Source organism: Nonomuraea sp. NPDC052116 (genome assembly GCF_040680035.1).
GTDB lineage: Bacteria > Actinomycetota > Actinomycetes > Streptosporangiales > Streptosporangiaceae > Nonomuraea > Nonomuraea angiospora_A.
In genome coordinates this window covers 55,278-105,855 of record NZ_JBFAWA010000010.1, presented here as the reverse complement: position 1 = coordinate 105,855, position 50,578 = coordinate 55,278, and the positions used below count along the sequence as shown (strand labels likewise).

The window sequence follows — 50,578 nt, the reverse complement described above, 5'->3', positions numbered from 1 at the left end:
CCGTTCGTACCGGCGCGTGAGCGGTCAAATCCGAACGAGGCGTTCCGGGCGGCGCGTGCGGAACTGGAGCGTCACCGGCAGGAGCGGAAAGCGGAGATCGCCGCGGCGCTGGCTCGGAGGCGGCGGTGAACCAGTAGCGGTCTTGGAGACGCTTCGCGTGGTTCTCAACCTGATCTCGGCAAGTGCAGCAATCAGGTGGAAGGGGTGATTTCGCGGCCTTCCATTGTCTATGACGTCTGGCGGCGTTGGCATACGCTCTAAGTGTCGGAGGTGGTGCGATGACCCTTCCTAGCGGCCAAGCCCCGTGGCGACGGACGAAGGTGTTCTGGTCGGCGTTCGCCAGCGCCTTCGACATGTCCGGTGCCCGAGCTTTCGACACCAGGTTCACCCCTTCTCCACGGCGTCACACCGAGACATCCGTCGCAGAGGGCATGGCGTATGCCCGCGACGACACCACGTCAATAACCGTGCAGCTCTCGGCCGAGCAGGCTGAGCAGGTCATCGGGTCAATCCCAGCCTTCGCTCCACTCGACCGGCAACGAGCTGCTGCCATGGCAGCTGTACGCGTTTTCGGGCGCAATGCCTCCTTGTCGCAGGTCGAACTGGACGCGCTTATTGAAATGGCCGCTCTGGGCGGGAAGGTTGAGCGTCGCACTCGCAACGCTCCCGTGCGCCATCAGCGGTTGGCGCGCTGGCGTGACGCGGATTGGTCTTTGTTGGCGGCGTTGATGCTGCTGTCCCTGCTGATGGGAATCGTAGGGGGATCTGTCGGCATCTTCGTCTCCTCAATTGTCGAGACACCCGCGAAAGTCGTGGTTGGGGTCGTTGCGGGGCTTGGGGCTGGATTAGTTGCGGGGCTTGCCGGTATAGCTGCCGCGACCCTGCTAATCAAGGGGATCAAGATCCACATAGGGCTGTCGGAATCTCGACGGATGTCGGACTCTCATCCGAGTATGCAGAGGCCTGGTTTCCGTCGTCGTCAACGTAGTTCCCAGTCGGAGCGGTCGTCATGAGCCCAGTGCGTGAACCGTCAACAGACCTGGCGCTGCTAAAGCTCAGACATAACAAGGCTCTCGACAAGTTGGAACAGGATAGAGCCGACCGAGAGCTGCTCGAGCGCTTGAAACTGGCGCGTCGCGGCCAGTGGTTGGGGTTTGCGTCGCTCATGCTCATCTTGGGGACCGTTGTGCTGTTAGCCATGACCGGGCACGATCTGGTTGCCGCGGCTGTGGCTGTGCCGGGCGTGATAGCGATCGTGGGTGTGTTTGTTACTGGACAGATGAAGATGCCAGCCTCGCTCCTGCCTGGGCGGGTGAATAAATCGGCGGCAGCTCAACCTGCGACCGAGAGTGCCACCAACTAGGTGGTGCAGTAGGTGCGTATCGCGCGGAGAAGTGCAGAAAGCGTGTCATGGTCCACGCTGAAGGACCTTCAGACCGTGACTGGTCGGTCCGGTGCGTCAGATGTCCTAGGCGTCTCAGGAGCGACTACAGCGCTTCTGAGCTGCGCAAATGATCACATGTTCTGACTCCTATTGGATAGGTATGCAGACATTCGTTGATTCTGCTAAGGTCCTCACAGCACCAATAGAGATCGAAAACGCACCGACCAGCCAAAACATCGAAGGCAGAACCGCATGAGCGACACCACGGCGACCGACCAGGCCCGCCCCCTCGACCGACAGACCCTCAACCGCATCCTCGACGCCATGCAGGAGACCCCCGCCCACGCCATCACCTCCACCATCCCGGCTGAGGGCAACCCCTCCATCCGCATCACCTTCCCCGGCGTCGCCCTCGACCGCCACGAGTTGACGACCCTCTTCATCGACGCCGCCGCGAAGGTCGAGGGAGACGACTTCGCCATCAGCATGAGTCGCCACGTGTTCGGATCGAGCCACGACGAGCCCCACCTCTGGCTGCCGAACACACGCTTCACGGACGAACTGTCACGCATCCGCCCCGGCATCATCCCCGGGCCGGCCGAGATCGCAGCCAACGCCAGCGCAGCCACTGCCGACAAGCAGGATGTGCTCGGCGCCATTGCCTGGTCCATCGCATCCGAACTGCTCGACACACACCATCCGTTCATTCCGTTCGGCGCCTGCCGGGACAAAGCGTGGGACGTCCTGAACGGGATCTTCGACGAGCGCGCCGTAGAACCAACCGATCCGGAACTCGACTGGATCGGGGTCGGCGGCCACATCGGCCGCGCCGTCGAGCACGACCTATTCAACGGCGACCTCTACGCGCAGGCCGAGCGGGACGGGCAGGCGACCACCACCGTGAAGATCGGACGCATCATCTCCGCGCGCGCCGCGAAGCTGATCCGGCCCGACACCACCGCGCCCACCCCTGAAACTCCGAGCGCCCGCGACCACGCCCTTCTCATCGCCTTCAACGAGGTGATCGAGCAGGCGCAGGGCTGGGTCGAGGCCAACACCAGCCACGACCTGGACGGGCTCACGTACGACGACCTCACCACCGAAGAAAGCGCTGCGCTGCTCGCCCACCTCGCTGGCTAGCCAATTCCGTAAGCGGCACCGATAACAGAATGCGAAGCCCCGCCCACCGGCGGGGCTTCGCCTTATCCGGAAGGAAACATACGATGCTCGACCAGATCCCCGGCACCACTCAGGCCGCCGAAGCCTGCCTGGCCGCCCGCGGCGGCTCCATCACCAAGGCCCTGGATGCCATCGCGTGGACGCACACCGCGCACAAGCTCGACCCCTGGTCCGATGGCCTCTACCGCAATACCCGCGACGGCGTCCGCGACTACGCCGCGCACATCTACGACATGCTCGACGGCTACCGCCCCGACGCCGAGTTCGACGATCTGCGTCCCAAGCACCACAACGAGTTCATCCGCTCCGTGGCTGCCAGCTTCGACGAGCCCGGCGACGAGCGGCTGTGCCCGATCGAGCTGGCCGATCACTTGCTCGACGGGTTGCGCAAGGCGGCCGCGCTGCGCGTGGAGTCCGGGGAGCACTTCAGCCGCGCGTACTCGGACCTGAAGGTCGCGCTGGTGTCGCTGCTGCGCACTCAGTCCGTGGGCGTGAAGCTGGCGCAGGAGGCCATCGACCATGCGCTCACCAGCGGCATCGGCATCCACCAGGCCGTCGCCGAGATGGACGGTCAGCTGTGACCGCGCCGACGATGGACACCAGCACCCGAGCCATCGCTGAGCACCTGCTGGAGACGCTGCGACTGCTCAACCAGGCCGACAACCAGCGGTTGGCCGTTCAGTGCGGCGGCGCCTACGGTGACGTGCGCGACGCCCTGATCAAGGTCCTCCACGAAGAGGGCTGGGGCCGCGGGATGGCCAACGAGGCGGTCTACAAGGCGATGGCGTACGACATGCCGCTGCTCGACGCGCTGATCGCGTGCCAAGTCGGGTGACGTCGATGAGCATTCTCACCGACGAGGCCGCCGAGCAAGTGCGAGACCTGATCGCCACGGTGTTCGACGCTCAGCCCGACTACGGGCCGCAGCTCATGGACACCGACTGGGACGACGGCGCCGGCCGCGTCATCGCCTGGGAGTACGGGCCGGACGGCTGGACGTACGCCGTCCCCTTCGGGGGAGCGCTGGAGTACGGGCCCGAAGTGCCCGAACTGAGTCTGCCCGCGGGCGTGTGGATCGACCGCATCAACCACTACAGCGTGCGGGTCCTTCCCGCCTGACCAGGAGGTCATCTTGAAGATCGCCATTCCAATTCCCGTGCCAGGTCACGACCTGGTTCCGTCGCCCGGTCAGGTATTCCTCTGGCCCGACCACTCGTTTATCTGCGGCTGCGGCAACATCGCCGAAACCGGCGGGTTCCACCCCTGTACCCAGACCGGCGAACTGCTCGCCAACGACACCTACACCAACGGCGAGGAGAACCCCGCCTGGCGTGGCTACTACTGGTGCGGCGGCTGCGGCGAGACCGTCATCGACGCTCGCGAGCTGACGTTCCCCACGTCCTGAATGGCGAAGGCCGGACCCACGCCACATGGGTCCGGCCACCTATCACCAAGCCAGTTCTCAACGCCATAGAGAACCACAGGTCTCCCACGGTAACGCACCGGACCGACAGGAATTCCGCACCTGCACCACCACTCCACACTTCTCGATGGGAGTTGCACATGTTCGACGACGATTTCGGCGCCGAGGCCGAGGCGATCGAGTCCGCCCAACGTGACGCCGACCTGGAACAGGCTGAACTGAACGCCACGGGCGACGCGCTGTACGCCGCCTGCGATCGGATGGGCATCTGCCTGCACGGTGTCGTGCTGGTCGTGAAGGAGACCCCCGTCGCCACCCCGCGCCGCTACAGGTGCAAGTTCTGCCGCGAGGTCGCCACGCAGGAGGAGTTCAACACCAGCCGGACGGCCTCGTACGCGCGGCTGGAGGAGGCCGGGGCCCTGTGAACATTTATCTCACCACCGAGCCGTGCCCTATGTGCGGCGCTGCCGCCGACCAGGACTGCGACCCCGACTGCGTGCTCATGCAGGACCCGAGCGAATGGTTCGACGACGGGATCTCCGACGCCGACCCGGGCCTGTGACCGGGCCGGCCGAGGGCATCGCCTGGGACCGGCTGCGGGCGGACGAGGACGGCCCGTGCATGGCGGCCGGATGCAGCGTCCCGCTCGTGGCCGCCGCGGTGGTCATCGACGGGCACCGATATCGGCTGTGCGACGAGGACGCCGAGCTGATCCCCGGCTACACCCCCAACCTGCTCGAAGGGAGCATCACATGACCGCGTTCCAGCCCAACCGTGTGGCCAGTCAGATCATCGACCGCCTGGAGGAGGCCGGGTTCACCGTCAAGGTGCCCAACGCTGCGCACGGCGCGTCGTGGGAGCTCGTCCTGGACCAGCCCGGAACCCGGTGGTTCGGCGTGATGTACGTGTCCAAGTGGAAGGGGCGGGCGCTGCGCGTCTCGATCACGTGGCACCCGCAGGACCAGCCGCACAAGACCCGCAAGGCCGAGGGTGCCAACGACATCCGCGCCCTCATCAAGCACATCACCCCGCACGGATGGGAGATCAAGAAGGATGCGTGACCAGCTCGTCGCCACCGGCGACGACACGCTCGACGCCTACCTGTTGGTGGCGCGTGACATGCGCCACCCGCAGCAGATGCTCGAGTCCGCCGAGCGACACCTTGTCGAGACGCAGCGGCGCGACGCCAAGGAGAACGGCTTCCACGGCACTGCCGAAGCGCGCCAGCGCGCCGAGAAGTCGTACGACAAGGCCAAGCAGGCGCTCACCATCGCGCGCCGCGACGAGGACCAGGCCCGACGCGATGCCCAGGCGGCCGCGCGGCCGCGCCTGTTCGAGCTGGCCGCGGCCGAGGTCGAAGCGGTGTGGAACGACTTCTACGGCCCCCGCGACCCCCGGCTCTACCGCGACGACGATGTTATGCCGGACGACGACACCCGGTGGTGTGACCTGAAGATCGGCGCCGAGGTGCACATCCGGTACGAGACGACCGGCCAGGTCGTCGTGTGGCAGTTCGTCGAGCTCGGCAACCCACACCCGGACAACGAGGCGTTGAAGGCCGCGCATTACATCGAGCGCAGCGCGATGCGTGGCCCCGGCTGCCTCGTCGAGTTGGCGGTTCACCCGGAGGACCCAGTGGGGCGGCACGCCCGATCAAAGCACATGACGATCATCCAACCGGAAGGAGACCAATGAACCCGCACACGTTAGAGGCCCGCGGCCAGCGGGATGAGTGGACCATCACCGCCGAGCCGCATACGGGCGGCCGGATGCTGATCCTGGATCGCGACGAGTGGATCGTCCAGGTGGCGTTCGACGGCAGCGCCCCAGCGTTCGCGCAGATCCGCAAGCCAGGAATGGAGGGCTTCCAGCACCTCGACCGGCGCGACATCGCGCGTTACGTGCGGGGCGACCGAGCCGCGATGAGCGCCTTCCGCATCGGCGACCGAGCTGCGGTCGGCGAGCGCGTCGGCACCGTCATCAACATCTACGTCGAGGCGGGAAGTGACCCGGGCCGGCCCGGCAAGGTGCGGCTGCGCGTCGCCTATGACCTGGGCGGCCACGCCGACCCGTACACCACGTTCGCCACCCGTCTGCAGGAGGCGTCATGCGCCCGCTGAAGCCGCTCAAGTTCACGCTGACCCTGCTGAACAGCGCCCACTACCAGGACCCGGACGGCTCGCACACCTGGCGCGTCACATCCAACGAGCAGGGCCGGAAGCTGCTGCACGTGCCTGGATGCCCCGATCTGGTGGAGCTCGGGCGAGGCTACGAGCAGGTCGGCACCTTCCGGGAGCTGTGCGTCCTCGACCGTGGCGCTCCGACTGGATGTAACCGCTGCCAGCCGCACGCCGCGCACTACGTGATCCTGCCGGACGGCACCCGCCGCTACCGGCCGATGGGACCGATCATGTCGGGCGGCACCGAATCCGACCGCCGCTACGGCGAATACGCGCTGGTGGATCTGCAGCGCGGCCGGTGGCGGATCCGAGAGTGGGCTGTGGACGGAGAGACCGCGATCGCACGCGCCGCCAAGCTCGGCGTGCCCTACATCCTCGGCCCGAGCAACGCCAAGCTCGGGCTGCCCACCCCCATCCCGCCTCAGTAGATCAAATTCCGTAAGCATAAACGCTAACGAAGCGGCCGAGCCCCATCGCGGGCCCGGCCACTTCCCTTATCACCAGAGAAAGGCAATCCACGCGATGACCACCACCAAGGGCCGCCGCAGGCGTCCCCGTTCCGGTTGGAACCCCGGCGACAAGCAGGCATGGCGCGAGCGCAAGGATCTCGACAAGGCGATCGCCAACGACGCGGTCGTCAAGGCCGCCCGCGCACTGGCCGAGCACCCTGAGCTGATCGACGCGTTCCGCGAGTACGCGGCCCGCGTCCAGGCGCACCGTACCCTGCGCAACACCCTGGCGCTGCTGGGGCAGAACCCGTCCGCGACCCGGGTCAAGAGCGCGTTCTTCTGGGCGAAGGAGAACCGCGCGGTCCTGGAGACCGCCGAGCCGATGCGGATCATCGCCCGCCGGCGAGGCGGCAAGCGCGTCGAGGAGTTCGACGACCCCAAGACCGGCGAGACCGAGGAGATCGACGCGGGCGCTTGGACCGGGTTCACGTCGGAGCGGGTGTTCGACGTGCGCGACACCACGCCCAAGAACAAGCCATGCCCAGAGTGCGGCACCCATCCCGGCCTGCGCTGCCCCGACTCGTGCGCCGTCTACGAAATCGTGCGCGGCCCGGCGCCGACCCGCGATGAGGTCCTCGAACTCCTCGACCAGGTGCTGAAGGACGACGTCGGGTTCTACCCGGCCGACCTCGACGACAGCGAGAGCGAGGACGGCGAGTAGTGATCACTATCAAGCACACGCACGAGGACGGCACGCTCATCTACGGCACCCGCAAGGGCGACGGCGTCTACGAGATCGTCAAGAAGTGGGAGAACGGCAACTTCCGCTACTTCCCGTCGATGGCCAGGCAAGGGCTGCCGTGCATCGGGCTGCGCCACTCGCGGGACCAGGTAGCCGACCGGTGGGCTATCAACGCCGCAGCGAAGGCCCTGCGCGCAGCCGGGTTCGAGGTCACCGTCGAGATCGACGACACCCCGCGCGACCGCGCCCAGGTCCTGGAAGACAAGGCCGAACGGCTCGAAGACCGCCGCGACGCGCTGGAAACCAAGGCCAACCGGCATGCCAGCGCTGCGGCAGCCGCGCATGACCGGGCAGACCAGATCAGCGAGCGGTTCGCGGGTGGCCAGCCCAAGATCCTTGGCCACCACTCCCAGCGGAGGTATGAGGCCGACCAGAAGCGGATGCACGCCGCGATGGGCAAGTCCGTCCGGGAGGACAAGACAGCGCAGGAGATCGCGGGTCGTGCCTCGGCGGTCGGGGCCAACATGCGCTACTCGGCCAAGCCCAGCGTGACGAAACGCAGGATCGACAACGCCGTCAACGAGATCAAGCGGATCGACCGGGACCTGGCCGGCTACACCCGCCGCCACCTTGACCACCACGGCAACCCGTACTTCATCGATAAGCACGAGCCCGCGTCCGGTGACCACCGCGAACGGCTGATCGCCCGCCGCGCCCAGCTTGAAGACCAACTGGAGTACGACCGGGCACAACTCGAGCTCGCGAAGGCCGCAGGCTGGATCGAGTGGGGGCCGGACAACGTGCACGTCGGCGACCTGGTCGAGTACTGGGTACGTGGACGGAAGCGCTCGGTGCTGAAGGTCAACAAGAAGACCGTTGCCGTCGAGTCGGGATACTCGTGGCCGGACAAGGTTGAGTTCTCCAAGATCCTGTCGGTGGAGTGCCCCCACGAGGACATGAGCGTCCCGGCAGCCGAGCCTCCGTCCGCTGTCTCCGTGACGACTCCGCCCCCGAGCCCGGCGCCCGCGCCGCGCAAGGTCCAGGTTGCCAAGGTGAACGTGGACGAGCTCACGGCGAAGATAGCGGCGGCCATCCTGGAGGTGCCGCGCGACTCAGACGCGTTCTTCTCGCCGCCCGCCGTGGTCGAACGGGTACTGGATGCGGCCGAGCTGGAGCCGAGCATGATCGTGCTGGAGCCCTCGGCGGGGAACGGCGCGCTGGCCAAGGCGGCAGCGGCCGAGGGCTGTGAAGTCCACTGCGTCGAACGGTACCCGGTGCTGTCGCAGAACCTGCTCGACGTGGCCGGGATCATCGGCTTGACGACAGGAGACTTCCTGGAGGTGACGCCCGACCAGTACCCGGCGAAGTTCGATCGGGTGCTGATGAATCCGCCATTCTCCAAGGGCCAGGACATCCAGCACGTCATGCACGCACTGCGGTTCCTGAAGCCGGGCGGACTGCTGGCCGCGGTGATGAGCTCTGGCGTGACCCACCGCCAGGACAAGCACACCCTCGCGTTCTGCGACCTGGTGTGGAAGCGCGGCGGTCACATCGCGCCGCTTCCCGACAACGCGTTCGCCACCTCCGGCACGGACGTCCGCACCGTCCTCGTGCTCATCCCCGCGCCCGAGGAGTAGCAGCGCGAGCCCGACGCTAACGGGCTCGCGCCGCTGCGCAATCGTACGGCCCCGCCTCGCCCGAGGCAGGGCCATTTCCTTCACTACCTACGGAGAAACCATGTTCGGCGACGCGCCACCTCTGCCGTTCCCTGAAGCGGCGAACCACAACGCGATGGCGATGGACGACGTAAAGACGCCCCACCAGCCCGAGGTCACCGACCACGTGATCACCGACCAGCCCTGGTCCACGCTGTGGACGTCTCCCCGAGGCCACGAGGTGATCATGACGCCTGCCGGCCCGGTCGTCTACCGCTGGATCTATGAACCGGCCCCGGAGATGAGCGGGTTCCCGATGCCTACGAAGGGCAAGCTGGCCAAGGCCGTCGCGCAGACCCGCGCCACCAAGGCCGCAGCCTCCGAACAGTCCAGGTCGGAGGCTTCGTGGGCACGCTGATCCGGCACAAGGGCATCGACACCGTCACCGTCGCCGAGATGTTCGCCGGAGCAGGAGGCTCCGGCGATGGCATGCGCCGTGTCCCCGGCACAGAGCTGATCTTCGGCGCGAACCACTTCGAGCCCGCCAAGTGGACGTACATGGAGAACCACCAGGGCGTCGACTTCTGGCTCGGCGATGTGCAGAATCCGGACGCGATCGAGAAGTTCCCGTACGCCACCTTCTTCTGGGCCAGCCCTGCGTGTCCTCGCTTCTCCACGGCCCGGGGCGACAAGCGGTGGTTCGACAAAGAGAACCAGATGGCCTTGTGGGACCTCGACGACATGACCGAGGACGACAAGGCCGGGGTCAGGTCGCGGGCGCTGATGGAGGAGGTCGTCACTTACCTGCGCTTCTGCCAGGAGAAGTACGGCCGACCGGTGCTCGGCTTCGGCGTGGAGAACGTGATCCAAGCCCGCCTGTGGGTCCATTGGGACCGCTGGGTCCACGAGCTGCGGAAGCTCGGCTACATCATCCAGGTGCACGCGCTCAACGCCATGCACGCCCAAGGCCGTACCACATCGCTCACGCCGCAGTCACGAGACCGGCTGCTGGTGTCGGGCATTCACGAGAGCGTCGGCCGCGTCCCGAACTACTCCAAGTGGTTCGACCCGTACGCCTACTGCCCGAAGCACGAGGGCTGGATCCAGGCGCGGCAGGCGTGGAAGACGCCCGGCCAAGACATGGGCGCCTACGGCAAGCACGGACAATACCTGTACGTCTGCCCGCAGCCGTCGTGCGGCAACCAGGTGGTCCAGCCCCCGGTGCTGCCCGCGGCCGCCACTATCGACTGGACCGACCTCGGCACGCCCATCGGCTCCCGCAAGAAGACGAAGGACAAGCCGGAGGGCCTGGCACCGAAGACGCTCGACCGCGTCCGCGCGGGCGTGATCAAGCACTGGATCACGCCGTTCCTGTCGCCCGCCGGCGGCACGTGGAACGACGACCCGACGAGCGTGGTCGACCCGGCCCGAACGCTGACCACACGAGAGTCGCAGGCGCTCGTCGTCCCGTGCGAAGGGCGTGACGGCAAGATGGCGCGGTCGGCGGCCGACCCTAAGCGGACGAGCACCACCCGGCTGGAGGACGCCGTGGCGTTCCCTCCGGACTCGTTCCTCAGCCTGTTCCGCTCCGACCGTGTGCGGACGTTCGACCCGTCCACGGACCCCACGGCGACGCTTGTCGCGGACGGCTCCAATCACGCGCTCGTGTCGAAGCCGGACATGCAGCCGCTCGTGTTCCCGTTCCGTGGCGGTGGCGACGAGTTCAAGTCGCGGCCCGCGTTCGAGGACCCCGCGCACGCGGTCACGGCCGGCGGCTTCCATCACGGGCTCGGCGTTCACCCCGACTGGATGCCGCCTGCGTTCCTAATGCGCAACAACGGCAGCAAGGGTGACGGAAAGGAACACTGCACCAGCACCGGCGAGCCCGCGCGCACCATCACGTCGACGGGCCATCAGTCGCTCGTCGCCGTACCCGAGGGCCTGCGGTCGCTCCTCATGGCCTACTACGGCAACGGCGGGACCACGCGGACAACCGAACCAGTGGGCACCCTGCCGACGCGGGATCGTTGGGCGCTCATGGCCAGCACAGGTGAGATCACCCCGGACGCGATCGACGTGTCCCCGATCCTGTTCCGGATGCTCAAGCTGCACGAGCTGCGGCGGGCCCAGTCGTTCGACGACGACTACCGGTTCATCGCCAACAGCCAGCGGCACAAGGTCAAGCTCATCGGCAACGCGGTCCCGCCGCCCATGGCCGAGATCCTGGCGTGCGCCGTGATCGAGGCGATGCTCGGCGTCGAGTTCGACCGGTTCGCCCACGACTACGCCCTCATCGCCTAACGCGAGTCTCCGTAAGCGGCATCGCTTACGATCATGCCCGCCCCCGGATCTGGGGCGGGCCCATCCCCTCAAGGAGACATCACATGCCCAAGCGAGAGCCCGACTGGGATAGCCCGTACATCCGTCCCATCCACGAGGGGCGCCACGATCTCGGCTGGTACGACTCCACGCCTGGATTCGCCGCCTCCTACCGAGGCCGGAAGATCCCGGTCGGCACGATCGTCCGCGTGATCGACCCCCGAGCGATCAACAGCAAGGGCTGGCCGCCGCGATGATCAAGGAGGTGCAGCGGTGACGCCTGCCGCCAAGGTGCCGCAAATGCGCAAGGACAAGAAGATCCGGTTCCGCGCCTTCTGCGAGCTGCTTGAGCAAGAGGACAGCATCCCGGCCCTAGCTGCGCGGCTACGCGTGACCGAGCGGACGATCCAGCGGTATCTGGTCGATCTGGAAGGCCGATCGCGTCGCACCATCCGGTACCACGAGTTCATGCCGCAGGTCCTGGAGCACCTCCAGCGTTACCCGCGATCGCTGTTCACGTCCACTGAGCTGGCGCGGGTGCTCCATATCAGGTACGGCAACGAGCTCAAGTACGGCGATGAATACGACGGCTCTGCACTTAACGCGACGCTGCGCAGGATGGAGAGCGAGGGCCTCGTTCGGGCGGTGCCGGGTCTGCGTGATGACAGCGTTCTTCTGCCCGTCACCCGCTGGCGGTTGGCAGGGCAGGCGACACAACCGTGAAGGGAGCGGCGATGACCGAGGGGCCGCGCGGTGCGGTCGCAAGGCATGCCTACTGGCAGGGCCTGCCACACGACGAAAGGCAGGGCGTCTGGTGCATCCAGATCAACCAGCCAGGCTGGGGCCGGGGCCGCGGGGATCAGGTCGAGGAGACCGAGGAGCATCAGCCGACCGTGCTGGCCCGTCGGACGCCGGAGGGCAAGCGGCAGCGCCGCGGCGCCTGCCTCGGGTGCGACTGGGAAGGCCAGGACCGGAGGCGACTCAACGACGCGATCGAGGACGCGCACGATCATTCCTTCCCCGGCTGGCGCGGCATGCCTTCCGTGCTGCCGTCCCCGCCGTACGGCGATCGTCAACGGTGGCTGGAGAACGTGGCGAAGGCGTACCCGCCAGGGTGGTTCCAGCGAGGCGGCCCCATCATCACCATGCGCGAGGAGAGCAACGGGCTGCACTGGGCGATGCGCGCCCCTGGGGGCGGCTATGACATGGCGTCCCCGCACCAACGGCCGAAGAAGGAAGTGGTGTCCACGGCTGTTCAAGATTCACTGCTCGACCAACTTCGTTAGCGGTAACGCTGACAAACATCTACGCTGCCCATTAATAACAACGATCAGGGGAGAACCCATGGATGCTGAGAAGAACGTCAGGACGAAGAGCGACATCATCGACGCCGTCATCGACCGGGCCGGTGCACCTAGCCGAAGGATCGCCGAGCGGTATGTGAGCGGCGTGCTCGACTACATCCAGGAGCAGGTTGCGGATGGTCACACGGTGCAGGTCACCGGCTGGGGCAAGTTCGAGCCCGTCAAGCAGGCGGGGCGCGACGCGCGCAACCCGCAGACGGGCGAGCGGGTTCCCGTTGAGGCCAAGTGGGTCGTCAAGTTCCGGCCTGGCACGGAATTCAAGCGACAGGTGGCCGCTCGGGAGGCGTAGCCGCTGACGCTGGTGAGGGGCGCGGGCTGTAGGTCTCGGTTCGCGCCCTTCGTTGTTGCTGAGACAAGCGCGGACGCGGCGGCCGGGCTGGGTCGCCGAGTTGCTACTGGGTCCTGGGAACTGCACCACGTGGCGGCGCGTTGACGGAGTACGCTATCTCGATATAGATCGAGGACGATACCGGAGCTGCCATGGGGTCACCCATCCGTATGACACGAACCACCCGGGACGTGCTGGAGACACTTCAGGCCGCCACCTCCCGCAATGACGCCACCTACGGCTTGGAGATTTGCAAGGTCACCGGCCTCGGCCCGGGAACCGTCTATCCCATCCTCACGCGACTCGAACGCGTCGGCTGGGTCCGCGCGTACTGGGCCGAAGACGACACCCGGGGCCCTCGGCGCCGCATGTACGAACTGACCGGTGAAGGAGTCTCGGCAATTCAAGCAGTGGAGGCGACCGCCCCAAGCGCTCGGCCGAGGTGGGCACAGTGACCGATGTTCCCGGCGAGTACGACGGAGTTCCCGACGGTGACACGGTGCTCATGACATTCGGCCGGGCGTGGGAGTGCCTGGCGGACGACGACATCGAGGGAGCGCTCGAAAATGCGACGAGGGCGCTGACGCAGATAGACGACCCGCTGCCCGATCATGTAATTGAGGCTGCTTTGGCCCTGGAGCGGGAGATTGTGGTACGGAGTGGCAGCGACCCAGGCTTGAACGAATACCGGGCCGCGTTGCAGCGAACGGGGGGCCTTCGGGTATCCACCAGGAGGGCAACAATAGGCAGGCCATCACTCGCCTCTTGGCGACTCTGTGACTGGGGAGCGAACTTAGCCGTAGAACCGGAGCGAGGTGAGGAGTGGAAAGAGGCGCTCCTCCAAGTTGCTGCAGAGAATGGGCGCGGGCAAGTTCTCCGCTACGCCGCCGGCCTCCTCTACGCCGGTCTGCACTCGCGTGTGTCCTGGTGGGTACGACGTGCTGCTACCCCGTGCGTGGCCTATCTGTGCTGGATGCTGCGCTCCCAGGTACGCACGTGGGTCCCGCTGCTGGGGCTTTTGCTCTGGGGAGGGCTGGAGACCGCTGCGGACACTGGCCCCGGTGCGGCCGTCGTATTCGTAATCCTGAGCGGGGTTGGCTTCTTCGGCCTGGTCGAGTGGTTACGCAAGCGCTGGAATGTGCAGGTGAGACGCACAGACACACGTCCATAGAGAGATTCCGCACGCCGGACACGCCGAAAAGCCGCCCGCGCGGAGCGGCCTTTCGATTCGGTCAGGACGGCGGTGGCTCTGTCTCCTTCGGCCTGGGGATTCCCAGATCGTCGAAGTAGTCGTTCAGCGCATCCGAGATGAACGGCCGGCCGCCGAGGTCCTCGCGCAGGCAGCCCTCGACGAGACGCGCTCGCGTGTTCCGTTCCAGGCGCACCATGACCAGCTTGCCGCCGCCCATGTTGTTTTTCTTCGGCGTCGGGATCTTCAGCTCGGCGTCCTCAGGCATCTCCTCCGGGATGCCGAGCTTGTCGCAGTAGGCGTTGATCGCCTCTTCCCAGATATCCCTTACCCCCTTGCCAGTCTGCTTGTGTGCCTTCGTCATGCGGCTATCGGTGGCTTCATCGACGCGGGTTCCTGTGCTGTGCAGACTGGTCCACGTCGCGACGCGACCTCGTGCAGGCGCGGAGGTGCGTCGAGGCGTTGGCGGTTCCGCTGACGTTTCTTCGTCTGCCTCGATGAAAGCAACGTTGCTAGGGTCGGGCCTCTTGCGGGGCGGCATGGTGGCGTGCTCCGTGGCGTGTGGCTGGCTGGTGTTGACCTCACCGTATTGCGCCACACCGAATTTGTCGCGTGCCCTGGCACCTGTCTTGACGAGTTCCGAAGACGGTCTAGGACGTCTTCTATACGCATAAACACATTTATTAGTGGTCAGGCTTCAGAGCTCTCACCAAAGGCGCTCAGCGTGCACCACAGCAACGCTCACAGCGCAACAGCGTAAGCAGACACGCTTACGAAGAAGGGATCACATGTCCAACGCCCCCACCGAGCGGCAGATCTTCGAGGCCCTCGCCTTCGTCTGGGACGTCACAGCCGCGCTCGAACTCATCGAAGGCCGTCAGCCGAACCGCCACATCAACGTCGACGACTGGGCCGACCTCCTCCGCTTCGTGTCCATCGATGAAAACCACGCCGCCACCGTGGATCTCACCGAGCCCGTTCTGCTGGCGCCCCTGCCAGACCCCAGCACTGGCCAACCCGGCATGGAGATGCCGATCGACGGGTGGCACCGCATCTCTCGCGCTCTCGCCGAGGGCGTCACCACCTTGTCCGCCATCGCCCTGACTCCCGAAGAGGAGCGCAAGGTACGTATCCGGGGCGGATCGAGATCTTCCCGTCACGGACGCTAAGGAGCCGCCACCCATGCAAGACGAACCGTACGAGTACACCGTCGCCGGAAGCCCCGTGGCGGTCTCCCGCACCGACAACAGCCCCGTGATCCACATCGACCCATTGCCCGGCGGCCGCACTCTCGACGGCAGCCTCAGCGACATGAGCCTCGACCAGGCCGAGAAGCTGAAGCGCTCCCTGCAGGCCGCGCTCGATCAGGAGGAGAACTAGTGCCCGACCACTTGAAGCGCACCGCCGCCTTCGCTGCCGCGCTGGCCGCGCTCAGTGCCGCCCACGAGATCGGCGACCACTGGATGCAGACCGATCACCAAGCAGAGACCAAAGGTGGCCAGGGAGAGCAGCAGCACGCCGGACAGCTCGCCTGTGCCCGCCACGTCGCTGGCGTCACCGCCACCAAGGTCGTCGTGCTCGCCATCACCTGCAAGGTGCTCGGCCTGAAACTGCGGCCCGGCCGTACCGCCGCAGCGCTCGCGCTCGACGCCGCCACCCACTACTGGGCCGACCGCCGGTACACGCTCGAAGCTGTCGCCGACCTGGTCGGCAAGGGAGGCTACTTCCGCCTTGGCCTACCTAGGCCCGGCCGCGACGACAACAAGACGGTCGGCACCGGCCGCTTCATGCTCGACCAGGCGTTCCACAAGACGATGCTGTGGGCTGCCGCGCTGATCATCGCCGAGGGGGCCGAATGAGTACCGGCTATCGGTCGGCGCTGGTCGAACTGCTGACAGACCCCGTGCAACTCGCCTTGGACCTCGACCACGCCGAGGGCCTGATCGGGCAGATCGAGGACGTGCTCGACGCTGCCGGTTGGGAGATCACGCTGAAGGAGGTGAACGGCTGGGAGAAGGGGCCCACGCCAAAGCTGATCGGGCCGACCCGGGAGGGCATCCTCAACGAGCTGGTGGCCGGGGTGTACGTACACCGCTACACCGAGAATGGCCGCGGCTGTGTGTGGGCCGAGATGCCCTGCTGCGATCGGCACGCGAAGCTGCCCATGGAGGTTCACGAGGAGTTCCCGGTGCGGTGCCTGCCGTGCCGAATCGACTACGCCGCCTCGCTCATCGATGAGAACGACGGCGGCTATCTCGCGGCCTTCGAGGTCCTCGACGACGGGGAGCGCATTCTGTCGCAGCGGCGCCGCAAGGTGAAACGCCTGAGGTAGATTGCTGCCGCGATCGAATCTGCATGTATCGCGCGAGGAGGCCCCAACCGGATCACCGACCGGTTGGGGCCTCCTGCATACGCCCGGCTCCCGAGGGACTATGGCGGCAACACGCCCAGGAACCGGGCTGTCTAGAGCACTGACCGTATGCCTTGCAGCTCGACCACCTGGGACGTGGCCAGCGCGTAGCGGTGGTGCTGGTAGTCGTCCCAGGCGACGAACACGTTGCGCATGGTCGACACGAGAGCGCGAAGGACACCAGGGCGGTACAGGTCGGCCAGGACACCGGCCGGCCTGACTCCTGCCACGGTGCAGAGGTCGACGCCTTGGAGCCATTCCTCCGTCGCCTTGGGGATGCAGTCCCAGCACGTCGGCGGCGCGTGGGTGCGTCCGGTCTTCAGGCCGGTACGCTCGAAAGCAGTCTCCGGTAGCAGCCACGGGATAAGGCCAGTTCGAGGGTCGGTCGCCGGACGGGCGCACACCTGGCACAGCAGCTTGTCCATGCACAGCCATTGCCGACGCACGTGCAGCATCCGCATGCGTTCTGGGCCGCGGCGGGCCGGACTATCGCGTAGATCGTGAACGCGGGCGCTGAGGATGCCGGGTTCCCACGCCTTGGCCGATGGACGTCTGACCCAATCGCCGGCATTGGCGTTCTCGTAGGTCAGACGCAGTTTGCCCGCATGCGGCTCGAAGCTGATCCGATCTGCAACCAACTCGTTGGTGTAGGCGATCACATACGGGACGACGGTGTAACCCTGCTTCGGGCTATGCGGCGGAGGATCGTGTGATCCGTAGGTAGCAGGTGTTCGCGAGGACGTGTGTTGCATACGCTCACAGTAATAAGAGATATGCCAATCGGTATAGGACTTGTATTAGAACTGACAAAGACATGTAGTCGCCGATAGAAGCATGTACCAGGACATCTAGCGTTCGGCCGTGCTCAATCCACGCGGGCCCGTTCCGCTCTACCGCCAGCTCGCCGAAGTTCTGCGCAAGCGGATCGACGGCGGGGAGCTACGGCCGGGCGCGATCGTGCCGTCTGAGGCGGAGCTGATGTCGGAGTTCGGCGTTGCGCGGATCACCGCCAGGACCGCGATTCGGGAGCTGCGCGAGGCGGGTGTCATCTACACGATCAGAGGCGAAGGCTCGTTCGTCGGCCCTGAGAAGGCCCCGCGCGAGGCCCGCTCGGGATGGGTGTTCCAGACGATCGCCGACGACCTGGCGGCGAAGGTCGAGGCCGGCGACTTCCAGCAGGACATGCCGTTGCCGTCGGAGACGCAGCTCGCGCAGGAGTACGACGTAGCCAAGGGCACAGTGCGGCGGGCTTTGGCGCTCCTGCGGGAGCGTGGCCTGATCTACACCGTCGCGGGACGCGGCACGTACCCCCACACTCCTTCTGAATAGGTCTAATCTCATCGCCCGCTCACGGTAGCGTGGGTGCATGATCAACCCTCCCGAGCGCGGTACGGGCGCGGAGTCTCCAGGCCGGCGCGTCGCCGCGGCGGTCCGCGACGACATCAAGGCGCTCCGGTGGAAGCAGGGCGACCGGTTGCCGACCGAGCCCGAGATGCAAGTGGAGCATGGCGTTGGCCGAGCGGCGGTGCGCTCGGCGCTGCGTCAGCTCCGGGAGGAGGGCGTGGTGGCGACGGTGCCCGGAGTCGGGACGTTCGTCGCTAGCCAGGATGGTCAGTCGCAGCCCCCGATGCCCTCGTCTCAGCGGTTGCTGGCCGACATCCGTGAGGGGATTGCATCCGGCCGCTTGAAACCGGGGGACCAGCTCCCTCGTGAGAGCGAGCTGATGGAAACCTATGGGGTGTCGTCCGCGCTGATCCGATCGAGTCTTCGGACTCTGCGTAAGGAAGGGCTGATCTACTCGCGTGGCCGTGAGGGCCGGTTCGTCGGCCCCGAGAGTGCGCCGCGCCGGCGTCCGCCCACCCTGACGGAGATGGTGGCGGCCGCGGTTGCCGAGCGCATTCAGGCGGGGGAGTTCAGCGCGGACGAGATGCTGCCGTCCGAAGCGGAGATGGAACGGCAGTACGAAGTGTCGAAGCTGACGGTGCGGGCGGCCGTGGCGTCGTTGAGGGAGCAGGGCTGGGCGTACACCGTGCCACAGAAAGGCACATTTGTTAACAAACCTGGCAATTGGCCTAAAATGTGAAAGTCGCGGACGAATGTGGCCAGGGGCGTCGCCGAACGGAGACACTTCGCGAGAGAATCCAGGGCATGCCTGACTCCCGGATCAGCCCGCCTCTACGGCTACTGCAGCTCGGCCGTACGCTGACCGGCCTACGCGACGCCGCTGGCCTCACCTGCAGCCAGGTCGCCGCTCGACTGAAGTGGAGCCCGTCCAAGGTTTCACGCCTGGAACGCGGCGCCAACAGCTACGCCACCGCCGGCGACATCAACCGGCTCCTCGACCTGTACGAGGTGGACAACTCCGCAGTCCGCTCCAAGTGCCAGGACCTCCTGCGCACCGGACGCATCACGCCACCCTGGGAAAAGCACAAGCGCGGCCTGGGCGGCCTGGTCGAGTACGTGATGTGGGAAACCGAAGCGTCGCTGATCCAGCACTGGCACCCGCTACTCATACCGGGCCAGCTCCAGACTGAGGCGTACGCCCGCGCTGTCATCACCGCAGGCATGCCGGAGCCCGACGAGGCCCTGCTGACGCTGAAAGTCCGCGCACGGATCGCCCGCCAGTGGATCACTTCCTGCGCCGATCCGCTGCACGTGCACGCCCTCATCGGAGAGCAGGCGTTGCATCAGCGGGTCGGCGGACCCGAGGTGATGGTCCAGCAGCTCGACAAGCTCGTGCTCGACACGCGGCGGCCGAACATCACCATCCAGATCGTTCCCCAGGAGGCAGGAGTCGGCCTGGCCAGCGGGTTCATCCTGCTCGCGCTCCCCGGCTTCGGGGAGACGCTGTTCATCGAAGCGGGCACCGGGGGCATAATCGACCAGGGTCCGAGAGTTGCGGAGTTCAAGCGGCGCTTCTGCTACTTCCATGAGCTGGCGCTGCCCGCCGATGAATCTGCGGATCTGATCATGCGCATCAGGAGAGGCGTCACGTGCTGAGCAACCAGTGGATCACCGCGTCCGAATCCGGCGACTGTGCCGAGGCGCGCCGCGTCGACGCCGACCGTATCGAGTTGCGCAACAGCAAGAGACCTGGCGAGGCGACGGTATGGTTCACAGACCAGGAGTGGCGGGAGTTCGTCCGTGGTGCCCAGCGTGGCGTGTTCGACTTGCCCGAGTGGAGCAAGTAGCGGCTCCTCTACATTCGAACTACATTCTAATTACGCAGTGTTTCCGTAACACTGTGTAGCCCTCTGCTGTATGCCAAGTCTCGCTCAACCCGGAAGCGTCCGAACAGGGCCGTCGCGATAGTGCTGACCAGGCCAAACGTGGTCACGAGGGCAATGAAAGCTGGGCTGGGGCTCTGGCGCGCCATGTCGATGACCAGCAAGGCATAGCTGATGCCGCCTGCTGCGGTAAGGATCTGGGCGATGCGTCGTCCAGTCATGCGACTTCCCCTAATCGATCGATCCGTAAATTGGCGCTCTGTCAACGTACGCTAGTCGCGATCGTGTCGCGATATGCCCGTGTGCTCGCACGATGCATGATCGTTATCAGATGTTCGGCTTGACTGACAACAAAGTGTCATGTCGCCAAAACGTCACGAATAGTTCTGGACACGCCAGTATCGGCATATTTACATAGTTCCTCGCGGCGTGCACAATGCGTAACGTCCTCCGGGTGGAAACCGCTCTCCGGGCGATCGCACGCGTCGTCTTCACCGACCCATCTCACAGAAAGTGACCAATGACCACGCGCATTCGCGCCATGCTGGCTGCCATCGCTATCGCCCCCCTGTTCGCCATCTCCGTTACCGCGTCGGCTCAAGCTGAGCCTGTGCCGTCACCCACGCCGTCCGCTGCGGACTCCGCGCAGGAGACAACCCCGAGCGCCAGCAGCACCACGTCGCCAGCGCCCAGGCCCGGCACCGTCAAGACGCACACGGAGACTGCGCAGACGGTCACCCACCCTGACGGCAGCAAGACCATCATCACAACCGTCACTGACACAATCAGCACGACCACGGTGACGACCGCCCCCGGCAACACCACGAACTCCGATTCGGGTGGCTGGTGAGATTGGGGCCAAGTTTCAAACGTCACGCAGCCCTGGCCGTCATTGCAGTCGCCACATCCGTGGCGGCTGCCGTGACGGCTACGGCCGCCTCCGGGGTCACGACATCGGTAGTGCTCGTCTGGGTGGTTGTTGCCGCACTGGTCACGACCATGGCCATCACGCTTACCCGCGCCGTGATGGCCTACCGGCGCGCTTACCGGGACGGACAGGAGCACGCTCAGTGGGCGGCCACGGTGATGGAGGAGGCCGCCTTGCACGCCGCAGGTATCGAATAGCGAAGACGGGGATCGAAAGGAAGCGCAACGGTGAGGTTCGGCCTGGGGATCGGCGAAATCGGGGAGCAGCTCTACCAATACTTGGTCGAGCAGGGGCCCATGCCTTCGACGGAGTTGGAACGTATCAGCCCAGAAGTCGAGGGGGCTCTTGCCAAGCTTCGTGACGTGGGCCTGGTCGTGGGGGAGCCAGCCACAGCCCGCCACCCGGACTACGCGTTACGTCCGCTTGTGGCCAACGCCGAAGCGACCCTGACCAGGCTCAAGACCCAAGCAGAAGAGCTTCGCGACATGTTCGACAGCAGCTCCACCGCGACGCGAGGCCCGAATGCTCCAGTAGAGGTCCTTACTTCACGTCAGAGCGTCGGTGCCGCTTTCGATGATCTGTCGCTCGGGGCCCATCGTGAAGTGCTGCACCTCATCACCGCGCCGTTCGTACCGTTGACAGCACTTCACTCGCCAGGCGATCCTGCGCGGCGCAACCTGGATGGAACGGTGCGTCGGCCCAAGCGCCGTTTCGTCTATGAGAGGGCCGCACTCAGCAACGAGGCCGCGGTGGTCGGCCTGCACAACGTTATCGCGCTGGGCGCTGACGTGCGGGTAGCTAAGGAGTTGCCATTCAAGCTGGTAGTTTCCGATCGCGAGCGCGCACTGGTACCGCGCTTCCCGCGTGGCTACTCCGATCAGAATTCCACGTTACTGATCCGAGGCGGCGCACTCCTTGAGTGCATGATCGTGCTGTTCGAGCACTATTGGGAGCAGGCGACGCCGTTGGAGCCGGACCTGGACCGCTTCAACAGCGCGCGAGTCGAACTGGAGGAGGAGGACTTGCTGATCCTCCAGCACATCGTGGCTGGCCAGACCGATGACAGCATGGCCAGGCTCATGGGCACAAGCAAAAGCACCATCCTGCGCCGGATCAAGCGCATGCGGAAGCTCGCCGGCGTGGACACCCGTCCCGCGCTGATCTTCCACGCCGCCCGGGAATGGATGAACTGAACTGGACAGACGGCATATCGATCAGCGGTTACGGATGATCTCGATCTGCTGCTCGTAGGCGCGCAGGACCATGTCGATCTGCTGGAGGAACAACCGCTCCATGCGGTCTCGCTCGTCATCACGGGGTAGAGAGCGGATCTCTTGCAGTCGTTTCTGAAAGCCGTGCTGCACAGTCTCGGGTGTCAGCGACAAGTCCATTCCTGCTAGCGCGGGGTCATCGTTGCGCTTGGCGATGATCCCGCGCAGCAGTTTGGCGGCCTCGGCCGCGCCGTCCTCGGTGAGCTCGTCGCTGCTTCCGCCGACAACGTAGGCCATCCAAGCGAGATCGATGTCAGAGACGGTCTCGACCTTGCCGCTCTCGATGCGGCCCCATTTCATGTCGCTGATCGTGTAGGGGGCGACTTCGTTGAATCGGCGGACGGCGGCTCGTATGGACAGTTCGCGCTGGAGAGTGTCGGTTCGCTTGCGTCGCCGGATGATGACGGCGACGCCAGGGGCAATGCTGGGCACGAGGGTGTCCCCCTCTGGCTTGGTGGCGTTGGCGTTGTGGCGTGGCGTTGCAACTGTATCAACATGCATGTCGCGTTGCCCAGAAGTGCACGAAAAGTTGATCACAATAAGTGCTCGTGACGTGACATTTTGTATGCGTTGCATCTGTTGCACCATAAATAGACATATGCATCACTGCGCGATAGTGTCGTCTTGTCGCGAGACGCAAGAACAAGATCATGAGCCCTTGAATGCACCATCACCAGCACGGACGGAGCGCGCTTTGCCTGTCTTCGATGAAGTCGTCTGGACAAAGCCAGCGCCACGCCACGGCGCGCCAGACCTCTCACACATCGCCGACCAGCTCCGTGCCAAGCCAGGTGAAACAGCGATCATCGCGGAGTTCCCCACCGCTATCGCCAGCGGCAGCGCAGAGGCCGCGAGCCTCCGCAACGCCGTCAACAACGGCCGATTGGGGTTCGACAACTCCTCGGGAACGTTTCGCGCCAGCACCCGAACCGTCACCGAACACGACGGGAGCAAGCGCGTCCGCGTCTTCGCTGTCTTCACTCTCGCCAATTCCGTTAGCGGCACCGCTGACGAAAAGGAGAACCGTTGAACGTCATTGCCATCGCTGTCGCCAGCGAGCAGCGCATCGCCTACCTGGCCATGAACGCCGCCGAACACCGCCTGTGTGGCATCGGCGTGCTCTCTCGCCACCGGCTGATCCGAGCGCTGAACAACGACAATGCCGAAGCCGACCGGCTCATCAACTTGGTCACCGAGCAGGTCGAGAACGACCCCGTTTACCTGGTCACGATGACAATTCTGGAGAACCCGGTCGCGCTCGCGGCCACCAGCGCCAGCGACCTGGCCGACAAGCTGGCCACCTTCCTGAACCTGTACCACGAGCTACCGTGCAAGGTCGAGATCGACCTGGAGCAAGGCGATGGCCACATGTCTCCGCAGACGGGCGGCACCCTCCACTTCTACGTGCGCGAGATCGCCCCCACCTACAGCATCACCTGGATGACCAAGTGGGGCGAGCGAACCCAGAAGGCGCTCACCAGCGACCGCATCATCAAGAGGCTCGGCAAGAACCTCGCGCACCGGGCCGCACTCCCGCTCGGCGACGACAACCGGGTGTGGAACATCGCCGTCCACGACAAGCACGACAACGATGTCACCGACACGTTCGCAGCGCTCGCCAGTCTCCGCAAGCGCGGCGACCGCGTACCGTTCGCCGAGGCCCACATCGCCCTCGACAGTGACACCGAGACGGTTATCCGCCACCTCGACGGCCTCGTCCAGCGCCACCCACACCTCTGGGAAGGCCGAGCGCACGGCCTTTACCGTGTCTACCGGTGCAAGGCGGTCGGCTTCGGCGGAAACATCATCGAGATCTGGCACAACACCAGAGAGCCAGTCGTGCCGTTCATCTCGCCCCTCGCGAATGCGGTCCACCGCATCAACTGCATCGCGCTTGGCCTGCCGATCCACACCACGCCCGACGCGATCGAACGGCTCATCCGCGTTGCCCGGGGCTTGGCCGACACCCCGCGACGAACCCTTCGCGGGTGGGCCGCCGGAGAGGTGACCGAGTGAATCGGCTTCTCCCGTTCCCGGCCGACGACGAGATCAAGGACATGCTCCGCGCGTTTGCTGCGAACCACCCGAGCGATCAGGTGCTCCGCCCGCGCCGCCGACCGCCGCTGTGGCGTGACACCGACAACCCGGCCGAGCAGGCCATGACCCCCTTCGACGAGTGGGTCTACCGCCGCGAACAGAAAGACCTGGACTGATGCAGGGAGAGATCAAGAAGGGTGACCGGCTTCGGGTCACGCTCCTCGACTGCTACGTCGAGGAGGTATCGACGACGTCGCGTGGCCGATTCCTGTACCTCAACTTCCGGGACCAGCACAGCAACCTGAACGTCGGCCCCCTCCCCATCGCGGCCGAACTCCTCAAGGTCGAGGTGCTTACCCCGTACAGCTGGCCGCCCCGCCAGGACGACGTATGGGAGGACGGCCAGGGCCTGAAGTGGTTCGGCGTCTGCCCCATGGGCGAGAACAGGGTGACCCTGTTCAGCGCGCGAGGCAGCTACCCGGCGGACGGGCTCGACGAGCTGCTCGTGACGAACAGCCCGTGGCGTCTGGTCTACCGCGACGAGGATGCGCCGCCGTTCTGATGACAGCGCTGACAACGCCCACCGGCCGGTACCTCGGCCGGTGGGACTCCGGAAGCCCCGAATGGCACGCCGCGCGCGAGCACCGCATGACCGGCTCTCGCATCGCTGGGGTCGTCGGCCTGTCCAAGTACGCGTCCCGCTACAGCACCTGGTGCGAGATGGCGGGCCTCGTCGAGCCCGACCAGCAGAACGACGACCAGGCCCGCGGTCACTTCCTCGAAGGCGGGGTTGCGGACTGGTTCGCCGCACAGCACCCGGAGTTCGAGCTCGTCGAGGCGGGGACGTGGGTGCACACCAAGTGGGAATGGATGCTTGCCAACCCCGACCGGCTGCTACTGCAGCACGGGCGCGTGGTCGGCGGGCTGGAGATCAAGACCGACGCGGACGGCCGCGAATGGGGGGAGCCCGGCACCAACGAGATCCCCGTGTACTACGCGGCTCAGGTGCAGTGGTACATGGCCACGCTCGGCCTGGACTGGTGGAAGGTCGCCGTCCTCGTTGGCCGTGGCTTCAAATTCCACGAGTACCACATCATGCGCGACCCGGAAGACGCCGAGTGGATGCGCGAGCAGGCCGAAGCGTTCATGGTGAGCATCGCGTGGGACGAGATGCCGCCCGTGGACGGACACAAGGCCACCATCCGGACGATCCGCAAGCGACACCCCGCCATCGACCCCAACCTCATCTACGACATCCCCGACGAGTTGGCCGCCGAGTGGCTGCCCGCGCTCGCGGAGGAGAAGACGGCGGCCGCCGAGGCGAAGGCGGCCAAGGCCCGCGCTGAGCAGGCCCGCGCCGAACTGCTGGACGCGATGGGCCTGGCCGGTCGCGCCCGGTACGGCCTGGACAGCGTCGCCCGCCGCCAGGCCAAGAGCGGCGGCATCCCCTATCTGGTCGTCGAATCCGACCTTCCCGCAATCCCTGAACTGCAAGGAGTCGCAGCATGACCACCTCCGACAACCTGCCCGCTATCCGCAACACCTCGCTGGCCGAGCGGATCGAGTACTCCCAGCAGCTTGCTTTCGCGAATCTGCTGCCGCCCCAGTACTTCAAGCAGCCCGCGAACGTGCTGTGGGCCATCGAGTTCGGCGAGTCCATCGGCGTGGACGCGATCACCGCCATCACCGAGGTTCACGTCATCAAGGGCAAGCCGTCCTCGTCGGCGGGCCTAGTGTCGGCTCTGGTTCGCAAGGCCGGTCACCGCATGCGCACCTGGGTGGAGCGCGACGAGAACGGCCGCCTGCTCAAGGCTGTCTCCACGATCGTCCGCAGCGATGACCCGGACTTCGAGTTCCGTTCCGAATGGACCATCGTGCGCGCCCAGACGGCCGGGCTGCTCAAGCAGAACGAGAACTACGGCAAGTACCCCGAAGCCATGCTCAAGGCCCGATCTCAGACGGAGGTCGCACGGGATGCCTGCAAGGAGGCGTTGTGCGGGCTCGGCTACACGCCGGAGGAGCTTGGTGCCGAGGTCAACGATGACGGCTCGATCGTCATCACCAATGCCACGGTGCAGGCGGGTGCGTCGGTACGCGAGGCCGCAGCGGCTGCGCAGGAAGTGACCGGCGTCGTCAAGGCCACTCAGGATCAGCTCCTTCGCCTGGCCAAGCTGATGGACGCGAAGGGCGTGACCGACAAGCTCGGCTACCTGCACCTTGTCCACCCGGACTACACCTTCAGCTCGGCCGCCGACCTGACGTCGGCCCAGGCCGCAGCGGTGGAGAGCGCGCTGGGCCGGGGGGAGCACCTGCCGCCCGCCCCGCAGGACTCGGACGAGGCACAGGCGAGCACCGCGCCCGCCAGCGAACCGGCCGGCCCGGCGTCGGTCGGCGAGACGCCCGCCAGCGGCGAGCAGTCCCCAGCAGCCGACGAGGATGTGGTGGACGGCGATGTCGTCGAGGACGAGCCCGCCGACACGAAGGACCTGCGGGACCTCGGCATCCTGATGACGGAGCTCGGGGTCACCCCGCACTCCGGCAAGGGCTCGACGAAGCTGAACGACGAGGCCCGGTTCGCCTGGCTGTCGGACTTCCTGAAGGTGCAGGTCGAGGGCTCCACGAAGAACCTCAACCGTAGCCAGGCGCAGCGCGCCGTCGCTGAACTGAAGCGGCTCCAGGTGGAGCGCGCCAAGAAGCGGCTCAGTCTGTATAAGCAGATCGACGAGTCGTTCAACCGGCTCGGCATCACCACCGCCGAGGACCGGTTCCAGGACCTGTCCGTCATCCTGGAGCGGTCGGTCATGAACGCCGATGACCTGACGTTCGAGCAGGTGGAAACGGCGGCCGCCCTGCTGGAGCAGGCCCTCGGCGGCGAGCAGCCCCGCGCCGCCTGGGAGACGATGGTCAACGCCGCCAAGCAGTATGCGGAGGCCGAGGCCGTCGAAGCTGAGCAGCAGGGCGGCGGCTTCTGATGGCATCCACGGAGGTGGCCATCCGCCACGTGGTCAGGTTCAATCAGCCCACCTGGCGCAGCCCGGGCGCCGAGATCGCTTTAATCCTGCCGCTGCCGAAGAACACCATGGACCCTCGCTGGCGGGCCTGCGCGAACCACCACACCGCGTGCGATTGCCGAGAGGCTGAGCTGGCCGAGGACATGGCGGAGCTGCGCTGGGAGCGGGACCACATGCTCCGCGTGCTGCGCGAAGAACTGGCCGGACACGCGACCTGGGCCTACTCCGACGACAACGAGCGCGACCCGGTCGCCGAGTGCAAGTGCACCGGCTGCATGATCGTCCGCCGCATGGACCTCTACTCCATCGGTGGCTCGTCCTTCACCCGGCACAGCGAGCGCGGCTACACCCGATGACCACCGTCCGGGCGTCTGCTGCCCCAAGGCCGGGCGCCCGGACGGCTCCAACCTCTCAACCCCTCCTCTTGGAAGGACCTTTCATGACCAGCGACAACGTCAACACCGGCGATCCACTCGGGATCGAACCGCCGATCACCGCCGACACCATCGACGTGCTCATCCGAGAGCGGGATGCCCTACTCGGCCGCGTCGACCAGGTGCGCTCCGCCGCCGACCAGGAGATCGCCTTGCTGAAGGACCAGGCGCGGCAGTTCGACTGGCTCGTCCGCGTCGCTCAGCAGCGGCGTGCCCCCGCTGGCCAGGCCGGTCCCGAGCCCCGGAGGTGCGGTTGCGGGCGTCTGGCGATCTGGAGGCCCGGGTTCGGCTACTACCACGACGTGGACGGTCAGCAAGTCCCGGCCGGTGACGCGTGCAAAGCTCCCCCTCTGCCCGTCGTTGCCCAGCCGGCTCGACTCCCCGAGGCCCCGGCCGCATGAACAGCAAGCCCATGCTGACCGTCAACCCGGACGGCAGCGCCGACCTGGCCGTGATCGACTACGACGCCTGGCCTGGCCCGTACTGGTACGTCGTTGTGGACGACACACCTGTCTGCCCAGACCGGCCGTTGCCACTGCCGTACGCGATGCACGAGTTCCAGCGGTACGCCCAGGAGGCGATCGACGGCAAGACCGGCGAGGTTGTCGAGGTGGCCCAATGCACCGACGAGGACCTGAGCTGGGTCGGAGTCCCCGTGACGGGAGCTGGCGAATGAGCCGCTACGACGACAATACGGGCCTGTGGGGCTGCGGCCTGATCATCCTTCTGGTTATCGGTGCCCTGGTCTTCGGCGTGGTCAAGCTCAGCACTGACCGGGTGGAGACGATCACAGTCAAGGACAAGGAGCGAGTCTGCTCCGGCGCCTCCTCCTGCCAATACCTCGTCTGGGACACCGACGGCGAAGTGTACGAGAACGCCGACACGATCTTGGCGGGAAAGTTCGACAGCTCCACGCTGTACGGCGCGCTGGAGGAAGGCCACACCTACCGGGTGAAGGTCAACGGCTGGCGCATCCCTCTCTTCTCCTGGTACCCGAACATTCTCAGCATCGAAAGCGAGATCACCAAGTGACCGCAGCGACCCTCGCCGCTCACAACACTCTCCGCCGCGACGCCGCTGCCACCCTGCGCCAGCTCGGCTGGATCCAGGGCGACTACATCAAGAAGCGCGGCTTCCTGCCCCGCCACGTCCGGCCGGTGTGCATGGTCGAGGCGATCGGCCGCGCAGCCGGGCTGCCTCCGGCGGCGCTCGGCCGCGCCAAGAGGCCCAGCGATCCTGACATGGCCGAGAAGTGGGACACCGCTCAGGACCTCATCGGGGAGATCTCGACGTTCCTCGGCCGGAACCCGCAGAGCGCGGGTCTCACGCCGCGGGCGTGGCTGACGAACTGGAACGACCGCAAGGGCCGAGCACTGGACGAGGTCCTGGCGGCGCTCGAAGGCGAGGCCAGCCAGTGACCTCGCTCGACACGGCCACGATCCGCCGCAAAACGGCAGACATCCTGCGCCAGCGCGGCTGGATCAAGGACGACTACCTCGCCGACTCGGGTAACCCTGGGCGATGCTCGCTGTGTCTCGTCGAGGCGATCGGCCAGGCGGCGGGTTTGCCACCGCGGGCCTTGAGCCTCGGCAGCAGGCCCCGGATGCAGGAGGCCAACCCCAATCTCTCTGACCAGTTCGCAGCGGCTGATAACACGATCGACGAGCTCGCCGCCGCGTTGGGCCGCAAGCCGTCGAACGTTCAGCCCCCGAGGGACTGGCTCATGGACTGGAACGACGACGAAGGCCGCGTCTTCGACGACGTCTTGGCTGCGCTCGAAGCGGGCGAGGTCACCCAGTGACAAGCCTGCCAACCTGGATGAAGCGGCCAACCTGGCAGAAGGCATTCGGCCTCGGCCTCGTCGCGGGACTGACCGTGTTGTCATTCGTCAACGCGGGCGTGTTCTCGTTCATCACGGCGCTGGTGGCCTTCCTCGTCGGCACCATGCTCGGCCTGGTCGTCGGCACCGAGGGCGGCCGCCGCGACAGCGCCAGGCGGATCGAGATGCTGGAGCAGCAGTACGAACACGCCCTGAAGACCGCGCAGACAGCTGTGCGGGGCCAGGCAGAGATGACCGAACGGCTGCGCCGCACCGAGGGGGACCTGCGCGCAGCGCACGCCGATCAGGCACGACTCCGGGCACAGCTTGACGGTCTCGACCAGACCGCCGACCTGACCGAACTGGACCGGCTAGACCAGGTAGCAGCGGAGGCTCAGCCACAGCCGTGATCGACCTGATCAGCAAGGCCGCGGACCTGGCCTGGAGCGCCATTCTGCCCGTGGTCGGCATGCTCACCATGCTGGCCGCGGGCGGGGTGTTCTGGTTCGCCTGGTCCTCACACCGGAAGGACCAGCGCCGCGCCCGGGCCCGTCGCGACGAGCGGGCCTGGACGCACACGCCGGACGCTGTCCGCGGCCCTGCTGGTCTGCCGCTCTGGCTCGATTTCGTCCGCGACCACGACCTCCACAAGATCCAACCGAAGGAAGACGAGTGACACCAACCCGCCCCTACGTGGTCGGCCTCGACCTGGCCGCCGAGCAGTCCGGGCTCGCGCTCCCGGACGGCACCACCGAAACCATCATCGCGCTGAAGGCGAAGGGTAGGCGTACCCTGACCGACGACCTTGCCCGCATAGACCGCATCCAGGCCCACGTCCACGATGTGCTGTTCCGGCTCAAGCCCGACATGCTCGTGCTGGAGGACTACGCGGCCGGGATGCACTCTGCGGCTGCACATCGACTCGCCGAGATCAGCGGCAGCATTCGGCTTGCCTGCTGGCGCTCCGGAGTGAAGCTCGCGCTGGTCAACGTGATGCACCTCAAGATCTACGCGACCGGCAGCGGCAAGGCGACGAAGAGCCAGATGGCCACGGCCGCGCTCAAGCGAGCCGGCTTGGAGTTCCCCACCGAGGATGAGTGCGACGCCGCATGGGCGCGCTGGCTCGGCCTCGACCTGCTTGGACACCCACAATTCCCGCTCCCGGACTTGCACCGGCGTGTCCTGAAGGACGTCAAGATCGCCGAGCGGGTGGCGGCATGACCCGCCTGATCGCCCTGCTGGCCATGGTGGCCGTGACCCTCGTCGTGTCCGCGCGGATCTACCAGGATCACGGCGTCGTGCCCGGCCTGATCGTGCTCGCCATCGGTCTGATCATTTTCGTGCTGCCCCCTTACTACCGCCTGATGGGCCTCACCTCCCACGACGACGAAACCAAGGGCTGATGGGCCAGCCCAACGCAGACGAGGAGCTCGGCGAATCCGTGATCGTTGACGGCGAGGTTGTCGGCTATCAACCTCCGCTCCCAGAACCTGAGGAACCACCACATGAACGCACCTGTCGACGTGCACGGCACAAAGCGTAAGCGGAAACGCAAACGAAGAATGCTGGCACGCCGGACCGCGATCTGGTCCCTCGACGGCACCACCCTGCTGGCCGCGATCGAGGGCCCGGTCACCCCCGACGACGTGGAGGCCGCGCGGCTGCTCGCCCTCCGCGCCACGCAGAGAACGACTTGACCAGCAGGAGGACCCATGTCCGTCACCGCAGCCGACGTCATCGGCGAGGTGCTCGACCGAGATGGAAGCCCGGACGAGGTGCTGGCCGCGCTCAACAAGGCCGGGATCGCCGTCCTCGAACCACTGGGCAAGCTGGAGCCGCAGTGGCTGCCGACCACCAGGTACGGCCTGCAACTGATGCGGCACGCCGCCCGCCTCACGGCCGAGGGCCGGACCTGCGAGGAGATCGCAGCCGAGCTGAACAAGAGCAAACGGTCGGTGCAGCGCTACCTCGCCGCCGCGACGCATTATGGGCTGCTCAATGCCCAGCCCCGCCGGAGGGCGCGATGAACGCCGCGGCGCAGCGGCGCGCGATCTCGGAGGCTGTGGCGGAGCTTGCGCGTCGTGTGTACCAGCGGGACCAGCTCCCGTCGGATGAGCGTCCGGACCCACGCGCGTTCGCGGCAGAGGTCGTCACGGACATGCATGGCCACGGCTGGCGGCTCACCAACGCCGGCCGGCGAAGCCCGTGGGTCTCTACGCCCATCCGCGACAACACCGCCACCACAGTGCGCGGCGCCGCTCTGGCCCGGCAGTTACTCGAGCGCGGCCGCGACGACACCGACGACGAGAAGGAACACCCGTGATCGACGGCAAGGTGCCTTTCGACCAGCACGGCAGCCTCATCCGTGACCCCGGCCTGGTGCCCGACGACATAGAAATCCAGTGGGCTGAGCCCAAGCCGTTCGAGGCGCGGCTGCGCCTGGCCAAGACCAAGACCGCGATCGGATACGGCAAGTACGTCACCTGGGCCGAGGTCCACGGGATCCGCCGCTTCCCCATGGCTATCGAGGACCTGATGCCGGTCGTGCGCGGGACGCTCATTGACCACGGCGTGGTCGAAGCCTTCTGGATCCCGAAGATGCGGCGCGGCCGGCGCGGCGACGAGTACGGCATCGCGCTATTGCCCAAGAAGCGGTTCCTGGAGCAGGAAGAGCACTCCGAGGAAACCCCCGACGATGATGACGTTTGACGAGACCGTGATCTACAACGCGGTCGGGCCGTCGCTGGCCAAGACCAGCGACTGGCTGAAGTTCACGGCCCGACGCAACCTCGCCCGGGACGTCCTGGCGGCGCTGAAGGCCAACAACCTGATGGTCATCCCCGCGCATGCGGTGGCCAGGCTGCGCGCCGACGAGCGAGAGCGCGCTGCCGCGCTCGTCCTCGACGTGCTTGCCTCACCCGGCGCCGAGCTCACACCCAAAGTTCAGACCCTGATGGACCGCATCCGGAAGGATAACCCGTGACCGCCCCTCAATTGCTCAAGCGAGCCTCCATCCGTCTGCTCGTTCGCGTCGCCGCCGAGAATCAGGGCGACGGCGTAGTGTTCCGCCCGGCGGGCCTCGGCCGCCTTGTGCTCGACGGTGCCGACTACGCCGTCGCACGTGAAACGTTCCGCGTGCCGTCCGAGCATCGCCTACTCGACGTCGAGTACCCGGAGCCCGGCGTGTGGAAGGTACGCATCACCCAGGCCGGCCACGATTACCTCGCCCGGTATGAGGCTCGCCGCCCGGCCGCGCTCAAGGCAGACAACTGATGGGCTGCATAGGCCATCTGTCCGCCGGACCTACTCAAGGAGCCAGCGGCACGACGGTGACCAGTGGAACACTTCATCGCTGGCTGCCCCTCAACGTCGACAAGTATATAGAGTTATCGAGACTTCTCGTAGTCGTCGATGATTCTAAGAAGGTTCTTAGCTTCCTCTTTGCTCTGTGACATTTCGGAAGAGGTTGGGAACTTGTCTTCGCCATGAACGATTGAATTGCGCAACATCAGAAGGCTGCGAAAGCAGCGGACATCTCTGCTAGTCCAGACACCTTCTCGCTCAAGCAAGATTAGAAGCAAGCGCAGACTGGCCGTTGCGGAATTATCGCCAATCATTGATTGGCCCAGTCTTCTAATAGCGCCCTCCAGATTGGTAACTAGTAGGACTAGTTCTCCGGATGAATGGCGCCTTCTCTCTGTAATAGATATCCGATTGCGCAGGATCCATTGACCTGTTGCTGTTCCTAGGATGAACAGAGATATTCCCGTGATGAAACCGGCTCCGACTACTTCTGGCCTGGACTCAGCGTTAACTTGCGAGGAGATGACATAGGACAAAAGCACAAGTCCCAAGAGAACAAGTGCCACTATGAGAGCACGCCAAACTAGGTAGGAGATTCGATGGCGACGCTCATGGGAGGCGATACGCTCGACAGCCAGCCGGCTCAGTGCAACTTCGATGTCTGCGGGCTTGATGCTTGAGGACGGTGACTTACCTCGTTGTGATCGCTCCGCTTCCTCTAGTATCCGGATGCGGACATATTTAATCGCATCTTCTAGAGTTTCTTGTGCCGCATCTGATACTCGTGGCATCTCTTCTCCCGGGGGATCGGGGAAACCGCTGGCAGCGCTATTCACTGTTTCCTCCACGTGAGGATTAAGCTAATAACCTGGGAAGCGGTAGCTGCAATAAAGAGAATGACAAAAGCCACCCATTGCCAAGTACTATTCAGATAGCTTCCAAAAACTCCTGCCACTATAGCGAGACAGAAAGATGCTGACTGCAAGGTCACCGTGTACTTGCGGTCAGGGCCGCGGGGCACGAGGTCTATCGCAGGGCTGCGAATCACCTTGTTGGCCTTGACGACCATGCTCGAAATGATCTCCCGTCCTCTAAGATCCTGCTCGCGGCTCCCCTCCTCCAGCCTCATGGTCTCACGAGCGAGGTCATCCGCAAAGCGCTGAACATACAAGGCTACCTGATCTTCAGCTGGCTTAGTGCATCCATCCATATTGACAGAAACGCTGAAGGTTATCACCTGATCATGCGAAGCCGACATATCGTCAGATATCGCATCAATCGGTGCATGGGGCCCTGGGTCCAGCTCCCCACCTTTAGTCATGCAACACCTCACCTTGACCAGTGACTTGCGGAGAGAGTACCGATTACCGGCCGAGTATGTCGTAAAGGTTGGCCAAATCGTTTCCTTGGCAGCGTCAAACATGACATTGAAGGCAATATTAGTTCAAATAGATAATTATGGACAAAGTGATATTATTCGGAAGATGGGTTTTGGGCTGGCCGGCGCACTAGTGCTAAGCACCAAAGCCTAGCCATGTAATGATCGAGAAAGAGTGATGGTTGCCGATGTGTGCATACATCGGGTCAATCGGATTGCCTGAAACAAATGATCAAGAAGCGCATTTGTTCCCCTCGGGCGATCTTCTACGTGCAGCATCAGGACACATTGGCTCACGATCACGTAAGAGACGTTGAGCTCTGAGAGTGACACTCGCAGGTCGCGCGACATAGAGCATGCATCCCACCAGCTCATGCCAGGTCGGAGCAAGGAGCCCGGCCTGCTGGCTGACTCGTCGCCCAACCGGGTGACAACCTGAGTGGCACCCGAGGTGCTGCGGCGTGCCCACCTGTGCACAGCCACGCACGTCGCCAACTGCTGCGGCCAGGGCAAACGCCAGATCTCATGCCTGTCATTGTTGCTTCACACAGAAGAGATCACCTGCGCACCCGGACGACCGCGCGGCGGACGAACGATTCAAGGAGGTGGGCGAAGCGTTGGACGTGTTATCCGACCCGAGCCGACGACAAGCCTACGACCTGACGGGGCGCCGGCAGGCCGAGGCCGCAATGAAGCGGTCATGCCAGCAGTTGAGTAGATAGCGGTGGTTAGCACTGGGTTCGGACTCGGTTAGTAACCTTCCTCAGCAACACTGCGGCAGGCATGATCGGTGGCACGCGACCCCCTGGCCAGGAGCGCAGGTCACATAACGACGCATATGGTGGGGGCTCGACCACTTCCCTCGGTGGGCGGGTCCCCGCTTCATGTTCAGGAAGGGAAGGGCAGCGCTCGATGCCGTGGGTTCGTGTCGATGATCAGTTCCCCATGCACCGGAAGGTACGGCCGCTGTCAGACAAGGCGTTCCGGCTGTACGTCAGTGCGTTGTGCTGGGCGAACGCCAACCTGACGGACGGCGCGATCCGGACTCATGAGATCACGTACGTGAGCGACGTGAGCAGTCCGAGACGGTACGCGCGTGAGCTTTGCGACGCTGGTTTGTGGTCTAAAACCAATGAGGGTTGGCAGATTAACGACTACCTCGAATATCAAGCTTCCGCGATCAAGATTCGTGAGGAGCGCGCGAACAAACGTGCACGTCAAGAGCGGTGGCTTGACCGGAAGAGGCAGGAGAAGGAACCTCAGCGAGACGCGTCTCAAGATGCGTCGCGAGACGAGTCTGGAGACGCTGCCCCAATCCCATCCCACCCCATCCCATCCCACGTAGACATCTCTAGTCAGTCATCTATCCCGCCGTACCCCCTACGCGACCAGGACGACGACCGGACAGACGGACAGGATTTTTCCGAGGTCGACGAGATGGTCAAGCGCGAACTCGCTCCGCTCGCCGCGCAGCCCATCACAGACCAACAAGCCGCCCACATCAGGCGAACCATCCTCGGCCGCGCCCGCACCACCGTGAAAAACCCCACGAGGTACGTCCAACGCGCACTCCGCGCCAACCCCCACGAACACCTACCCCAACCCGAACCACTCCCCGGAACACACCGAGGCGTAGGCCGCATGTGCCCCCACCACCCGTTCATGCCCGAACCCTGCAGAGCCTGCGCCGCCGACCGCCTCGCCGCAGACTGACCAGCACCACATGAGACCCGTCACCGACACACCACGCCAGACACCACCTGGCCGTCGATGACGGGTTTTCGCATGCGCACCACCAGCACACACCAACGGACACACAGACCAGACCACCGTCAAAAGACACGTCATAGTCCACACAGACGCACGAACACCACCACACCAGAACACAGAGACGACACCAACACCAGAAGCTCTCACGCGCGACCACAGCACACCGACCAGCACCAACACGACCACCCCCCACAACAACCCAGAGCCGGACGTTGCCGGCGGCGGGCCGGAAAGTCGGTGGCGGTGTGCTTCGACGTGGCGCGGACCGTTGCTTTAGCTAACTATTTTCAATGCTAATGAAGTTATGTAGTCGTAATATTCATGCAGAGATTATGAATATTTACGACGAGTCAATAACGAGCACTTGACACCATGTTATGCGTATAACAGGCTTCCGATCATGCAGATTCGATCACTGACCAGAGCGGCCGGGGGCGCGCTAGCAAGCGCCTCACTCGCTGCCGCGCTGGTCATCGCAGCAGGAAGGGCGGCACCCGACTTGTTCGGAATCCCCGCCATGATCGCCGACCCGCCGACCGCGTGCCCGACGACAGAACCGCCGGTGCAGTGCATCATCGGCCCGCAGGGTCCGGCAGGTCCCCAGGGTCCGCAGGGCATCCCCGGTCCTACCGGTCCCCAGGGTTCCCGGGGTCCGGACGGTTCGCCCGGACCGCAGGGTTCCAAAGGTGACCAAGGTCCGCAGGGTTCGAAGGGTGAGACCGGTCCTCAGGGTCCGGCGGGTCCCCAGGGTCCGCAGGGGCTCCAGGGTGAGGCTGGCCCGACTGGTCCCGCAGGATCTCCCGGTCCGGTCGGCCCTACCGGCGCGCAGGGCAACCCTGGCATGCCCGGCAGGGACGGCACGAACGCGACTGCCACGGCCACGCCCAGCAAGAGCGCATCCAGCACGCGCCGCCCGTCCCAGACGCCGAGCGACACCCCCGCCGGGGGCAAGCCTGGCGCTGCGATCAACGCCGACACCGCAGCCAATGACGCCCCCGCGTCGTGGTTCGTGCGCTGGCTGATCGTCGGCGGAGCGCTCGCGCTCGCAGCCTTACTGCTCTGGTGGTACGCGCGGCGACGCAAAGCCGAAGCCGACGCGGCCAATTCCGTAAGCGGCAACGCTGACGGACAGTCCGAGCAGTAACCCCACCAGCCCCCGCTCAACCGAGCGGGGGCACCCCAACCGAAAGGAAAGCAAGATCATGGCTACCAAGCCGACCAGCAAGACCAGCACCACCACCACCGCCACCGACGACGCGCCGACCCCCACCCCCGCCGAACTGCTGGCGGACGCGGTTGCCGACCTTCAGCGCGCGATCGACGGGCACACCAGCAACAACCCGTTCGCGCTGGCCTACCGCCTCACCGGCGCGCGGCTGACGATCGCTGAAGTCGTCGCCATTCGTTCCACCGGAGGCACGATCTACAGCGGCCCGACGCCCGCTGTGTACGCGGCGGCAACGCCGAAGCCGACCGACGAGGAGCGCGCGGCGTGGTACTACGTGCCCGCCCGCGCCGGAGCGGCCGACCGCATCGCGCGCGGTTGTGGCCTGCTGGGGATCACCCCGGATCACGTGCTGGCCACGTGGGCACCGGGCGCATCGGACCTGTCCGCCCTGGCCAAGGCCAAGGACCCGATCACAGAGGCCGAAGCCCTGTCCAAGGCTGCGGAGGTCAAGGCCGCAGAGAAGGCAAAGGCCGAGCGTGAGCGCCTGATCAAGAAGTCGGTTACGGACGCCGCCACGCTCGCGGCCCTCGACCTCGACACTGCGCCCGCGTGGCGTAAGGCCATCACGGCAGGCGCGGATGTGGACGCTCTGACGCTCGCATGGGCGAACGCGAAGCTCACGCCGCCCGCCGACGGCGACGAGCAGGCCAGCGACGCCAAGTAGCACAACCCGCGCGCCCCTGATCGGGGCAGGGGTGCGCACCCCCTATCACCAAGCCCAACGCCACATGGGAGAGACCATGCACAAGACCCAGCAGCAGTTACGCGAGGAAGCCGCCGCCGCCATCGTGGCCACCCTCTCCGCATCGGAGATCTGGCACGGCCACAGGGCCGCGTGCCGAAAGTGCGTCAACCACCTGGAGTGCACCACCTCCTACGAGCTACAGGTGTCCGTCAACCGCGCCAGTCGCGCCAGCGATGACGCCCTGATGGCGTTCATGCCCCCAAACAGCTACGTGGAATATCACGGCCCCCACGTGCACCAGCACGGCACATGGTGGGTCGCGAGCACATGCCGCAAGTCGCTTTACACCACGTTCCTCCTGCGTCGCCCGAACGCCGAGATCATCGACAACGTGCCGCTTGCCGACGTGCGCAAGGCATTCGAGCCGGAACCGCGCGGCATGCTGGCAGCCGTCCGGGAGTCAGCCGCAGAGATCAGCGCGCTACTCGCCACGTGCGGATATGTGCTGGCCACCCACGTGGACTACGACGAGCACAAGCGCGTGACCGTCATGTATGACGCGCCAGTGTTCGCCAACATCGAGCGCGAGGCACGGTTCGCGCGCCGCAACGCCACCGGCCAGGCAGCCGAGGACGCCGCCTACATCGTGGCCGCGCTCGCGTCGCTGAAAAACATGACGACCCTTGCCAGGGCCGGAGCGCTCGCGCGGATCGACCAGACGCGCGACACCGCGAAGCGCACACGCGAACGAGTCGCGGCCCGTCCGACCGCGCGACCGCGCGTCTAGCGCACAACACCAAGAAGCCCCGCGCGCCAGCCAGGCGCGCGGGGCTTCCGCACGTCCAAGATTGCCCCCGAGGGCCGGGCCCCCGGAGGCCGGCGGGGCCGGTGTTGGCTTGTTTCACGACGAAAGGAGTTGATCTTGTACTGTGGTGGGTCGTCTCGGGAGGTGGTGTGTGGTGGCTGGTCAGGCGTGTGTGGGGCCGTGCAATGAGGGGTCGCGTGAGGCGTGGGCCGCGTTTCTTGCGGCGCGGGAGGCTCATGCGGACGCGGTGGATCGGTGGGTGCGGGAGGGTGCGAAGGGAGTGCCGCCTGTGGAGCCGGTGGAGCCTTCGTTGTCGTGGCGGCAGGGGGAGCCGTTGGTGTGTGGTCAGTGTCGGGCGACGTGTCGGCGGGCGTTGATCGCGGTGCGTGATTTGGCGGCGGTCCGCGCGGCCGAGTGGGATGGGCTAAGGCCTGCGTCGCGCTGGTCGAGGGTGTCGGGGACGCGTCCGCATGGGAGTCAGTCGCCGGTGGCGGAGCTGCTGGACGAGTTGACGGGGGATCTGCTCAGGTTCGAGGCGGGGTATCTGCGTGCGCGGCGCTGGCCTGAGGCTGCGTCGGCTGGTCGTGGTGCAGAGGCGCGCGGCCGGGCGGTTGCGCTGCTGGTGGAGTATCTGCCTGGGGTGTTGGCGGTGCGGGAGTTGACGGACCTGGTGGATGTGGTGCTGGGTTGGGAGCGCCGGTTGCGGGAGGTGCCGGATTGGACGCCGGCGCGGTGCCGGTGCGGTGAGCGGAATCTCCGCTGGGACGTGAAGGTGGGCTACTTCGTGTGCGGGGCGTGTGGGAACCACGTGTCGGCGGTGGAGGAGCGGGGCCTGGTCGCCGACGAGGCGGGTGCGTGAGATTCTCCGTGTGCGTTCAGGCGCAAGGGGTTACCTGTGTACTGATGTAGGAGACCGGCAGGCGAGTGAAGCCGTCAGAATCGCCAAACTCCGGGCCGTCTGGGTCGATTGGTTTGCTATTAACGTTCGCTGCGAAAGGCCACAGCAAATCGTGCTCGTCGTTCCACACGGCCAGAATGACGGACCGGTTTTGATCGGCCTTAGGAATCTGCACGGATCCTTCGGAGCACGCGCTTAGGACGACCGAGTAGTAGTTGCTGGTGTCCCCCTTCGAGTCGGTCCAGAAGTTCATGAGGACTGTGGCCGGCGTCAAGTTGGCGTTCCGGATGTTGACACGTCCCCTGTCGGTAACGTCGGGGGCATAAGCGCTGACACGCCTGATGAACGCTATGTCCGTCGCAGTGTTGGCTTCCGCTTTGGTCCGGGCTCGTTCCTGCTGGTCTTCGGCGCGCTGCGCCAGGGCGTCGCGCCGCTGCTGTTCGCTGATCTCTAATGCGTTCATGGAGATGATGAACGCTGGGATGGACATGAGTCCGGCGATGACGCTGGTGAGGGCGGCCCACCATTGGACGTTCCAACGGACGTCGCGGAGTCGTCTCGGCCGGGGACGTGCGGCGATTCGAGCGGTGGTGCGGGGGGAGGGGCGGAGTGCGTTGCGAAGGGCGGGGGAGCGTCGCGGTGGCTTTCGTCCCATAGCCCATTGTGTCGTGCAGGCGTTCTTGATCGCGCGCTGGAACGCTCAGTCGCGTGGGAGCGAATACCTGATATGGGGACAGAAGCGTTTTACACCACGGTCGCGCAGGTGTTGCCGACTCTGCTGATCGCCCTAGCAGTGGAGGTCGGGTTCTTGCTGCAGATGCTCTTCAAGGAGAAGAAGAGGCCAGGACGGGCGGAGATGGCTGCGGGGGAAATCGCCAAGTGGGGCGGGGGCTTCATGATACTTGGCCGGATATTCCTGTTTGGTGAGGTGCTATCTCTCGCTGCGATCGCGTTCCGTTGGTTCAACGGATGGACATTTGCCGCGGTTGGATTATGTTTGCTAGTCATGCTTGGTGCAGTGGTCTACATCCCCTCCAAGCGCCTCCTTCGAGCGGATCTCTCATCGGATAGGGATGGGGATGAGGGCTAACGCCTGTGTGCGTTGCGCCAGGTCGTACAGGTGTGTAACACTTTGTGTCGGCAGGTGATCTATGCCTGTCGCACGACTTGGGGTCGTGACCTGCGGAAACTCAAGTGAAGCGCTGAGAGCGCATCTAGCAAGATCACCGTTCCGCCTATCCCCTTCCTCTCGCACATGTGAGATCGCCTGTCAGCGTTGACTACAGCGCTCCTATCTCGCGTGATCGCGTGTCCAGATTCGCCCCGTATGTCCTCGAATGCGACCCATGCGGAGGTGAGACGTGCACCCAGCGACCGCCCGCCAAGCCGCCGACCGGCTCGACCGCGAACCCGGCACCATCCGTCAGTGGGCCCGCCGCTACCAAGCGCGCGCCCTCGGCCGGGCTGGTCGCGAGGTCATCTACGACTTCGACGACCTGGCCACCATCGAGGGTTGCATCTGGCGCGGCGACGATGTACCCCCAACCCCGCAAGCGCGCGACGAGCTCCGCGCCCAGTTCGGCCGCGCCGCCTGAACACGAAAGGTCCCCCTCGTGAAGGTCATGAAGAACAAGCGGATCGTCGGCGCCGAGCGTGCCCAGCTCGCCGCGGCCGTCGCCGAGCGGTATGCCGCCGGCGACTCCGTCCGCGAGATCGCCGAGGCGATCGGCCGGTCATACGGGTTCGTCCACCGGCTCCTCGAGGAGGCGGGCGTGACTCTGCGGCCGCGCGGTGGGAACCGGCGTAAGGCTGCCGCGAGCGTGTAGAAAGCGTTTCGTTCTGGTCCGTTCATGATCAATAAGAGATGGTCATAATGCACGTTATGACCATTGATCGCCTGATAGCGTCGGAGATTCAATCTCCTCGCGAAAAGAGATCACCAATCATGAGCGAAGCGCGCGAACCCGTGGACCACCGGCAGGAAGCGCTCGACGTGCTCGCCGCGGCCAGGAACACCTACGGCGACAGAAGCGACACGCCCAACGCGATCGCCGAACTGATCGCCGACCAGATCCCGGCGATCGTCCACGCGCTGCTGTACGTCGGCGACCAACTCGCCAAGCACGGTGACTCGGAGCGGCAGGCGTGACTGCGGAGCTGGTCCGCGAACCGAGCGAGGGCGGCGGGATCGCATTCCCGCCGACTCTGCTCGGCTACGCCCAGAACCTCACCATGGCCTGGCTGCTGTCGTACGACTCGCCGAATACGCGAGACGCCTACCGCCGGGAGATCGAGCGGTGGTTCGCCTTCTGTACCGAGACCGGCCTCGATCCGCTCCAGGCGCGCAAGGCGCACGGCGACGTGTACAAGCGGTGGCTCGAACTCCAGGTGGGGAAGCCGATCCCCGCGAAGACAATGGCGCGCAGGATCTCGGCGGTGTCGTCGTGGTATGACTACCTGGCGTACGAGGACGCCATCGAGGTCAACCACCTCAAGGGCACTCGCCGGCCAAAGGTGCAGCGCAATCGGAGCGAGACGACCGCGTTGACCCGCGACGAGGCGCACCACCTGGTGGCCGCGGCCGACGCCGACTTCGGGCCGGCCAAACTGCGCACAGCGGCGTTCATCCGGGTCCTGGTCCATACCGGGGTCCGGGTAGAGGAAGCGATCGCGGCCGAGCTCGACGCGCTCGGCTGGGCGCGCGGGGTGCGGACGCTACGGATCGTCGGCAAGGGCGACAAGCCGAAGATCAGGCGTCTGCCGGTGGAGACGGCGTACGCGCTCGACCGGTACCTGGAGGACCGGGCGCGCCGGGCCGGCGTCGAGGTGGCCGACCAGTCGGGGCGGATCTTCGTGACGGACACGGGCGGCCGCTTCTACCGGTCGTCGGCGTCGAAGCTGGTCGAGCGGATCGCCCGCCAGGCCGGAATTGTGGCGAAGGTGACCCCGCATGTGCTGCGGCATACGTGGGCGTCGATCGCGAAGGACCTGGGCGCGTCGCCGAACGACATCAAGGAGGCCCTCGGCCACGAGGACCTGAACACGACGATGCTGTATCTGCACACGGCGAACCAATTGGAAAGAGATCCTTCCCAGTTGGTGGCGTCAGCGCTGGAATAGCGTGGCCGGGGCGCCGCTTGAGCGCCTGATAAGCATGAAGAAGGCCCCCTCGTGCGAGGGGGCCACCCTAGGCGACGGCATCACCCCCCTCGGGGGTGACGGCCTGATCCTTCGTCGCTGCCGGCGTATCGACCGGCGGTGTGCCGTCAGGCGCCTGTTCTAATGCCTTCGACTCTTCCTGTGGCTTCTCTTGGCTCCATCGGACTGAGATTTCTTTCCAAGAGATGCGTACCTCGCCCTCGAGGTGCTTCGCCTTGTGGGCAGCGACCAAGATCGCACAAGCTCCCAGGATCACAAGGAAACACATTGCAACGAGGAGGAACGCACCAACGGGACCTAAGCCCGAGAGCCATGCTCCCGGATTGGTCCCCATGGTTTTCTATCTCAGCCCACTAGCGCAGTGCGGCTAAGCATAGGACCTCCTAACACGTCTTGACGGGGTGGCTGGCTTACCTACTTGCTCAGGCGAAAGGGCTCCGTGGTGGCTGGCCCTCGTGGGGATGCGCCGACTGATCCCATCGACGGCACCACCACCACTACCGGTAGGTCCCCGGTGGGTCGCGTTCCTTCTGCCACCCATTGAGCTACGGGGTTTCAAGTCCACAGCCTGGGTTGGGCAGAAAACATTCCGAATCTTGGTCCGAAATGTTGAGACCAATCATGGCATGCTCCTGCCTTTCAGGAACCGCAGAACATCCAACTCGAAGCGTCCGTTTCGTCATTATGTTGAGGAGGGCTCTAGTGGCGCTGCGCCCTCCATTTCAGTACTACGGCGCCAAGGGCAGGCTCGGGCCCTTCCTGGCCAGCCTGCTGCCCAAGCACGAGGTGTACATCGAACCCTTCGCGGGCAGCGCCGCGGTGTTCTTCGCCAAGGACCCCGCCCAGATCGAGACGATCAACGACATCAACGGCGACCTTGTGTGCTTCATGCGCACCTTGCGCGACCAGCCGCGGGCGCTGATCCGCGCGATCGAGCTGACGCCGTACGCCCGCGCTGAGCACCAGGCTGCCAAGCTCGGCGACACCACGGCATCGGACCTGGAGCGCGCTCGTCGCTGGTGGATCCAGTGCACTCAGAGTCGGAGCGGTGAGGCCGGCGCGTCCTGGCGGCGGCCGACGTCGCGCACCCGCGTGAACAACCCGACCGGCTCGAAGCGCGCCGCCGCGGCGCTGCGCTGGCACGCAGACCGGCTGCGGGAAGCGTTCATCGAGAACTGCGACGCCTTCGAGCTGATCGGCCGCATGGACTCGCCGACGACCGCGATGTACGTAGACCCGCCCTACCTCCGCTCCACGCGGAACGCTTTCGGGTCCGGCCACTACGTCAAGGAAATGGACCGCGAGCCCGAGCACGAACGGCTGCTCCAGCTCCTCGCCGAGTGCAGGAGCACCGTCGTGCTGTCCGGCTACCGCTCGGAGATGTATGACGAACTGCTCGGGAGCTGGCGGCGGATTGACTACCGGGTGCGCGCCGCCAGCTCGGACGAGCGTAGGCATGCTGTCGAGTCGGTGTGGATCAACCGGTAAGCGTGGTTACTCTTCGTTGCCCTCTTTCAGGTTCAGGCCGAGACGCTTACGAAGCCATCGCGCTCCCTGATGGAACATCCAGGCCGTAGGAGCGGTGAGGAGTGCGGACCCCCAGCCCTGCTCGGCCACAACGTCCATCAGGGCCGTCAGCGTCACGAGGCCAATGACTAACCAAGTACGCGCCTCTGAGGAGAGCACCCAGCAGGTTGCGCTGAACAAAGGCTCCAGCGGGCGCCCTGTCGGATTCTTCAATGCACGTCGCATGTGCCATGTTCGGGTTAGCTGTCTCAGAGCGTGATACACCTGCATCGACGTGGTAGCTCGGGCCTGTGCCAGGTCGTAAAGCTCGCTGTAGAGCTCTTCGGCGTAACGTTGCCGATATTCTGCGGGCAGTGCTCGCACCAGCATGCTCACGAGTCCGATTGCTGGTTTCGCGGTATGCGGTGCGGCCGCTGTTGCGCCGAGTGTAGACGCCCAGCCGAGTTCAAGCGCCCATAGTGTCCGAAGACTACCGCTGAGCACCCTGGCATGCTGCGTCGCAATAATGAACTGATAGTGCGTCTCCATAACGGAGTCTGGGCGGTCATGCATGAGGAGCCTGAGCTCCTCAAGGGCCATGTGCATTTCACCTACCGCCCTCGAAGTAGCTGGCTCTGCTCCCGTCGTCACGTATGTGCCTGTACAGAGCATTTGATGCAGGCGAACGACGAGTTCCGCGCTCTCCGTGTAGTGGTTGTGGAGAGCGCTTGCGGATTGATCTTCACGCCCCTTGAGGAGGGTGTCCTCCAGTTTGTAGACCACCAACAAGGCGGAGCGAGGGAAGCTCTCGTGAGTCCTCGCGTTCGGATTCAAATGGCACCCCCGGCAAGCCGCCTTGCCGCACCGCGGAAGCTAGCCATCTTGGCTTCTACCTGAGCGAGCGACTGTCGGGCCTGCTCAATTCCGCCAGAGGTGAGCTTGTAGTACCTGCGGCGAGGTCGGCCTTGCTCATGAGGGTCTGCCTCTTCCCAGCGCGACTCCAGCCACCCGATGCCCTCGAACCTGGCGAGGATCGGGTGAATCGTGCCGGTCGGGAGCCCGGCCGCGGCGCAGATCTCCAGTCCGTACATCTCCCTTGTCGGGTCTTCAAGCAGTGCTCGCAACACGAGTTGCGTGGGGAGCGTCATGCGCGGCCCGGTTTGCTTACCCATACTCTTACTCTACCTAGCCCCTAGGTAGAGAACAACTAACCGGAGAAGTAATGGAGATCAAGCACTACAACCCCACCAACGACATCGTCGAGGCGGTCGAGGTGAACGGCCACGACTTGGACAACATCGTGAAGTGGATCAACGAGAACTCCAAACTGCGCGGCATCGTCGGTCAGACCGCACTGCGCGGCCGCAGCGCGGAGTACATCGACGTGCAGACCCCGGAAGGCATGCGGCGCGCGGCCCTGGGCGACTACATCGTGCACGACGGCAACGGCTCGTTCTGGCCGACGCCGCGGACAATCTTCGAGCGCGGCTACGCCGCGGTGGCCGAGTAGTGCGTATGGCAGGGATCGCTGAGCAGGAGTACCGCATGGTGGGGGTGGACGAGCTAGAGTCGCATCCGGACAACCCTCACCAGGGCGACGTGGACCTCATCGCCGGTTCGATCAAGCGGTTCGGCTTCTACGGCTCAGTCGTCGTACAGTCGTCGCGGATGCGGATCATCGCAGGTGAGCATCGTTGGCGCGGTGCGACCAAGGCCGGGCTGAAGAAGATCCCCGCCGTGGTACTCGACGTAGACGACGACACCGCGCTGCGCATCCTGCTTGCCGACAACCGGCTCGGAGAGTTCGGCGGCTACGACGACACCAAGCTTGTCGAACTGCTGCAAGGGCTGTCCGACCTCGACGGGACCGGCTGGCGTGACGAGGACCTGGCGGACCTGCTCGACGACCTGGCGGGCGAGGTCGAGGTCATCGCTGATGAGGCTGCCACACCGCAGCCACCGACACGGCCCGCGCCGGCCCTGGCCGATGACGACCAGGACCAGTGCGACGACAGCGGCGGCGACCTCGAGGACGAAGCGCCCGACGAGGATGGCGAGGACGACGCTGCGACGGCCGAGCCTGCGGCTGCGCCTCGGCCGAAGAGCGGGATGACGGTGGAGCTGATCGTCACCCTGACGGCTGCCCAGCACGAGGAGGTGACGGAGCTGCTCGACCGCGTCCGCGCCCGGGGCGGTGACGCCTCGCTGGCTGAGATCGTGCTCGCGGCGCTGAGGACTCACGCAGACCGTTAGCGGTATCGCATACGAATGAGGAGGGCGGCTCCCTCATGGCCGATCAGCAGCGCAAGCTGGAGATCTCCAAGCGCCGCCACCAGGCGTTGCAGATGCGCATCGCCGGCGTGAGTCCCACGCTCATTGCGGAGCGGTTGGGCTATTCCAGCCCGCAGGCGGCGAGCAGTGACGTCACGCGGGCGCTGCAGAAGGCGGCCAAGCAGGAGCAGATGGCGGCCGAGCACCTGCTGCATCTGGAGCTCGACCGGCTGGACCGGATGATGGCGGCGGTCTGGCCGAAGGTGCTGAAGGGCGAGGTCAACGCCGTCGAAACCTGCCTGAAGATCATCAACAAGCGTTCTTCGCTGCTGGGCCTTGACTTGATCAACCGCAATGGGGCGGCCGACAGCGACATGGCCAGCCTGCTCGGCAACATGCTTCTTCAGCTCCAGGCCCGCCACAACGTGCCGGACCCGGACACCGACGTGATCCTCGAAGCCGAGGTCATCCAAGGCGAGATCGAGTACGACGACAGCGGGGGTGAAGCGTGAGCCTCGCCCTGGCCGTACGTCTTTCGCCCAAGCAAGAGAGGTCGATCGCCGAATCGACGGCCCGTCTGAACATTTGGTGGGGCGCCATCCGATCGGGCAAAACCATCGCCTCGTTGATCCGCTGGGTCACCTTCGTGGCGAACGCGCCACGCGGCGGATCGCTGGTGATCGTCGGCAAGACCGCCGACACCATCGCACGAAACGTGTTCGATGTGCTCACCGACCCTGCGCTCATGGGACCGATCGCGAAGCGGATCACGTACACTCGCGGTGCGCCGACTGCCGTGATCTTGGGTCGCAAGGTCGAAATCATCAGCTCGAACGACGCCCGCGCCGAGAATCGGTTGCGCGGCATGACCGCGGCCGGCGCCTACGTCGATGAGGCGACCTTGATCGAGCGTCCCTTCTGGGACATGCTCCTGTCCCGGCTCAGCGTCAAGGGCGCCAAGCTGTTCGCGAGCACGAACCCTGACAGTCCGTCGCACTGGCTGAAGAAGGACTTCCTCGACCGGGCGCACGAGCTGGACCTCCGCCAGTGGCACTTCCGCCTCGACGACAACCACTCGTTGGACCCGGCCTACGTCAAGGCGCTCAAGAGTGAGTACAGCGGGCTCTGGTACAAGCGATTCATCGCGGGCCTGTGGGTGATGGCCGAGGGCGCGATCTACGATCAGTTCGACGAGGATCGGCACGTCGTGGACGAGCTGCCGCTCATGGAGAAGTGGTTGGCGGCAGGTGTGGACTACGGGACCGTCAATCCGTTTGCTGCGATCTTGGTCGGCGTTTCCACTCCCGACCACGAGGGTCAGCGGCGCATCTACCTTGCGTCCGAACTGCGCTACGACTCCCGGGCCGAGCGCAGGCAGTTGACGGACAGCGAGTACTCTCGACGGCTCACCGACTGGCTGGACAACATCCCCAACGCTCATGGACCGGGGACGCAAGGTGTCCGGCCGAGCTGGCTCCTGGTCGACCCGTCGGCCGCCAGCTTCATCACGCAGCTCTACTACGACGGTCTCCGGCCGCAGCAGGGCGACAACGCCGTGCTCGACGGCATTCGCACGGTGAGCAACTTGATCGCCGCTGACCACCTCCGGGTTCACGCATCCTGCCGAGGCTTCCTCGACGAGGTGGCCTCGTACGCGTGGGACGAGCGTAAGGCCGAGCGCGGCGAGGACGCCCCCATCAAGATCGATGATCATTCACTCGACGCGGCCAGGTATGCCCTGCACAGCACCCAAGCCGCCTGGCTGAGATTGCTCGAACCTGTTCCTGCTTTCTGAGGATTCCGCCGGACCCTCTTCAATGCTCCCCGTCTCGCCAAGGCGCCAGATCGGATCTTCCCGAGCTGGCCGCCCGCCAAGACGCTTCAAGGGTTCCTGGCCCGTTACGTGCTTCCTGACGGCGTTGACGAAGTCCAGGCGCTTGAGGTCGATCTGATCGCGCAGCGAGAACCACATCTCTAGCGCCGGTAGGCCCACGTCAATCTGTCGGTGGGCGCGCCAGATTTCGGTGTCGACGGCATGAGCAGCGTCCACGATTTCCTGGTGGACGCTTGTGTTGAGCGAGCCGAGGGCGTTGCTCCAGGGATTCCAGTCCAACTCTTTGGATTTGGTTGTCGGCTTCGACTTGGCTCCGATCAGGCCAACTAGGTCGATCATGAGTCTGGATGACTCGCGGAAAACTTGATCACAGGCTTCTTGTTGTACCTGGCGCGACCAGTGGTGTCGCTGAGATCGACGGTTCATCCGGTCGCCGACTAAGACGCCCAGAAGGGTGCCAAGTACCGCAATTAGCGGCGTGATGATCTGAGTCCATGACTGCGCCATACCGCTAGCTTCACTTGGCGGATCCTCTTCGTCGCAGATCTCCGCAGCCACAATTCTCGATCCTTCATAAACGCGCACCCCGCCGGTATGTGGCGGCCGGCCAGGGGTGTGCCTGCTCCGCGCGGCTTCCCCGTACGCGCGTCGAGCCCAAGTGCGGTCCCCGGCCCTTGCTGTTGAGGGGCGGCGGCGGCCGGGGCCGCACTGCTGGACCCCATGATGATCCGACCCTGACCAGGGAGTTTCTATGTCTGCCGAGAGCATGCTCACCCACGACCCGATCAAGTGGCGTGCCACCTGGAGGCTGGAGAAGTACTGGGGCGACGACATCGGCCCCGACGCCGTGCCGTACGACGTGATCGAGCGTGAGGGCAACCTGCTCATGCACGGCGGCGCCAGCGCTCTGTGGCAGATGCTGATCGGCAACGGCACTGCGAGCGCGGGTCAGCCGCTCACGTACTTCAACGCGGCTAACGCCTACCTGGGTGTCGGCGACTCCACCACAGCAGCCGCCGCGACCCAGACGGATCTCCAGGCCACCACGAACAAGCTGCGCAAAGCCATGGACTCCAGCTTCCCCGCGCATGGCGACGGTACGGCCTCCACCAACGCCACCATCGTGTTCCGGTCCACCTTCGCGAGCGGCGACGCCAACTTCGCCTGGAACGAATGGGGCATCTTCAACGGCGCCAGCGGTGGCCGGATGCTCAACCGGAAAGTGGAAGCCCTCGGAACGAAGACATCCGCCGCAGCGTGGACGCTGTCCGTCGCGCTGACCCTGGCCTGACCATGCCGGCCGAGCGCCTGGAGCCCTGCACCAGGCCCGGGAGGTAGGGCATGCCGCAGATCCGCGACTACACGTCGGCATCCACCGGTACGGCGGCGACCTCCTCTGTGCCCACCCCGGCCTACCAGGCGGGGGACATCCTGATCGCGCTGCACTCCTGCGACTCAGGCAGCACGGGCCAGATGACCATCAGCGGCACGGGCTGGTCTGACGCAGTGGTCCCGGTCAGCGGGTCCGTCTTCTACACCAGGGCGTGGGTCAAAACCGCCGGTGGGTCCGAACCAGCCAGCGTTTCGTTCGGGCAGGCTTCCGGCGCTGACGCTGTGATCGCGATCGTGTCTGTGGCGACAGGGCAGTTCAGCTTGGCTGACTCTGCCAGCGTCATCGACAGCGACGGAGGCGCGACCGTCGTCAACGCTGGCTCGGCGGGTTCGGCCGGAGACGTCATCCTCATCTGGACCGCTGCCGCGGGTGGCAACGTACCGAGCAGGACGTGGACCGAACCGGCTGGCTGGACGCCGATGGTTGATCGCCAGTCCGGCACCTACACAACCGCGTGCCTGGTGAGCCGGACGTTCACGTCTGACGGCAACACCGGGTCGGCAACGTTCACAGCGTCAGCTCCCGTAACGCAAGCCCACACGATCAAGCTTCGCATCCGCAACCCCGTCACGCTGGTGGACAAGAGCGGCAGTGACTCCGCTGCCGTCACTGAGCAGCCGTCGAGCATCCAGTTGCCGCCGATGGTCCGCAGCGACTCTGCTGCCGTTGCCGAGCTGGCGGCCCGGCTGGTTGGTGACCAGGGCGCGGTGACGGAGACGCCGACGCTGTCGGGCGCTGCCGACTGTGGGGACACGGCTACGGTGTCGGAGATGGCCGACACCAGCGCGGCCCAGGCGCTGGCCGAGACAGGCATGGCTAGCGAAGCGTCTCAGCTCACCATCGTGGTCAGCCGGGATGACGCGGCCGGGCTGACGGAGACCGTCGAGATCATGCTCCTGGTGGGGGATCAGGGCCTGGTCACAGAGTCGGCGACCGCTGAGGAATCGCTTGGGCCGTCCACCAGCGATCTGGTTGCGGTGTCCGAGATGGCGACGGCCT

At 65.4% G+C, this 50,578-nt stretch carries 85 protein-coding genes (2 of these 85 only partly in view); 75 read left to right on the top strand and 10 right to left on the bottom strand.

The window, feature by feature from the left end:
• From AB0L65_RS21080 to AB0L65_RS20960, 25 genes are all read left to right on the top strand, one after another.
• Nucleotides 1-129 carry the 3' end of a helix-turn-helix domain-containing protein gene (locus AB0L65_RS21080; protein ID WP_364247886.1) on the top strand. 1,017 nt of this gene lie to the left of the window's left edge, so 129 of the gene's 1,146 nt are visible here — the last part of the coding sequence; its start codon lies beyond the left edge, outside the window; the stop codon is at nt 127-129.
• Between the two features lie 149 nt (nt 130-278).
• Nucleotides 279-1,013, top strand: a complete 735-nt coding sequence (locus AB0L65_RS21075) for a hypothetical protein (protein ID WP_364247883.1) — start codon at nt 279-281, stop codon at nt 1,011-1,013.
• Nucleotides 1,010-1,363: a hypothetical protein gene (locus tag AB0L65_RS21070; RefSeq protein ID WP_364247880.1), complete on the top strand. Its 354-nt coding sequence runs from the start codon at nt 1,010-1,012 to the stop codon at nt 1,361-1,363. The genes AB0L65_RS21075 and AB0L65_RS21070 overlap by 4 nt, the downstream gene beginning before the upstream one ends.
• 273 nt (nt 1,364-1,636) lie before the next feature.
• Nucleotides 1,637-2,524: a hypothetical protein gene (locus AB0L65_RS21065; RefSeq protein WP_364247877.1), complete on the top strand. Its 888-nt coding sequence runs from the start codon at nt 1,637-1,639 to the stop codon at nt 2,522-2,524.
• Between the two features lie 83 nt (nt 2,525-2,607).
• The gene (locus AB0L65_RS21060; protein WP_364247874.1) at nt 2,608-3,144 is read left to right on the top strand and encodes a hypothetical protein; all 537 of its coding nucleotides are present in this window, start codon (nt 2,608-2,610) and stop codon (nt 3,142-3,144) included.
• The gene (locus AB0L65_RS21055) at nt 3,141-3,398 is read left to right on the top strand and encodes a hypothetical protein (RefSeq protein WP_357740837.1); all 258 of its coding nucleotides are present in this window, start codon (nt 3,141-3,143) and stop codon (nt 3,396-3,398) included. Before AB0L65_RS21060 ends, AB0L65_RS21055 begins: the two co-directional genes overlap by 4 nt.
• 5 nt (nt 3,399-3,403) lie before the next feature.
• Nucleotides 3,404-3,682: a hypothetical protein gene (locus AB0L65_RS21050; RefSeq protein WP_364247872.1), complete on the top strand. Its 279-nt coding sequence runs from the start codon at nt 3,404-3,406 to the stop codon at nt 3,680-3,682.
• A gap of 13 nt (nt 3,683-3,695) precedes the next feature.
• Nucleotides 3,696-3,968, top strand: a complete 273-nt coding sequence (locus AB0L65_RS21045) for a hypothetical protein (RefSeq protein ID WP_364247869.1) — start codon at nt 3,696-3,698, stop codon at nt 3,966-3,968.
• A gap of 158 nt (nt 3,969-4,126) precedes the next feature.
• Complete coding sequence (locus AB0L65_RS21040) at nt 4,127-4,411, top strand: hypothetical protein (protein WP_364247866.1); 285 nt, start codon at nt 4,127-4,129, stop codon at nt 4,409-4,411.
• The gene (locus AB0L65_RS21035; RefSeq protein WP_357740826.1) at nt 4,408-4,548 is read left to right on the top strand and encodes a hypothetical protein; all 141 of its coding nucleotides are present in this window, start codon (nt 4,408-4,410) and stop codon (nt 4,546-4,548) included. Before AB0L65_RS21040 ends, AB0L65_RS21035 begins: the two co-directional genes overlap by 4 nt.
• Nucleotides 4,545-4,742, top strand: coding sequence for a hypothetical protein (locus AB0L65_RS21030; protein WP_364247862.1), 198 nt, complete (start codon nt 4,545-4,547; stop codon nt 4,740-4,742). Before AB0L65_RS21035 ends, AB0L65_RS21030 begins: the two co-directional genes overlap by 4 nt.
• Entirely contained in the window at nt 4,739-5,047 is a 309-nt protein-coding gene (locus AB0L65_RS21025; protein ID WP_364247859.1) for a hypothetical protein, read from the top strand. The genes AB0L65_RS21030 and AB0L65_RS21025 overlap by 4 nt, the downstream gene beginning before the upstream one ends.
• Nucleotides 5,040-5,681, top strand: a complete 642-nt coding sequence (locus AB0L65_RS21020; RefSeq protein ID WP_364247856.1) for a hypothetical protein — start codon at nt 5,040-5,042, stop codon at nt 5,679-5,681. Before AB0L65_RS21025 ends, AB0L65_RS21020 begins: the two co-directional genes overlap by 8 nt.
• A complete protein-coding gene (locus AB0L65_RS21015; protein WP_364247853.1) occupies nt 5,678-6,106 on the top strand; it encodes a hypothetical protein in 429 nt (142 codons plus the stop codon). The genes AB0L65_RS21020 and AB0L65_RS21015 overlap by 4 nt, the downstream gene beginning before the upstream one ends.
• Nucleotides 6,094-6,594 (top strand): hypothetical protein, encoded by a 501-nt coding sequence (locus AB0L65_RS21010; RefSeq protein WP_364247851.1) that lies wholly within the window; start codon nt 6,094-6,096, stop codon nt 6,592-6,594. Before AB0L65_RS21015 ends, AB0L65_RS21010 begins: the two co-directional genes overlap by 13 nt.
• Nucleotides 6,595-6,688: 94 nt before the next feature.
• Nucleotides 6,689-7,336, top strand: coding sequence for a hypothetical protein (locus AB0L65_RS21005; RefSeq protein ID WP_364247848.1), 648 nt, complete (start codon nt 6,689-6,691; stop codon nt 7,334-7,336).
• Nucleotides 7,336-8,994 carry a DUF3560 domain-containing protein gene (locus AB0L65_RS21000; RefSeq protein WP_364247845.1) on the top strand — a complete coding sequence of 553 codons (1,659 nt, stop codon included), beginning with the start codon at nt 7,336-7,338 and terminating at the stop codon, nt 8,992-8,994. Before AB0L65_RS21005 ends, AB0L65_RS21000 begins: the two co-directional genes overlap by 1 nt.
• 100 nt (nt 8,995-9,094) lie before the next feature.
• On the top strand, nt 9,095-9,430 hold the full coding sequence (locus tag AB0L65_RS20995) for a hypothetical protein (protein ID WP_364247842.1): 336 nt from the start codon (nt 9,095-9,097) through the stop codon (nt 9,428-9,430).
• Nucleotides 9,418-11,313 carry a DNA cytosine methyltransferase gene (locus AB0L65_RS20990; protein WP_364247839.1) on the top strand — a complete coding sequence of 632 codons (1,896 nt, stop codon included), beginning with the start codon at nt 9,418-9,420 and terminating at the stop codon, nt 11,311-11,313. The genes AB0L65_RS20995 and AB0L65_RS20990 overlap by 13 nt, the downstream gene beginning before the upstream one ends.
• Before the next feature lie 83 nt (nt 11,314-11,396).
• Entirely contained in the window at nt 11,397-11,588 is a 192-nt protein-coding gene (locus AB0L65_RS20985; protein ID WP_364247836.1) for a hypothetical protein, read from the top strand.
• A 16-nt stretch (nt 11,589-11,604) separates the two neighbouring features.
• Entirely contained in the window at nt 11,605-12,054 is a 450-nt protein-coding gene (locus tag AB0L65_RS20980; RefSeq protein ID WP_364247833.1) for a hypothetical protein, read from the top strand.
• A gap of 11 nt (nt 12,055-12,065) precedes the next feature.
• A complete protein-coding gene (locus tag AB0L65_RS20975) occupies nt 12,066-12,617 on the top strand; it encodes a DUF6349 family protein (protein ID WP_364247830.1) in 552 nt (183 codons plus the stop codon).
• A 58-nt stretch (nt 12,618-12,675) separates the two neighbouring features.
• A complete protein-coding gene (locus AB0L65_RS20970) occupies nt 12,676-12,984 on the top strand; it encodes an HU family DNA-binding protein (protein ID WP_364247828.1) in 309 nt (102 codons plus the stop codon).
• Between the two features lie 191 nt (nt 12,985-13,175).
• Entirely contained in the window at nt 13,176-13,478 is a 303-nt protein-coding gene (locus AB0L65_RS20965; RefSeq protein WP_364247826.1) for a PadR family transcriptional regulator, read from the top strand.
• Nucleotides 13,475-14,194, top strand: coding sequence for a hypothetical protein (locus AB0L65_RS20960; protein WP_364247823.1), 720 nt, complete (start codon nt 13,475-13,477; stop codon nt 14,192-14,194). The genes AB0L65_RS20965 and AB0L65_RS20960 overlap by 4 nt, the downstream gene beginning before the upstream one ends.
• Nucleotides 14,195-14,255: 61 nt before the next feature.
• On the opposite strand, the gene AB0L65_RS20955 is transcribed toward AB0L65_RS20960, so the two are convergent.
• Complete coding sequence (locus AB0L65_RS20955) at nt 14,256-14,576, bottom strand: hypothetical protein (protein WP_364247820.1); 321 nt, start codon at nt 14,574-14,576, stop codon at nt 14,256-14,258.
• A 424-nt stretch (nt 14,577-15,000) separates the two neighbouring features.
• Here AB0L65_RS20955 and AB0L65_RS20950 point away from each other — a divergent pair, with 424 nt between their 5' ends.
• Genes AB0L65_RS20950 through AB0L65_RS20935 form a run of 4 tightly spaced genes read left to right on the top strand, consistent with a single transcriptional unit; the run spans nt 15,001 to nt 16,544 of the window.
• The gene (locus AB0L65_RS20950; protein ID WP_364247817.1) at nt 15,001-15,381 is read left to right on the top strand and encodes a hypothetical protein; all 381 of its coding nucleotides are present in this window, start codon (nt 15,001-15,003) and stop codon (nt 15,379-15,381) included.
• A gap of 13 nt (nt 15,382-15,394) precedes the next feature.
• Nucleotides 15,395-15,592, top strand: a complete 198-nt coding sequence (locus AB0L65_RS20945; protein ID WP_364247815.1) for a hypothetical protein — start codon at nt 15,395-15,397, stop codon at nt 15,590-15,592.
• Nucleotides 15,592-16,071 (top strand): transcriptional regulator, encoded by a 480-nt coding sequence (locus tag AB0L65_RS20940; protein WP_364247812.1) that lies wholly within the window; start codon nt 15,592-15,594, stop codon nt 16,069-16,071. The genes AB0L65_RS20945 and AB0L65_RS20940 overlap by 1 nt, the downstream gene beginning before the upstream one ends.
• Nucleotides 16,068-16,544, top strand: coding sequence for a hypothetical protein (locus AB0L65_RS20935; protein WP_364247809.1), 477 nt, complete (start codon nt 16,068-16,070; stop codon nt 16,542-16,544). Before AB0L65_RS20940 ends, AB0L65_RS20935 begins: the two co-directional genes overlap by 4 nt.
• Nucleotides 16,545-16,675: 131 nt before the next feature.
• On the opposite strand, the gene AB0L65_RS20930 is transcribed toward AB0L65_RS20935, so the two are convergent.
• A complete protein-coding gene (locus tag AB0L65_RS20930; RefSeq protein ID WP_364247806.1) occupies nt 16,676-17,281 on the bottom strand; it encodes a hypothetical protein in 606 nt (201 codons plus the stop codon).
• A 202-nt stretch (nt 17,282-17,483) separates the two neighbouring features.
• Between AB0L65_RS20930 and AB0L65_RS20925 the strand changes: the two genes are divergently transcribed.
• The 4 genes from AB0L65_RS20925 (at nt 17,484) to AB0L65_RS20910 (ending at nt 19,813) form a co-directional block, all read left to right on the top strand.
• Entirely contained in the window at nt 17,484-17,951 is a 468-nt protein-coding gene (locus AB0L65_RS20925; protein WP_364247804.1) for a GntR family transcriptional regulator, read from the top strand.
• Between the two features lie 37 nt (nt 17,952-17,988).
• Nucleotides 17,989-18,705 carry a winged helix-turn-helix domain-containing protein gene (locus tag AB0L65_RS20920; protein ID WP_364247801.1) on the top strand — a complete coding sequence of 239 codons (717 nt, stop codon included), beginning with the start codon at nt 17,989-17,991 and terminating at the stop codon, nt 18,703-18,705.
• 65 nt (nt 18,706-18,770) lie between these two features.
• Entirely contained in the window at nt 18,771-19,622 is an 852-nt protein-coding gene (locus AB0L65_RS20915) for a helix-turn-helix transcriptional regulator (RefSeq protein ID WP_364247798.1), read from the top strand.
• A complete protein-coding gene (locus AB0L65_RS20910) occupies nt 19,616-19,813 on the top strand; it encodes a DUF397 domain-containing protein (protein WP_364247795.1) in 198 nt (65 codons plus the stop codon). The genes AB0L65_RS20915 and AB0L65_RS20910 overlap by 7 nt, the downstream gene beginning before the upstream one ends.
• Nucleotides 19,814-19,839: 26 nt before the next feature.
• On the opposite strand, the gene AB0L65_RS20905 is transcribed toward AB0L65_RS20910, so the two are convergent.
• Nucleotides 19,840-20,070 carry a hypothetical protein gene (locus AB0L65_RS20905; protein WP_364247792.1) on the bottom strand — a complete coding sequence of 77 codons (231 nt, stop codon included), beginning with the start codon at nt 20,068-20,070 and terminating at the stop codon, nt 19,840-19,842.
• A 299-nt stretch (nt 20,071-20,369) separates the two neighbouring features.
• Between AB0L65_RS20905 and AB0L65_RS20900 the strand changes: the two genes are divergently transcribed.
• The 3 genes from AB0L65_RS20900 (at nt 20,370) to AB0L65_RS20890 (ending at nt 21,970) form a co-directional block, all read left to right on the top strand.
• The gene (locus tag AB0L65_RS20900; protein ID WP_364247789.1) at nt 20,370-20,699 is read left to right on the top strand and encodes a hypothetical protein; all 330 of its coding nucleotides are present in this window, start codon (nt 20,370-20,372) and stop codon (nt 20,697-20,699) included.
• Nucleotides 20,700-20,809: 110 nt separating this feature from the next.
• Complete coding sequence (locus AB0L65_RS20895) at nt 20,810-20,974, top strand: hypothetical protein (protein ID WP_364247786.1); 165 nt, start codon at nt 20,810-20,812, stop codon at nt 20,972-20,974.
• A 30-nt stretch (nt 20,975-21,004) separates the two neighbouring features.
• Complete coding sequence (locus tag AB0L65_RS20890; RefSeq protein ID WP_364247783.1) at nt 21,005-21,970, top strand: hypothetical protein; 966 nt, start codon at nt 21,005-21,007, stop codon at nt 21,968-21,970.
• Between the two features lie 21 nt (nt 21,971-21,991).
• Here AB0L65_RS20890 and AB0L65_RS20885 read toward each other — a convergent pair whose 3' ends face one another.
• Nucleotides 21,992-22,624 (bottom strand): hypothetical protein, encoded by a 633-nt coding sequence (locus tag AB0L65_RS20885; protein ID WP_364247781.1) that lies wholly within the window; start codon nt 22,622-22,624, stop codon nt 21,992-21,994.
• Between the two features lie 118 nt (nt 22,625-22,742).
• Between AB0L65_RS20885 and AB0L65_RS20880 the strand changes: the two genes are divergently transcribed.
• From AB0L65_RS20880 to AB0L65_RS20775, 22 genes are all read left to right on the top strand, one after another.
• The gene (locus AB0L65_RS20880; protein WP_364247778.1) at nt 22,743-23,078 is read left to right on the top strand and encodes a hypothetical protein; all 336 of its coding nucleotides are present in this window, start codon (nt 22,743-22,745) and stop codon (nt 23,076-23,078) included.
• The gene (locus tag AB0L65_RS20875; protein WP_364247775.1) at nt 23,075-24,064 is read left to right on the top strand and encodes a hypothetical protein; all 990 of its coding nucleotides are present in this window, start codon (nt 23,075-23,077) and stop codon (nt 24,062-24,064) included. The genes AB0L65_RS20880 and AB0L65_RS20875 overlap by 4 nt, the downstream gene beginning before the upstream one ends.
• Nucleotides 24,061-24,261, top strand: a complete 201-nt coding sequence (locus AB0L65_RS20870; RefSeq protein WP_364247772.1) for a hypothetical protein — start codon at nt 24,061-24,063, stop codon at nt 24,259-24,261. Before AB0L65_RS20875 ends, AB0L65_RS20870 begins: the two co-directional genes overlap by 4 nt.
• Entirely contained in the window at nt 24,261-24,647 is a 387-nt protein-coding gene (locus AB0L65_RS20865) for a hypothetical protein (protein WP_364247770.1), read from the top strand. The genes AB0L65_RS20870 and AB0L65_RS20865 overlap by 1 nt, the downstream gene beginning before the upstream one ends.
• Nucleotides 24,647-25,594, top strand: coding sequence for a lambda-exonuclease family protein (locus AB0L65_RS20860; protein WP_364247767.1), 948 nt, complete (start codon nt 24,647-24,649; stop codon nt 25,592-25,594). The genes AB0L65_RS20865 and AB0L65_RS20860 overlap by 1 nt, the downstream gene beginning before the upstream one ends.
• Nucleotides 25,591-27,057 carry a hypothetical protein gene (locus tag AB0L65_RS20855; protein ID WP_364247764.1) on the top strand — a complete coding sequence of 489 codons (1,467 nt, stop codon included), beginning with the start codon at nt 25,591-25,593 and terminating at the stop codon, nt 27,055-27,057. The genes AB0L65_RS20860 and AB0L65_RS20855 overlap by 4 nt, the downstream gene beginning before the upstream one ends.
• Entirely contained in the window at nt 27,057-27,452 is a 396-nt protein-coding gene (locus tag AB0L65_RS20850) for a hypothetical protein (RefSeq protein WP_364247761.1), read from the top strand. Before AB0L65_RS20855 ends, AB0L65_RS20850 begins: the two co-directional genes overlap by 1 nt.
• Before the next feature lie 83 nt (nt 27,453-27,535).
• Complete coding sequence (locus AB0L65_RS20845) at nt 27,536-27,931, top strand: hypothetical protein (protein WP_364247758.1); 396 nt, start codon at nt 27,536-27,538, stop codon at nt 27,929-27,931.
• Nucleotides 27,928-28,206: a hypothetical protein gene (locus AB0L65_RS20840; RefSeq protein ID WP_364247755.1), complete on the top strand. Its 279-nt coding sequence runs from the start codon at nt 27,928-27,930 to the stop codon at nt 28,204-28,206. Before AB0L65_RS20845 ends, AB0L65_RS20840 begins: the two co-directional genes overlap by 4 nt.
• On the top strand, nt 28,203-28,562 hold the full coding sequence (locus AB0L65_RS20835) for a hypothetical protein (protein ID WP_364247752.1): 360 nt from the start codon (nt 28,203-28,205) through the stop codon (nt 28,560-28,562). Before AB0L65_RS20840 ends, AB0L65_RS20835 begins: the two co-directional genes overlap by 4 nt.
• On the top strand, nt 28,559-28,948 hold the full coding sequence (locus tag AB0L65_RS20830) for a hypothetical protein (protein ID WP_364247750.1): 390 nt from the start codon (nt 28,559-28,561) through the stop codon (nt 28,946-28,948). Before AB0L65_RS20835 ends, AB0L65_RS20830 begins: the two co-directional genes overlap by 4 nt.
• Nucleotides 28,945-29,331: a hypothetical protein gene (locus tag AB0L65_RS20825; protein ID WP_364247748.1), complete on the top strand. Its 387-nt coding sequence runs from the start codon at nt 28,945-28,947 to the stop codon at nt 29,329-29,331. Before AB0L65_RS20830 ends, AB0L65_RS20825 begins: the two co-directional genes overlap by 4 nt.
• A 17-nt stretch (nt 29,332-29,348) precedes the next feature.
• Entirely contained in the window at nt 29,349-29,759 is a 411-nt protein-coding gene (locus AB0L65_RS20820) for a hypothetical protein (protein WP_364247745.1), read from the top strand.
• Entirely contained in the window at nt 29,756-30,025 is a 270-nt protein-coding gene (locus AB0L65_RS20815; protein ID WP_364247742.1) for a hypothetical protein, read from the top strand. Before AB0L65_RS20820 ends, AB0L65_RS20815 begins: the two co-directional genes overlap by 4 nt.
• Nucleotides 30,022-30,570, top strand: coding sequence for a crossover junction endodeoxyribonuclease RuvC (locus AB0L65_RS20810; protein WP_364247739.1), 549 nt, complete (start codon nt 30,022-30,024; stop codon nt 30,568-30,570). The genes AB0L65_RS20815 and AB0L65_RS20810 overlap by 4 nt, the downstream gene beginning before the upstream one ends.
• Nucleotides 30,567-30,752 (top strand): hypothetical protein, encoded by a 186-nt coding sequence (locus AB0L65_RS20805; RefSeq protein ID WP_364247736.1) that lies wholly within the window; start codon nt 30,567-30,569, stop codon nt 30,750-30,752. The genes AB0L65_RS20810 and AB0L65_RS20805 overlap by 4 nt, the downstream gene beginning before the upstream one ends.
• A 102-nt stretch (nt 30,753-30,854) precedes the next feature.
• Nucleotides 30,855-31,046, top strand: a complete 192-nt coding sequence (locus AB0L65_RS20800; RefSeq protein ID WP_364247733.1) for a hypothetical protein — start codon at nt 30,855-30,857, stop codon at nt 31,044-31,046.
• Nucleotides 31,047-31,061: 15 nt separating this feature from the next.
• Nucleotides 31,062-31,376 (top strand): helix-turn-helix domain-containing protein, encoded by a 315-nt coding sequence (locus tag AB0L65_RS20795; RefSeq protein ID WP_364247730.1) that lies wholly within the window; start codon nt 31,062-31,064, stop codon nt 31,374-31,376.
• Nucleotides 31,373-31,672: a hypothetical protein gene (locus AB0L65_RS20790; protein WP_364247728.1), complete on the top strand. Its 300-nt coding sequence runs from the start codon at nt 31,373-31,375 to the stop codon at nt 31,670-31,672. The genes AB0L65_RS20795 and AB0L65_RS20790 overlap by 4 nt, the downstream gene beginning before the upstream one ends.
• Nucleotides 31,669-32,058, top strand: a complete 390-nt coding sequence (locus AB0L65_RS20785) for a hypothetical protein (protein WP_364247725.1) — start codon at nt 31,669-31,671, stop codon at nt 32,056-32,058. The genes AB0L65_RS20790 and AB0L65_RS20785 overlap by 4 nt, the downstream gene beginning before the upstream one ends.
• Nucleotides 32,045-32,332: a hypothetical protein gene (locus tag AB0L65_RS20780; protein ID WP_364247723.1), complete on the top strand. Its 288-nt coding sequence runs from the start codon at nt 32,045-32,047 to the stop codon at nt 32,330-32,332. The genes AB0L65_RS20785 and AB0L65_RS20780 overlap by 14 nt, the downstream gene beginning before the upstream one ends.
• Nucleotides 32,329-32,622 (top strand): hypothetical protein, encoded by a 294-nt coding sequence (locus tag AB0L65_RS20775; RefSeq protein WP_364247720.1) that lies wholly within the window; start codon nt 32,329-32,331, stop codon nt 32,620-32,622. The genes AB0L65_RS20780 and AB0L65_RS20775 overlap by 4 nt, the downstream gene beginning before the upstream one ends.
• Nucleotides 32,623-32,735: 113 nt before the next feature.
• On the opposite strand, the gene AB0L65_RS20770 is transcribed toward AB0L65_RS20775, so the two are convergent.
• Complete coding sequence (locus AB0L65_RS20770; protein ID WP_364247717.1) at nt 32,736-33,500, bottom strand: hypothetical protein; 765 nt, start codon at nt 33,498-33,500, stop codon at nt 32,736-32,738.
• Nucleotides 33,485-33,973 carry a hypothetical protein gene (locus tag AB0L65_RS20765; RefSeq protein ID WP_364247714.1) on the bottom strand — a complete coding sequence of 163 codons (489 nt, stop codon included), beginning with the start codon at nt 33,971-33,973 and terminating at the stop codon, nt 33,485-33,487. The genes AB0L65_RS20770 and AB0L65_RS20765 overlap by 16 nt, the downstream gene beginning before the upstream one ends.
• A 518-nt stretch (nt 33,974-34,491) precedes the next feature.
• Here AB0L65_RS20765 and AB0L65_RS20760 point away from each other — a divergent pair.
• The 5 genes from AB0L65_RS20760 (at nt 34,492) to AB0L65_RS20740 (ending at nt 39,377) form a co-directional block, all read left to right on the top strand.
• Nucleotides 34,492-34,752 carry a DnaJ domain-containing protein gene (locus AB0L65_RS20760; RefSeq protein WP_364247712.1) on the top strand — a complete coding sequence of 87 codons (261 nt, stop codon included), beginning with the start codon at nt 34,492-34,494 and terminating at the stop codon, nt 34,750-34,752.
• Between the two features lie 1,889 nt (nt 34,753-36,641).
• Nucleotides 36,642-36,944, top strand: a complete 303-nt coding sequence (locus AB0L65_RS20755; RefSeq protein WP_364247709.1) for a hypothetical protein — start codon at nt 36,642-36,644, stop codon at nt 36,942-36,944.
• 58 nt (nt 36,945-37,002) lie between these two features.
• Nucleotides 37,003-37,692, top strand: a complete 690-nt coding sequence (locus AB0L65_RS20750; RefSeq protein WP_364247707.1) for a hypothetical protein — start codon at nt 37,003-37,005, stop codon at nt 37,690-37,692.
• Between the two features lie 76 nt (nt 37,693-37,768).
• Nucleotides 37,769-38,500, top strand: coding sequence for a hypothetical protein (locus AB0L65_RS20745; protein WP_364247704.1), 732 nt, complete (start codon nt 37,769-37,771; stop codon nt 38,498-38,500).
• A gap of 505 nt (nt 38,501-39,005) precedes the next feature.
• Nucleotides 39,006-39,377, top strand: coding sequence for a hypothetical protein (locus AB0L65_RS20740; protein WP_364247701.1), 372 nt, complete (start codon nt 39,006-39,008; stop codon nt 39,375-39,377).
• A 16-nt stretch (nt 39,378-39,393) separates the two neighbouring features.
• On the opposite strand, the gene AB0L65_RS20735 is transcribed toward AB0L65_RS20740, so the two are convergent.
• On the bottom strand, nt 39,394-39,906 hold the full coding sequence (locus AB0L65_RS20735) for a hypothetical protein (RefSeq protein WP_364247698.1): 513 nt from the start codon (nt 39,904-39,906) through the stop codon (nt 39,394-39,396).
• 237 nt (nt 39,907-40,143) lie between these two features.
• On the opposite strand from AB0L65_RS20735, the gene AB0L65_RS20730 reads away from it, so the two are divergent.
• From AB0L65_RS20730 to AB0L65_RS20705, 6 genes are all read left to right on the top strand, one after another.
• The gene (locus tag AB0L65_RS20730) at nt 40,144-40,506 is read left to right on the top strand and encodes a hypothetical protein (protein ID WP_364247695.1); all 363 of its coding nucleotides are present in this window, start codon (nt 40,144-40,146) and stop codon (nt 40,504-40,506) included.
• Nucleotides 40,507-40,777: 271 nt separating this feature from the next.
• Complete coding sequence (locus AB0L65_RS20725) at nt 40,778-41,011, top strand: hypothetical protein (RefSeq protein WP_364247692.1); 234 nt, start codon at nt 40,778-40,780, stop codon at nt 41,009-41,011.
• A gap of 27 nt (nt 41,012-41,038) precedes the next feature.
• Nucleotides 41,039-41,242, top strand: coding sequence for a helix-turn-helix domain-containing protein (locus AB0L65_RS20720; protein WP_364248268.1), 204 nt, complete (start codon nt 41,039-41,041; stop codon nt 41,240-41,242).
• Nucleotides 41,243-41,361: 119 nt separating this feature from the next.
• Nucleotides 41,362-41,565 carry a hypothetical protein gene (locus AB0L65_RS20715; RefSeq protein ID WP_364247690.1) on the top strand — a complete coding sequence of 68 codons (204 nt, stop codon included), beginning with the start codon at nt 41,362-41,364 and terminating at the stop codon, nt 41,563-41,565.
• A complete protein-coding gene (locus AB0L65_RS20710) occupies nt 41,562-42,536 on the top strand; it encodes a tyrosine-type recombinase/integrase (protein WP_364247687.1) in 975 nt (324 codons plus the stop codon). Before AB0L65_RS20715 ends, AB0L65_RS20710 begins: the two co-directional genes overlap by 4 nt.
• 741 nt (nt 42,537-43,277) lie before the next feature.
• Nucleotides 43,278-44,063, top strand: coding sequence for a DNA adenine methylase (locus tag AB0L65_RS20705; RefSeq protein ID WP_364247684.1), 786 nt, complete (start codon nt 43,278-43,280; stop codon nt 44,061-44,063).
• A 6-nt stretch (nt 44,064-44,069) separates the two neighbouring features.
• Here the strand turns inward: AB0L65_RS20705 and AB0L65_RS20700 are convergent, their stop codons facing one another.
• On the bottom strand, nt 44,070-44,681 hold the full coding sequence (locus tag AB0L65_RS20700) for a hypothetical protein (protein WP_364247681.1): 612 nt from the start codon (nt 44,679-44,681) through the stop codon (nt 44,070-44,072).
• Between the two features lie 230 nt (nt 44,682-44,911).
• On the bottom strand, nt 44,912-45,253 hold the full coding sequence (locus AB0L65_RS20695; RefSeq protein ID WP_364247678.1) for a helix-turn-helix transcriptional regulator: 342 nt from the start codon (nt 45,251-45,253) through the stop codon (nt 44,912-44,914).
• A gap of 50 nt (nt 45,254-45,303) precedes the next feature.
• On the opposite strand from AB0L65_RS20695, the gene AB0L65_RS20690 reads away from it, so the two are divergent.
• The 4 genes from AB0L65_RS20690 to AB0L65_RS20675 are packed head-to-tail and all read left to right on the top strand — an operon-like array spanning nt 45,304 to nt 48,147.
• Nucleotides 45,304-45,591 (top strand): hypothetical protein, encoded by a 288-nt coding sequence (locus AB0L65_RS20690; protein ID WP_364247675.1) that lies wholly within the window; start codon nt 45,304-45,306, stop codon nt 45,589-45,591.
• A gap of 35 nt (nt 45,592-45,626) precedes the next feature.
• Nucleotides 45,627-46,334 carry a ParB/RepB/Spo0J family partition protein gene (locus AB0L65_RS20685; protein ID WP_364247672.1) on the top strand — a complete coding sequence of 236 codons (708 nt, stop codon included), beginning with the start codon at nt 45,627-45,629 and terminating at the stop codon, nt 46,332-46,334.
• Between the two features lie 35 nt (nt 46,335-46,369).
• Nucleotides 46,370-46,864 carry a hypothetical protein gene (locus AB0L65_RS20680; protein WP_364247669.1) on the top strand — a complete coding sequence of 165 codons (495 nt, stop codon included), beginning with the start codon at nt 46,370-46,372 and terminating at the stop codon, nt 46,862-46,864.
• Nucleotides 46,861-48,147, top strand: coding sequence for a PBSX family phage terminase large subunit (locus tag AB0L65_RS20675; protein WP_364247666.1), 1,287 nt, complete (start codon nt 46,861-46,863; stop codon nt 48,145-48,147). Before AB0L65_RS20680 ends, AB0L65_RS20675 begins: the two co-directional genes overlap by 4 nt.
• Here the strand turns inward: AB0L65_RS20675 and AB0L65_RS20670 are convergent.
• Entirely contained in the window at nt 48,067-48,744 is a 678-nt protein-coding gene (locus AB0L65_RS20670; RefSeq protein WP_364247663.1) for a hypothetical protein, read from the bottom strand. The two genes, AB0L65_RS20675 and AB0L65_RS20670, sit on opposite strands and share 81 nt — an antisense overlap.
• 193 nt (nt 48,745-48,937) lie before the next feature.
• On the opposite strand from AB0L65_RS20670, the gene AB0L65_RS20665 reads away from it, so the two are divergent.
• Nucleotides 48,938-49,477 (top strand): hypothetical protein, encoded by a 540-nt coding sequence (locus AB0L65_RS20665; protein ID WP_364247661.1) that lies wholly within the window; start codon nt 48,938-48,940, stop codon nt 49,475-49,477.
• 50 nt (nt 49,478-49,527) lie between these two features.
• On the top strand, nt 49,528-50,578 hold the 5' portion of the coding sequence (locus tag AB0L65_RS20660; protein WP_364247659.1) for a hypothetical protein. The gene runs 386 nt beyond the window's last position; 1,051 of the gene's 1,437 nt are visible here — the first part of the coding sequence; the start codon lies at nt 49,528-49,530; the stop codon falls past the right edge of the window.

Excerpts from the sequence above, each read along its gene's own strand:
- AB0L65_RS21075 (WP_364247883.1), top strand. The coding sequence starts at position 279 with ATGACCCTTCCTAGCGGCCAAGCCCCGTGGCGACGGACGAAGGTGTTC.
- AB0L65_RS21070 (WP_364247880.1), top strand. The coding sequence starts at position 1,010 with ATGAGCCCAGTGCGTGAACCGTCAACAGACCTGGCGCTGCTAAAGCTC.
- AB0L65_RS21065 (WP_364247877.1), top strand. The coding sequence starts at position 1,637 with ATGAGCGACACCACGGCGACCGACCAGGCCCGCCCCCTCGACCGACAG.
- AB0L65_RS21060 (WP_364247874.1), top strand. The coding sequence starts at position 2,608 with ATGCTCGACCAGATCCCCGGCACCACTCAGGCCGCCGAAGCCTGCCTG.
- AB0L65_RS21050 (WP_364247872.1), top strand. The coding sequence starts at position 3,404 with ATGAGCATTCTCACCGACGAGGCCGCCGAGCAAGTGCGAGACCTGATC.
- AB0L65_RS21040 (WP_364247866.1), top strand. The coding sequence starts at position 4,127 with ATGTTCGACGACGATTTCGGCGCCGAGGCCGAGGCGATCGAGTCCGCC.
- AB0L65_RS21025 (WP_364247859.1), top strand. The coding sequence starts at position 4,739 with ATGACCGCGTTCCAGCCCAACCGTGTGGCCAGTCAGATCATCGACCGC.
- AB0L65_RS21020 (WP_364247856.1), top strand. The coding sequence starts at position 5,040 with ATGCGTGACCAGCTCGTCGCCACCGGCGACGACACGCTCGACGCCTAC.
- AB0L65_RS21015 (WP_364247853.1), top strand. The coding sequence starts at position 5,678 with ATGAACCCGCACACGTTAGAGGCCCGCGGCCAGCGGGATGAGTGGACC.
- AB0L65_RS21010 (WP_364247851.1), top strand. The coding sequence starts at position 6,094 with ATGCGCCCGCTGAAGCCGCTCAAGTTCACGCTGACCCTGCTGAACAGC.
- AB0L65_RS21005 (WP_364247848.1), top strand. The coding sequence starts at position 6,689 with ATGACCACCACCAAGGGCCGCCGCAGGCGTCCCCGTTCCGGTTGGAAC.
- AB0L65_RS20995 (WP_364247842.1), top strand. The coding sequence starts at position 9,095 with ATGTTCGGCGACGCGCCACCTCTGCCGTTCCCTGAAGCGGCGAACCAC.
- AB0L65_RS20985 (WP_364247836.1), top strand. The coding sequence starts at position 11,397 with ATGCCCAAGCGAGAGCCCGACTGGGATAGCCCGTACATCCGTCCCATC.
- AB0L65_RS20975 (WP_364247830.1), top strand. The coding sequence starts at position 12,066 with ATGACCGAGGGGCCGCGCGGTGCGGTCGCAAGGCATGCCTACTGGCAG.
- AB0L65_RS20970 (WP_364247828.1), top strand. The coding sequence starts at position 12,676 with ATGGATGCTGAGAAGAACGTCAGGACGAAGAGCGACATCATCGACGCC.
- AB0L65_RS20965 (WP_364247826.1), top strand. The coding sequence starts at position 13,176 with ATGGGGTCACCCATCCGTATGACACGAACCACCCGGGACGTGCTGGAG.
- AB0L65_RS20955 (WP_364247820.1), bottom strand. The coding sequence starts at position 14,576 with ATGACGAAGGCACACAAGCAGACTGGCAAGGGGGTAAGGGATATCTGG.
- AB0L65_RS20950 (WP_364247817.1), top strand. The coding sequence starts at position 15,001 with ATGTCCAACGCCCCCACCGAGCGGCAGATCTTCGAGGCCCTCGCCTTC.
- AB0L65_RS20945 (WP_364247815.1), top strand. The coding sequence starts at position 15,395 with ATGCAAGACGAACCGTACGAGTACACCGTCGCCGGAAGCCCCGTGGCG.
- AB0L65_RS20935 (WP_364247809.1), top strand. The coding sequence starts at position 16,068 with ATGAGTACCGGCTATCGGTCGGCGCTGGTCGAACTGCTGACAGACCCC.
- AB0L65_RS20920 (WP_364247801.1), top strand. The coding sequence starts at position 17,989 with ATGATCAACCCTCCCGAGCGCGGTACGGGCGCGGAGTCTCCAGGCCGG.
- AB0L65_RS20915 (WP_364247798.1), top strand. The coding sequence starts at position 18,771 with ATGCCTGACTCCCGGATCAGCCCGCCTCTACGGCTACTGCAGCTCGGC.
- AB0L65_RS20905 (WP_364247792.1), bottom strand. The coding sequence starts at position 20,070 with ATGACTGGACGACGCATCGCCCAGATCCTTACCGCAGCAGGCGGCATC.
- AB0L65_RS20900 (WP_364247789.1), top strand. The coding sequence starts at position 20,370 with ATGACCACGCGCATTCGCGCCATGCTGGCTGCCATCGCTATCGCCCCC.
- AB0L65_RS20885 (WP_364247781.1), bottom strand. The coding sequence starts at position 22,624 with ATGCAACGCATACAAAATGTCACGTCACGAGCACTTATTGTGATCAAC.
- AB0L65_RS20865 (WP_364247770.1), top strand. The coding sequence starts at position 24,261 with ATGCAGGGAGAGATCAAGAAGGGTGACCGGCTTCGGGTCACGCTCCTC.
- AB0L65_RS20860 (WP_364247767.1), top strand. The coding sequence starts at position 24,647 with ATGACAGCGCTGACAACGCCCACCGGCCGGTACCTCGGCCGGTGGGAC.
- AB0L65_RS20855 (WP_364247764.1), top strand. The coding sequence starts at position 25,591 with ATGACCACCTCCGACAACCTGCCCGCTATCCGCAACACCTCGCTGGCC.
- AB0L65_RS20850 (WP_364247761.1), top strand. The coding sequence starts at position 27,057 with ATGGCATCCACGGAGGTGGCCATCCGCCACGTGGTCAGGTTCAATCAG.
- AB0L65_RS20845 (WP_364247758.1), top strand. The coding sequence starts at position 27,536 with ATGACCAGCGACAACGTCAACACCGGCGATCCACTCGGGATCGAACCG.
- AB0L65_RS20840 (WP_364247755.1), top strand. The coding sequence starts at position 27,928 with ATGAACAGCAAGCCCATGCTGACCGTCAACCCGGACGGCAGCGCCGAC.
- AB0L65_RS20835 (WP_364247752.1), top strand. The coding sequence starts at position 28,203 with ATGAGCCGCTACGACGACAATACGGGCCTGTGGGGCTGCGGCCTGATC.
- AB0L65_RS20820 (WP_364247745.1), top strand. The coding sequence starts at position 29,349 with ATGAAGCGGCCAACCTGGCAGAAGGCATTCGGCCTCGGCCTCGTCGCG.
- AB0L65_RS20805 (WP_364247736.1), top strand. The coding sequence starts at position 30,567 with ATGACCCGCCTGATCGCCCTGCTGGCCATGGTGGCCGTGACCCTCGTC.
- AB0L65_RS20800 (WP_364247733.1), top strand. The coding sequence starts at position 30,855 with ATGAACGCACCTGTCGACGTGCACGGCACAAAGCGTAAGCGGAAACGC.
- AB0L65_RS20795 (WP_364247730.1), top strand. The coding sequence starts at position 31,062 with ATGTCCGTCACCGCAGCCGACGTCATCGGCGAGGTGCTCGACCGAGAT.
- AB0L65_RS20790 (WP_364247728.1), top strand. The coding sequence starts at position 31,373 with ATGAACGCCGCGGCGCAGCGGCGCGCGATCTCGGAGGCTGTGGCGGAG.
- AB0L65_RS20780 (WP_364247723.1), top strand. The coding sequence starts at position 32,045 with ATGATGACGTTTGACGAGACCGTGATCTACAACGCGGTCGGGCCGTCG.
- AB0L65_RS20765 (WP_364247714.1), bottom strand. The coding sequence starts at position 33,973 with ATGACTAAAGGTGGGGAGCTGGACCCAGGGCCCCATGCACCGATTGAT.
- AB0L65_RS20755 (WP_364247709.1), top strand. The coding sequence starts at position 36,642 with ATGCCCGGCAGGGACGGCACGAACGCGACTGCCACGGCCACGCCCAGC.
- AB0L65_RS20750 (WP_364247707.1), top strand. The coding sequence starts at position 37,003 with ATGGCTACCAAGCCGACCAGCAAGACCAGCACCACCACCACCGCCACC.
- AB0L65_RS20745 (WP_364247704.1), top strand. The coding sequence starts at position 37,769 with ATGCACAAGACCCAGCAGCAGTTACGCGAGGAAGCCGCCGCCGCCATC.
- AB0L65_RS20735 (WP_364247698.1), bottom strand. The coding sequence starts at position 39,906 with ATGTCCATCCCAGCGTTCATCATCTCCATGAACGCATTAGAGATCAGC.
- AB0L65_RS20730 (WP_364247695.1), top strand. The coding sequence starts at position 40,144 with ATGGGGACAGAAGCGTTTTACACCACGGTCGCGCAGGTGTTGCCGACT.
- AB0L65_RS20720 (WP_364248268.1), top strand. The coding sequence starts at position 41,039 with ATGAAGAACAAGCGGATCGTCGGCGCCGAGCGTGCCCAGCTCGCCGCG.
- AB0L65_RS20715 (WP_364247690.1), top strand. The coding sequence starts at position 41,362 with ATGAGCGAAGCGCGCGAACCCGTGGACCACCGGCAGGAAGCGCTCGAC.
- AB0L65_RS20700 (WP_364247681.1), bottom strand. The coding sequence starts at position 44,681 with ATGGCCCTTGAGGAGCTCAGGCTCCTCATGCATGACCGCCCAGACTCC.
- AB0L65_RS20695 (WP_364247678.1), bottom strand. The coding sequence starts at position 45,253 with ATGGGTAAGCAAACCGGGCCGCGCATGACGCTCCCCACGCAACTCGTG.
- AB0L65_RS20690 (WP_364247675.1), top strand. The coding sequence starts at position 45,304 with ATGGAGATCAAGCACTACAACCCCACCAACGACATCGTCGAGGCGGTC.
- AB0L65_RS20685 (WP_364247672.1), top strand. The coding sequence starts at position 45,627 with ATGGTGGGGGTGGACGAGCTAGAGTCGCATCCGGACAACCCTCACCAG.
- AB0L65_RS20680 (WP_364247669.1), top strand. The coding sequence starts at position 46,370 with ATGGCCGATCAGCAGCGCAAGCTGGAGATCTCCAAGCGCCGCCACCAG.
- AB0L65_RS20665 (WP_364247661.1), top strand. The coding sequence starts at position 48,938 with ATGTCTGCCGAGAGCATGCTCACCCACGACCCGATCAAGTGGCGTGCC.